The following is a 56,866-nucleotide window of genomic DNA, read 5'->3' on the forward strand; positions in this document are numbered from 1 at the left end:
GCACTAGCGGCATTTTCCAGTAGAAAACCTGTTAGAGTAGTCACTGGAATATGTGGGTCATTACAATATGCTGGAACTGTAATTAAACCCACAGCTATATTTGTTCATGGTATTAGCGCTGTCAAATAAAGGATGCAGAAAAGATAAAGGGACGCAGCTATCTTTATAAAACAATATTGATCTGGGTATAAAGCTTTATGCGTGTGCTTGATGACCAATCATATTCACATACTATTGCCAAGCCTAGTGATAATAAAAATGTGCCCTTGCACTTGTATTAAACAGGTGATCTTCCCCACCAAAAGTAGACACCGGTTTAAGCACACCTCTGCAGGTATTCCTGCTCATAGGTATTAGGGCTTTTGTAACCCAGCGCACTGTGCCGACGGTGGCTATTGTAAAAGCATTCGATGTAATCAAAGACACACGTATAGGCTTCCTGCTTGGTGGTGACGTCCTCAGCGTAGAGCGCTTCCACCTTAAAGCGTGCGAAGAAGGATTCCATGGCGGCGTTGCAACAGTTGCAACATCTGGATGCACCGGGAATAAAGAAATTGTTACGGGAATCTATTCACCTGGTGGCTGATTGTGCTTCCCGCAGTTTAACAAAAGCTTTTGTTGATCTAGGAGAAAAGTGGACGCATTGAAGTTCCCCTTTCCCTTTTTAGAGTTTACATTTTAGTCTGGAGAGTTACATGAAAAATACTATAAAAGCAATTACTGTACTTACACTGATTGCATCAATGGCCAGTTCTTTTGCTGACGGTCCAGGTTGGACATTAGAATCTAATGTAAAAAATTTAGTCGTGGTCGCGACGGGTGGAATCAATGTTCAATTGTCACCAGGGCTTAGCGGCTGCACGTCACAAAGTGGGTATGGAGAAACCTATGCATCGATTTATCCAGATCATCCAGGATTAAACGCAATGCATTCAAATTTGCTAGCTGCAAAAATGAGTGGGAAAAAGGTAAAACTCTATCTGTTCGATAATAAATGCAAAGCTGTAGAAATGATACTTATTGACTGAAGAGCGTGAAAAAGGGGACGCAACCGTGAAAAAGGGGACGCAACTATTTTTTCTAACTCAATACGGTGATTGCTATGCCAAGGAAGGCAAGAGTATTGGTGCCCATATTGATTTCGTATGTTGGTCAATGAAAGATGCGCAGGACAACCTAGAGCGTCGCATTAACGCAAATAGGTGCCAACTTCGAATCATGTAGGTGGGTGTTATGTTATGAGAGTAATACTGGCGAATATATTATTTAACATAATATACATTATGCGCAATTAAGGGTGGCACAAACTGGGAATGGCTCTTACTAAGACCTGGCATGGCAACCTATCCGCTGCCATGCCAGATTACACGTCACTTGTTTAACGATCATTAAGCTTCCACTGCGTGAAATCTACGGGAAAATGCACGTCAAAGTATCCCGGATTTCACGTGGCGCAGCGCAACCTTTACGATAAACGGTTACGCCTGCAAAAAGCTAACTTGAAGATCGTTTCCTACGATGGAAAAAGTCGGTTCAACGCCCTCTATACTGTTTCCGCTAAACTGCTCCGCGGTGAACATGGACAGGTTGGCGTTGGTGAGAATGGTATAGGGTGTATTGAGTGAAAACCCTCCATCATCTTTCTTCCAAAAGGAAAAGTTCGCTTGGGAAGATTTGAGGGTCAGCTCCCCGGACACGGTAAGGCCGGTTGTCTCGGTGCCAAGCTGGGTAACGATGATACCCCCGGTTAATTCGAGTGCGCCAATGGTCAAGCCCTTTAAGTGGTCGCCGATATCCAGCGCGCCGTTACCGAACAGTTCAACCTTCGCTGTCCCGCCGGAAGATTCACCGTAGAACACGATTCGTCCTCCGTAACCACCGTGGGTTCCACCATAAGCGATCAACGTCGCATTGCCTGCGCTTGAAGTGCCCGAGAATACGGTATAGCCGCCGGTCGCTTTCGGTGTGTAGCCACCCAGGTTAAAAAAGGTGCCGTCTCCCGCGGTGGGCACATGGCTGCCTGCGCCCGTGCCGTATACCGAGAATTCCGTGAAGCCGGCGGCAGTCCCTTCAGATACGCCAGGGTGGTTCCAAATAGTGGCATTGCCGGCGGTCGGATAGTAGTCGGTTGGAAGATTGATTGAGAAGACGGTATGCCCCGCGCTCGATTTGCTGGCAATCGTGCTGCCGTAGTTGGCGATGGTGGCGTTTGCCCCGGTTGGAGAGCCGTATTTTGCGCTAAATTCGAGGTGGCCGCCCCCGCCCTGCTCGCCTTCCCGCGCACCATAGTTGAAGTAGGTGCCGTGGCCGGCCGAGGCTCCCTGGTTAGTCATATGGGGCGGATTGTTATTGAAGCTGGTGACGCCGCCGTAGGCACCGGCGGCCTTGGCGGCGTGATTGTAATAGTGTCCATGACCGCCATCCGCAGTGGCGTCGAAAGCGACATCTCCGCCGTTCGCTTTGCTGTAGGTTCCGCCGTAATTGTTATAAATACCGTAGGCGGCGCTTGAATTACCGTAGAACTGGGTGTTGCCACCATCGCCACCGGAGACTGTGCCACCTACATTGATAAAGGTGGCGTTGGCCGCAGTCGCCGTATCGTGGAATACGACATTGCCAAATGTGTCGCCGTCGGTTCCGAGGGTGCCATAGATCTTGAAATGCGCCGTACTGGCAGATGACGAGTCGCAGAAACTGACTTCGCCGCCGACGGTACTGTGTTTTGGAGGGGTGCCCGCGCCGGTCCACACTTTGAATGTGGCCGATCCCGCCGTTGAGTTGTCGCAAAAACAGATGACGCCGCCACCGTAGCCTTGTTCCGTCTCCGGTCCGGCACAGTAAAACATGTCGTCTCCACCGGCTGATGCGGAGTTGATGAACTTGAGTTGAGGATCCTTGTAGCCGCTACTGGTGGCGGCAACGATGAAACTTTGCTGGGCCCTGGATCGGTTGCTGATTCCCTGACCTGTGATTGTTAAAGGTGGTGTGGCGGATGGACCAAAAGTAAAGGTGAAGGCGGATGCATTATCCGTGAACTCGATATTCCCCACCGTGGCTTCGCCCGTGGCTGAAAAGGTGATCGTCGTTTGGGATGAGGTGGCAAAAGTGGCCGTGTTTGTGGGCGCCTCGGAAGGAGTCCAGTTGGTTGCCGCATTCCATTCACCGGTAGCCGGTTGGGTGTTCCAAGTCGATGTGCTCATCTACTCCTCCTGAGTGGGTAAAGTCGTCTCAGTCCTTGCTATTAAGTAACCGAGAACCGCGTATTTATTGTGCTGTTGCAATCGTTGGTGCCGGTGCCGCCTGCACCTGGTTGCGCCCCATCTGCTTCGCCTTGTAAAGGGCGATGTCTGCTTCGCGAAGCAAGTGCTCGGCGCCCTTCTCCCCGGTGGGCACCATGGTAGCCGCACCCGCGCTGACGGTAACCACGGCGTCGGCCGAGGAGTGCGCGTGTGTAATCGCCAGCTTCTCCACGGCACGGCGGATCTTCTCGCCCACTTGAACCACTCCGTTGTGGTCGGTATTGGGCAGGATGAGAATGAATTCCTCCCCGCCATAGCGGGCAATCAGGTCGGCCGGACGTAGCAATTGTGCCCGCACGGTTTCGGCTATGGTCATCAGACAATCATCGCCGGCCTGGTGGCCGTAGTTGTCGTTAAAGGCTTTGAAGTGGTCCACGTCGAGCATGATGACGGAAAGCGGCTCCCTTTCCCTTCGCAAGCGCGTCCAAACTTCTGCCAGATAGGTATCGCCCCGACGTCGGTTAGCAACGCCGGTCAAGCCGTCACGGTCGGCAAGTCCTTGCAACTCCTGGTTGAGCTGTTCCAGACGGGCGGTACGTTCGGCTACCTTATCTGCAAGAGTTCGGGAATACTCCTGCACCTGCTCGTAAAGTCGTGCGTTCTCGATAGCAACAGATGCCTGAGCAGCCAGGAGACGAATGACTTCCATCCGTTCCCCGGTAAAAACGCCGCTGGTCAGGTTGTTCTCCATGTACAGGGCACCTTCAAAGCGCTCCCGCCGGATGGGCACGCAAAACACTGACGTAGGTTGGAATTTGAGTATGTAGGGGTCCTGCACGAACTGCCCTTCATGGGCCGCATCGTGAAGTACCACCGCTTCGCCGCTGTAAAGTACCTGACTGATCAGTGTCACCGGTAGCGGTAGTATTCCACCGTCGGGGGTCGGTACCAGCGAGTGATCTGGCATACCGACCGTCGGTAAGCCCTCTGTCGGAAGTTTGGCTGCCTCAACCGCTACATTGCCCTCACGCCGAACCACCAGACAGCCCCATTGACCGCCGGCGTTCTCCAACAGGATGCTCATCGTGGTTTTGAGTAGCCGGTCCAGGACGATTTCGCCGGAAATCTCCCGGGAGGCTTTCATTACCGAGGCCAGATCAAGATCGCCGGCTTCATCCCGGTTGGAGGATACCTGTGCACCGGCGGTCAGCTCGTGCAGCACCGGGAACTCCTGCTCAAGCATGTTCACTTTGCGCTGGGCACCCCAGCGGTCGTAGACGCGGTGGGCACCTCGTAGGTAGCCTTCTGCAGATCTTCGTCTGCCAATCGCCAGCAGATGCCGCGCCGCTCGCTCGAAGGCCGTGGCCTCGTCCCGCAGAAAACCGCTCTCCCGTGCCGCATCAATGGCGGCGTCATAGCGATCCAGCGCCGCCACGTTGCAGCCATCAAGCCGCAGTAGCTCAGCTTCCATCAAGTACTGGAGGTGGCGAAAATTTTCCTCACAGTTGTCGGCCCAGCCCGTCATGCGCGCCAGATCATGCTCTAATCGTTTGCGTGTTGCGGCCTGCTCTTCTGCCTCAAAATCCGGATAGTGCGTGGCCAAGGTGAGAAATGCAACGATGTAGAAGCGTACCAGTTGCGGTAATGACATGGCCGACTTGATCAGTGCATCCTGCGCGCGCACATGCTCGAGGGCGCGATCGTACTCGCCATAGAGAAAACAGATTTCGGTACTGTAGATATGGTAGTTGGCGATGCCGGTCATGAACTGGCGCTGGCGCATGCCCGCCAGGCACTGCTCTTCGTCGAAATCGTCATCGTTCAGGGTGCACGGAGCATGGGTAAGTCCGAGCAGGTTACGCTGTAACTGCAGAAACAAGGTGCCCGAGTCCAGTGAGTCCTGATAGGCGCATTCGCGCACGATCTCCAGGTTTTCGGCATGCAGCCGGTGGGCCGTTTCCAGGTCCAGCGTCGGATCCCAGATTACGCAATCCTGCGCACTGTAGGCGAGGTAGAGCAGATCGCCCGACTGGTAGCCCGCTTCGATGCCTTTGCGGAACCAGGGTGTCAGGCTCGACCAGTGGTTGCTCCAGTGGTGCACGAACATGGCGTACACGTAGATCACCCGCGCCCGCAGGGTGAGGTCATCGTGTCGCTCGTTGATCGCCAATCCGACCTTCCCATACTGATAGCCTACCGCCGGCTCATCGAGTTCACCGCACAGCAGCATGCCATAGGCCGCATAGGCAAAGGCGGATTCAGGGCAATTGCCGTGGCGCAGAGAGAGGTTGACCGCCTTCAGTACCAGGTAGGGAAACAGCTTGCCGCTACCGGAGAGGAAAGCGGCCGGAAAGATCTCCATCAGTAGGCGCATCGCGGTCAAGGTGGCTGTGTCCTGAACCAACGGTGCCGCTACCAAGTCGGAGATGCGACGCTCGCCAAGATTCTCCTCGACCAATCGTCGCTCTTCGGCAATCTCCGCATCGCCTGGCTGGTCGGTGAGTTCCATGCCCAGCAGCGCCAGCCCCTGAATGGCCGAGAGGATCGACTCTTCCATACGTCCAAGGGTGGCGTACTGCCGGGTGCGGGTGGCCAAGATGTCGCTACGTTCCAGATCAGAGTGGGCGTGCTCCAGCATCACTTCGATCCAGTTTTCCGCCTCCTGAACACGTCCGGTGAGATAGGCACACTGCTGGGTTTCCGCTGCCAGTGCCGGCATCAACAGGGGTGTCTCCCGCCAGGGATCGGCGGGCAACAGCTCAGCCGCCACTTGCAGATATTTCAGCGCTGTCTCGTAGGCCGAAGAGTGTCTGGCGCGTACGCCGGCACGCAGATTCAATTCGGCAAGGTGCAGCCGCTCGTCGGCGGATTCAATCAGCGTGCGGCCCTCGTTGAGATGGCCGACGATATCGATAAGGCGCTCATCCGGTACCGTGTCGCCAGCGTGTTGCAGCATCAGGCGTCCCACCGAGAGATGTACTTCGCGCAGTCGCTGAACGTCAATCAAGGCATAGGCGGCCTGCTGTACGCGATCGTGCTGGAATCGGTAGGTCGGATTGAATTCCAACGGTTCGATACCCTCTCCCACCAGACGGTAGTCACTATGCAGGGGTAGTACGGTATGTTGCTTGAGTGCCGGCAGCAGCGCTGCGGCCGTCTCGTCGACGGGGTGTTCGTAGATCGCGGAAAGCGTATGCAGATCGAAAGTGCCACCAATACAAGCCGCCAACTGCAGGATCCGCTGAATCGTCGGCTGCAGCCGACGCAGGTTATCCACCATGAACTCGACGACATCGCTGCTCACGCTGGACCAGCGGGCTGCATCCAGGTCCCAGCTCCATTCCCCACTGACCGGATCCAGGGCGATGGCACCCTCCTTGTGAAGTTGCCGCATCAGTTCATTGGTGAAGAAGGGATTGCCCTGAGCCTTGTCGTAGAGCATGTCGCTGAGGGGGCGTATCTCGTTCGGTTCGCGGCACAAGGCGTCGGCCACCATGTGCGCGACCGAGTCCCGGTCCAGCGGACCTAGGGGGAGCTGACGGATGTTCTTTCGCTCTTGCAGATCGTCGAGCAGCAAGCGCAAGGGGTGCCCTGCCCCCACTTCGTTACTGCGATAGGCGCCGATCAGCAGCAGGTGGCTCAGTTCCCGGGAGGTGACCAGGCTACGCAACAGTTCCAGGGATGGCGTATCGCTCCACTGCAGATCGTCGAGGAACAGCACCACCGGGTGTCCCTCCCCCGCGAACACGCCGAGAAATGTCGTCAGGACGATGTGTAGGCGGTTACGTGCTTCCGCCGGCGGCAGTTCGACCACTTTCGGTTGGAGACCGATGATCAGCTCCAGTTCCGGTACCAGTTCCACTACCAAGCGCGCGTTCGGCGCCAGCGCATCCAGCAACCGTTGACGCCATTCTGACAAGCGCTCTTCCGGTTCCGCCAGGACTTGCTGTACCAGACCGCGGAAGGTTGCGGCGAAGGCGGTGTAGGCTTCGCCGTATTGGAACTGGTCAAACTTGCCCTGGACCAGAAAGCCTCGTTCGCGCACCAGGGGACGGTCTATTTCGTTGACGAGAGCCGATTTGCCCACACCGGAGTAGCCGTGTACCAGGCAAAATTCGGTGTGCCCGGCCACCACCGACTCGAATAACCCAAGTAGCTTCTGGAGTTCACGTTCGCGACCGTACAGGCCTTGTGGTACCAGGAATTTTTGCACCACATCTTTTTTGCCCAGCTCAAAGGGTTCGATCTCTCGACCTGCGGCAAGCTGATCGGCGCAATACGCCAAGTCGTGCATCAGCCCCTCGGCGCTCTGATATCGTGCTTCGGGACTTTTGGCCAGTAGCTTGAGGACGATGGTCGATAGTGCCTCAGGCACCCTGGGTGAAATCTCGTGTGGTGCCGGCGGCAAGCGGCTGATATGGCTGTGGACCCATTCCAGCAGGGTGTCGGCCTGGAACGGCAGTTTGCCGGTCAGCAGTTCGAACAGGAGTACACCAAGGGAGTAATAGTCGGACCGGTAGTCCAGGTCCCGATTCATGCGTCCCGTCTGCTCCGGCGAAATGTAAGGCAGTGGCCCCTCAAGGCGCCGCGACATCTGCACGGCCTGTCGCTCTTGATCCAGTTCGGAGGCGATACCGAACCCAGCCAGGGCGATGGCCCCGTTGGCAGGGTCAAACAACACGTCTTCCGGCGTCAACGCCTTGTGCACGATATCGTGGGCATGTATACCACCCAGGGTACGGGTCAGGTGCAAGGCGATATCGAGCAACTCGGCCAGGGGCAGGCCGGCTTCGCCCGATTGGGTCAGATGGGTTCTGAGCGAACTCTCGAACAGTTCGCAGACCAGAGCCAGGTTTCCGCTACCGTGAGGCAGCACCGCGTACACCTTACGCACACCCTCGATGTCAGCCAGGCGTTGAGCGATGCTCCCGTCGCGACGGATGATGGCTACCTGGTGCCGATCGGGATATTCGGTGTCCAGGGTTTCTATCGCCACCGCTACCGCCACTGTGGCGCCATCGGATAGGCGACGGGCACGATAAACCACGCGTACGCCGGACCGGTACAGGACCGAGCCGACTTCATAGCCAGGCAGTTGTAAAACTGCGTTCTCCACGTCCCTCACCCAGTGCCCGACGCTTTAAACGCCGAATAGACGGTTGAACGTAGCCAGATAGTCTTCGCGGGCGGTATCGCGCAGCGGTTCGCCGTGACCGCATAAGGCGTGTTTGAACGACAGCTCCTTAAGGCGGGCGAAGTCGTCCCCCGCCGGTGAAGCGGCCTGAACCCAGACCGGCCCGAGGTTGGCCGGCGTGAAGAAACCCATGTTCTGCATCAGCTCTCGTGAAGAATCTGAGAAAAACTCATCTGGGGTGAGCCAGTTCTGCAGGGCGTCGCAGGCGATGAGAATGCCGCCAGCGCGGTCGAGACGCAGGATACCCTCGGGGATCTGGGTGGTGTGGAATTCGAACAGAGAGGCGTCCGAAATCGGTAATGTGTCCGGTGTAAGGGTGCGTGTGGCCTTCAGGCCGGTCTCGTGTTCCATCCCGGGCATTGCCCAGTACTCGGCATCGTAGCGATCCACATAGAAGGGATCATCGCGCCCGTGCAGGGAACCGAGTCGGATAACGTCGGTGATCCGGCCGAGCTGGTCGAGTTCGGCTAACCCCTCATCACCCAGTCTTACGCTATTGATGATGATCAGGCGCTCGCCGTCCTTTACCACGGTCATGTTGCGGCTGAATTTCCAATCCATTCCCTGAAGAACGGTTTCCATGGCGCCGCTGACAAAAAAAACGTCGGGAAAGACCTCATCGATGGTTCCATGGGATAGTGCCGGGGGAAACTGATCCATTGCTGTACTCCTCAATCCTCGTTTTTGTTGTAATTGAATCGGCCTATGTAGCGATACTCTTTAGCATATTCGTTTAGATAGCCATTGAGGTAGTGCCGTTGGGCCTCATTGAGGCATCCGTGCCGGATGTCATCCATGGATTCCTTGCCGTCGCTGCTGTCCAGTCGCTTGAGATGAAACAGTGTCATGTCGCGCCCACCGAAGAACCCCTTCAGATATTCGTGCAGGGGCCGCGCCTGCGACATGTCAAATACGGCACCTAAAAGGGCCGTATACAATGGGTGTCCAGCCAGTGAGTCAGCGTCAAATACAGGATAGTCGCCAGGTGGCGGCATGAACGGTGGATAGTCACTGGCCCGGTGGACCGGATGCGCCATGAGATCTTGTACGTAATCGGGATCGAGACCGGCTGCGCGGGCGCCATCGATCACAATATTAAGATAGCGGCGACTCGGTAGGCAACTGTCATCGATGAACTCGGGCATACCGACGTAGGTGAGTGCGGGAACCCGTTTACCGTCTGCTTCCACCTCGATGGAGATGCGGTCATAGCCGTGGCCATAAGCTTCCACGGCGTCCAGGGGGGCCAGGGCTTCGTCCGGGCAGTCATAGAGCACACCGAGTACCCGGTCGCCGGGCTCTTTGGAACGCTCGATGTTGCCGACTCCCCCCTCGTGGCGGAAGAAATGCTGCACATTGAAGCGCAGGCGCCAACCCTCCAAGACCGCACATCGCGCTGCCAACGGTTCCACGCCCTTGGCTCGTAGCGAGGTTATATTCATGTTGGAGCCAAAGCCAAAATAGCGAAACATCCCTATATCAACCACCGTCTAGTCGAAATTCGTACCAGTCAGCTTCCAGTTCAAGAGGCTTTCGGCGGCTGACGAGACCGAAACCATAACAATAGAGGGATGATACGCGAAATAAATACCTTGAGTCATGTATTGATGGCGCTTCCATCTTCAAAATTCCATAATCTAATACTGTTTGCACACTATTCGAGATGATATGGAGATTTCTACCTAATGATGGAAACCAAAAATCAACAGGGAGATCCGGTGGATTGGTGGTTTATTTATAAAACCCCCGAGCATACCGGAGCCAAAAGTAACAAGGGGTTTGACTTCTTCTATTTCGATCCGGATTCTGGCGTATTGGCGCTTTCGCCAATCGGATTGGATCAGGATAATCAAGCGCTGAACCATACATTAACGGGGATCTTTAATGCGCCGGACAGTGCAGGTTATCTCGTCTATAACGACGAACATGTGGACAAGGAACAGAACAAATCGGAAAAAGGTCACTGTAAAGGGATTTTGGCCTTCGACAAAGCAAGTGATTCAGCCCTCTTTCTGCTTCATTCAACCCCGCGATTTCCGGCAAACAAGGAGTTTACACTTCCTGATGATGAGGCGATCTACGGTCAGACCTTTATCTGTATCTCGCTGCCAGGCTATCAAACGGCCAATCAAATTGCCCAACAGATGTTGAGCCAACAAAATCCGCAAATCCTGATAGAGAGTTCACGTATTCCCTCTTCCCTGCCGGATGACGAACCGCTATCGCTTCTATTCCATGGAACCGGGGTGAATGAATTGAAACAGCCGTCGACACTTCGGTTTAAATCCAAGGGAGGAAAAGCGTTTGCACTCATCGCCAAGAGCCGGAAATGGGGTGAGGATTTTTGGTTGGATTTGGTGTCGCCCGAGTTGAAGTGCGATCTGGTTGTTGAGACGTGGAGACGCGGCACCGTGACGCCCTTGCAAGACGACCGGTCCAAGGAGTTCGATGAAGACACGCTATCGCTGGGCTTTAAGGTTGGATCCTCTTTGACCTATGAATGGCCCTACACCAAGGACCATGCCAAATGGGCGGTCGCCCTGAAAAACAGTACCAGTTCTTTGCCCTGGGTGTGTGTCGCTGATCTCAACCGAATGGTCTCGCAGGAGAAGCGTGGCGGTGCAAGCCTATGCTTTCAAGAGCCCCGTTTGTGGGAAGCCTTAAAAGACGCCGAAGAAAAACTGCATCAATTAAGGAACCTCTGATTAATTCAGCGGTTCCGGCAGTACAGGGATGTGCTGCCATTTTCGGTGGCTGTAAGCCATTGACAATGAAGAAAACAATAAATCGTATTTTTTGTTTTCGAGCGCTGATAAAGCCAGGGATGGCTTTAATCAGGGCTTCCTTAAGTCAAGTTGACCCGTCTTAAACGACAATTACATTGAGGAAGGACGACATCATTGTGATATCGCCCTACCCCATTTACTAAGTATTGTTGCCCCCTCTCGGAAACGATTTGTCATACGGCGGCGTTAAGGTTGGCGCATCCTTTCTGGGCTCGGTTGCCTGGAATACCGGTTCGAAGGAAGGCGCAACATCCATACGATCTCCGAGTCCCCAAAGAGATTTGGGCACACCAAACCAGTGCAGCAGCGTGGCGGCAAAGGAGGTTGAATCGAAAGGCACTTCACCATCTGCCCGAAACACGGACTGTTCCTTGATCCAGGGAGATACCATGATGGTCGGTACTCGGGGGCCCATCAGGTCATAGGCAAATCCATTGTCCAGGTCGTTGGGCCAAGGCTTCTTGGCATAGGGTGGCGCGACGTGGTCGTAGATGCCGTTGTTTTTATCGAAAGTGATGACCAGCAGCGTTTGTTCCCAACCGGGGCCGCTCTTGACCGCCTCGTAGATTTCATTCAGTGCCTTTTCACCGGGCACCAGATCGGCACCCGGGTGATAGGAGGTGGCCCCGGAGGGGGCGATCCACACCGGTTCCAGAAAGCTGAATGCCGGCAGGTTGCCGTTCTGGGCGTCCTGCTTGAATTGGTCTAGGCCGGCCAGAAATTGGGTTGGGTTTTTATCGACTGTGGGAATTTGTCCTTTTAAGTAGAGTTGGTAGGTGAAGATGCAATCTTCCCAAAGCACCGCGTTGTAGATTTTCCAATCCGTAATGCCTTGGCTCCAGAGCGCCTTCCAGATGGATTGACGATGGGGCGAGTAAGGCCAGTACTTGTACACATTTCCCCCTTCCCAAGTGCCGAGTCTGTTGAAGGCGGAGCCGGTCACAGAAAAGGCACGATTGACATCGGTGCCACCGGGAATAGAGCAAAACCATTTGTCAGAAACACCGAAATGGCGCGCCAAGCCGTTCAAAATGGGTAGCTGTTCCGGGCTAAAGGTCTCCATCACCTGCGGGTTGGCGTTGTTGAGGATGAATCCGCCCATGTCCGGCTTGGCGCGGCCCCAATAGCCGGGTGATTCGGCAAACATTTGTTGCAGGTTGTCGGTGGTATCGTGGAAGGGGTCCTGAGTGAGGGCCATTAGATCCCACTCCTCGCTCAGCTTACCCTCCCTGAACTGGCTGACATGAACCTTCTGTTTTCCATCAAAATTGAAATCATCCGTGCTCGCCCCATCAAAAGGCTCTTGGGAGCCGATGTAGTGACAGCCCTGATCACCCTTTTCGTATAGCCAACCGCAGACGTTGTCGAACGAGCGGCTTTCGAGCATGTAGTAAACCACGTGCTTGATCTTCGAACGCATGAAGTCGATGGTGCCTGGCGTTTCAGCCCATTTCGCTTGAACGGGGATTCGGGGTTGATAACCGGTCAACATCGTATCCGGACCGATATCGGACGGCAGTTTGCCCTCCCGGACAGGGCCTACAAGCACATCGGCGTGCTCAGGGTCGAATGCCCACAGTCGGTAGGTACCCTCCTCTGGATTCCAGTCCAGAAGATGGTCACCGATGGCGGTGAGCTCATGGTGTTCATCAATATGTTCCCAGCGACCTTCCTGGACTGCGGGAAGAGAAAGAGGCGTTTGCTGTTGGGGGTCAAAGCTCCACAAGCGGAAATGTTTCCTATCCGGCAGCCGGTCCAGGACATAGTTGCCGATGGGAATCAGTGTGTGCCCTTTCTTGATCAATGGGAAGCCGCCCTGCCCGGTATAGGGATAAGGAATGGGATCGGCCTTACCGGGTGAGTTGGGCTGGGGGTCAAAATTCCAGAGCTCAAACGTGCCGCGGCCCTTCGCGGGAATCATACTTAAGATGAAACTGGTCATGGGAACAAGATCAAGATACTGATCCTCATCCGGATTGGCACTGTAATAATCCCGGTATCCCCAGAACTTCTTCTTATCCCAGTAGCCGCTCTGAAGAACTTGGCCATTTAAGGGGTCTGACAGATTCGGGTTGAACTCCAGGAGATTGAAGCGATAGCCGGGCTTTCCAGCCTGCTCGCAAAGCGGGCTCCACTGTAAGAGGTACCCGCCTACCTGAGCCATGCGGTACGAGCGGTCGAAGGATACATCGGTGCCCAATTGAACCGGGCTAAACAGCGCTTCCGCATCCGGATCAACCTGGTAAAGGCGATAGTAATTGTCGTGTTGATTTCGACAGATAAGAAAATCATAAGAAGAAGTCTTTTGATATTTCCGTGTCATGAAACGCCTCATTTGTTATTGGTATTTGGGACCAGTATAGAATGCCATTGATTTAGGTGGCGAGTCTAATCAACGGGCGGCGGAAGAACTGGCTAAATCTTTAGCGGATTATAAGAATAAAGGGAGGCTTCTAAGGCGATAGGCATATTACATCACCTGCCTTGCGCTTTGAGTCGCCAATTTATCGCTGATGTTGTTGCAGATACCGGGATGATTCACGTAGTCTCTCTTCTTATCCATGGTGCGGTAGTACCTTACTTTTCATTTAGACGCTGATGACTTGTAGACGAGATAAAGCGAGAAACCATGTATAGAAACGAGTTTTCATTGGATAGCAATCTTATCTACCTGAACCATGCCGCCGTGGCACCCTGGCCCAAACGAACCGTGGAAGCCGTCATGGATTTTGCCCAGGAGAACGGTCTGCATGGTGCCAGCCACTATCTCCGCTGGATGGAGATCGAAGAGCAGATACGCGACAACCTGGCTTGGCTGATCAATGCACCCTCTTCAGAGGATATTTCGCTACAAAAAAGCACATCGGAAGCCCTGTCCGCTATTGCGCACGGCCTGGAGTGGCAGCCGGGTCAAAATGTGGTCTTTTTGAGGGAAGAGTTCCCCTCCAATCGGGTTGTCTGGCAAAGCCTGGCGCGCTATGGCGTAGAGCCTCGGATTGTTGAACCGGCCGCCGACCAGATCCCCGAAGAGGCCCTGTTTGCCGCCTGTGACAAAAATACGCGGTTAATCAGTGTCAGCTCCGTACAATACGCGTCCGGACTCAGGATGGATCTACCGGGTATTGGCCGATTTTGCCGGGCGCGGAATATTTTATTTTGTGTCGATGCTATTCAGAGTCTCGGTGCTTTTGCTTTTGACGTCGGCGAGATCGGGGCGGATTTTGTTGTCGCTGACGGTCACAAATGGATGCTTGGCCCGGAAGGCGTCGCCCTGCTCTATACCAATAAAGCGATCCGGGAAAACCTGAAGCTCCACCAGTTTGGTTGGCACATGCTGGAAAACAGCGATTTTGATTCGCTACAGGTGGTTCCGCTCAAAAGCGGACGTCGCTTCGAAGCCGGCAGTCCCAACATGTTAGGTATTCATGCCCTGAACAGCAGTCTTTCATTGATACGTGAAATCGGGCTGGAATCGATTTCGACGGCTATCTTGCGCAATACCGACAGCTTGATGCGCCTGATCTCTGAAGATGACCAGTTGGAGTTGATCAGCTCTGCGGCAGAGGATAGGCGCTCCGGCATCGTCACCTTTAGGGCGCCCGCTGCCGATCAGGAGATGATTTATCGGGAGTTGATGCGGCGCCATGTCATCTGCGCTCCACGGGGCGGTGGCATTCGCTTCTCTCCCCACTTCTATGTTGGCGAGGATAAGTTGATTGAAGCGCTACGCATTGTGAACGAAGTAGTCAATAATACACATTAAATTGTCAACATAAGACTTTATAAATAAAACATAATTAGCAAACATAATACATCTGTTTTCAAGTTATTGGGTCCAGGTAAACATGAGTCAATATCCCATTGAAGAGCGAAATCCCGGCGAGCGTCAGTTAACGGTCAGAGTCCTCGCCATGCCGGCAGACACCAATCCATCCGGGCATATTTTTGGCGGCTGGTTGATGTCCCAGGTAGATATTGCCGGCAGTATTATTGCGATGCAGGTGGCTGATACCCGGGTTGTCACAGTTGCAGTACATGACTTTCAGTTTGAAAAGCCGGTACACGTGGGGGATTTGGTGAGTTGTTACGCCGAGGTGGAACGCAAAGGCAATACGTCAATTCGCGTTAAAGTCGAAGTCTATGCGGAACGTGACCGGAATCCCCACACAGTGGGCCGGGTTGCCGTGGCCTCCATTACCTATGTGGGGCTGGATGAAGACTCCAGACCCAAAGCTCTCAAGTAATGGATTATGTATATAGACTAATTTGCTGATTTTTTAGGCAAAAACAATCTAAAGAAGTTATCTTTTGTGATGACTTCAATCTCTGACCGAGTGATATTACGAAGCGCGGCAATTTTCTCCGCTACCTGTTCCACATAGGCGGGGATATTGGGCTTTCCTCGATGCGGTATGGGGGCAAGATAGGGAGCATCGGTCTCAATCAGGAGCCTATCCTGGGGCATTTTTTTTGCCACTTCACGCAGATCGGCGGCGCTGTTAAAGGTAATAATCCCCGAGAATGAGATGTAGAAACCCAGATCCAGCGCCTGTTTCGCCATCTCCCAGTCCTCGGTAAAGCAGTGCATCACCCCGCCGACGCTCTCCGCCCCCTCCTCCTGCATGATGCGAATGGTGTCGGCCTTGGCTGCCCGGGTATGGATGATCAGCGGCTTATGACATAGCTTGGCGGCAGCGATATGGCGGCGAAACCGCTCCCGCTGCCAATCGAGATCGCCATCGCTGCGAAAATAATCGAGCCCTGTCTCACCGATGGCCACATTCTTTTCATGTTGTGCAAGCGCCGCCAACTGCTCAGGTGTGGGTTCTTGTCGGTCCCGGTCATTGGGATGCACCCCAACAGAGATAGAAATATCCGGCTCTCCTTCCACCAGTGCCAACATAGCCGGATAGCTCTCCAGGTCGATGGAGACACAGAGCATGTGCCCGACACCGGCTTCGCGGGTGGCGGTAAGCAGTTTCTCGAAACTATTCTCGAACGGTGCCAGATCCAGTCGGTCCAGATGGCAGTGGGAGTCTACAAGCATGCCAGTCTCTATATTGTTTACAGCGGTTGTGCGGTGGTAATGACAACCCTCTACATCGTGTGTGTGGGGCGGTCGGACTTCAGCGCACCGGCGAGATAACCTTCAATCTTGTTTCTGGCCATGCCGCCATCCTGGTCGCTGAATTGTACGCCAATACCGGCGGCCCGGTTGCCCTCAGCTCCAACGGGGGTAATCCAGATAATTTTCCCGGCTACCGGTATACGCTCCGTCTCTTCCATCAGGGTCAGCAGCATAAATACTTCATCGCCCAGGTTATATTTTTTATTGGTAGGAATAAAAAGACCGCCGTTTTTCACGTACTGCATATAGGCAGCATACAGGGCATTCTTGTCTTTGATGGTCAAAGAGAGAATGCCTTGGCGGGCAGCTGGTGCATTCGTTACAGACATACCAAATTTACTCGGCTCCAATAGCTGCCCAATCCAGCAGCAGGCTTTCAAGTTGCATCTGTGTATTCAACTGGGCACCCAGTGTCCGGTTTGCCTCAAACAGCCGGTCCATCAGTGTATACAGTTTTCTAGAGTTTACCTTTCGCGCCAGCGCTTGCAAGCGCTCCCTTTGATCAACATTGATTATCTGGGCGGATTCAGAGGCTATCTTAACCCTGATCAGGTCGATTACCCAGCCGCTGAACCACTTGATGACACCTTTTTGCTCCAATCCGGTCCAGCGTTGGGCAATGATTAGTGGATCCAGAGAGCCCTTTAAAATCGACGATAGCTCTTCGATCATTTTAGCGCGTTCTGCCAGTGTGCCATCTTGTGCCAATTTGAGCGCCAGCAAGGGGGCGCCAGAGGCCAATGAAAGCAATAACCGGATATCCTCTCCACCCTTTATCTTTTGCTGCAACCAGCCCGCTGCATCACTTTCATCGGGCGGGGTAAAGTGGTAGCGCTGACAGCGGCTACGAATGGTTGCCGGTAGCGCACCTGAGCGGGCGGTCACCAGTATCATCACGGTACGTTCAACCGGCTCTTCGAGGGTTTTCAGCAGGCTGTTGGCGGCCGCTGTATTCAACGCATCCGCCGGTTCGATAATAATGACCTTGAATCCACCTGAACGACTGGTAAGGCTACCCTTCTGGGTAAACTCCCTAATGGTATCAATCTTGATCGCCTTGCCCGGCTCTTCCGGTCTAATCAGCGTGAAATCCGGGTGAGTTTCCGCCTGTAACAGACGACAGTTCTGACAACTGCCGCAGGGTTTACCATCGGCCTGGGGCTGGCTGCAGAGCAGCGTGGCCGCCAGGCGATGGGCAAACCAGGATTTGCCCAGCCCTTCCCCACCCGTCAGCAACAGGGCATGGGGTAAGCGTCCGGAACGGTGAGCCTCGCTGAGGCGCTGCCAATTGGCCGTTTGCCAGGGCAACACGGTCTCATCGGCCAGGTACTCTGTCAGCGCTTCATGCATTGGAATTTTCCTGGATGAACTGGCCGATCACTTGCTCTATCTGTTGTTGTACCTGTGTCAACGGCACGGCTGCATCGACGATGTGGACGCGTTGGGTTTCGGCCTGAGCGATATCCAAATAGGTGGCGCGTACCCGTTCAAAAAAAGCGCGTTGCTCCACCTCAAAACGGTCAGGTTCCGAACGCTGTCCGGCCCGATCCAGGCCGGTTTCAATCGGTAGATCCAGCAGCAGCGTCAGATCGGGTTTCAGGCCTTGCTGTACCCAGGTTTCCAGTGCCCCGATCCGTGACATATCAATGCCCCGACCACCTCCCTGGTAGGCGTAGGAGGCATCGGTAAAACGGTCGCACAGCACCCATTTTCCAGCATTCAAGGCCGGCAAAATGATGCGTGCCAGATGTTCCGCCCTGGCCGCAAACATCAACAGCAGCTCTGTGTCTCGAGCCATACCGGTGTGTTTATGGCCTAACAGGAGGTCTCTGATATCTTCGCCGAGAGCCGTTCCACCCGGTTCCCGCGTGAACACCACCTCAATACCGGATTGTTCGAGTAGATCACGGATAAAGGCCAGGTTGGAGCTTTTGCCAGCCCCCTCGCCACCTTCAACGGTAATAAATTTTCCTTTCTTGACGGTCATAGTCGATTATCGCTTAAGCTGGAATTTTCTTACGGCCTGGTTATGTTCAGCCAGCGTATCAGAAAAGTGGTGGTAACCGTTTCCCTTGGCTACAAAGTAAAGACTCTTTCCTTTGGCGGGGTGCAAAACGGCATGCAGCGCATCTGCCCCGGGCATGCTAATGGGGGTCGGCGTCAACCCCCGGTGGACGTAGGTATTGTAAGGGGTATCCTGGCGCAGATCACTACGCCGGATGTTGCCTTTGAACGACTCGCCCATGCCGTAGATCACTGTTGGATCGGTCTGCAGCAACATCCCCTTTTTCAGACGGCGAATAAAAACGCCGGCGATCTGTGGGCGCTCTTCCGCTTTGCCGGTCTCTTTTTCGACAATGGAAGCAAGGATCAAGGCATCGTAGGCGGTTTTAAAGGGCAGGTCCGGATCCCGTTCTGGCCACTCCCGTGCCAATAGCTGTTCCATGGAGCGATAGGCACGCTTAAGGAAGTCCAGATCGGTAGTGCCTCTTGGAAAATGGTAGGTATCCGGTAAAAAACGCCCCTCAGGATGCATCTCCGGAACCCCTAATTTGTTCATAATTTCGGCATCAGAGAGACCTACAAGGGTTTTCTTCAGGGCATCATGGGCCGATACGGCCGCCAATACCTGTTTAAAATCCCAACCTTCCACAATTGTAAGGGAGTGGTTCATCACTTGGCCGGAAACCAGCAGTGATAAGAGCGACCGGGGTGTTAATCCAGGTTTCAGATGGTATTCACCAGCCTTGATATTAGCCGCTTCACCATCCAGTCTGGCCATAAGTTGAAAATAGAAAGCACTATCCAGGAACCCTTTCGACGCCAGGTCTTTGGCGACAGCAGAGAGTGAACTGCCGGGTGCCAGTTCGTACGTAACGCCTTCTTCGGGAAGTGTTAACGGACGGGTACCGAAGCTGTTGAGTGACATCATCATCCAGGCGACGGCAAAGCTGCCACATAGAACGAGTATGCCTATTATTCTAAAAAACATCAGACGCAGATTACCGGATTACAACGGACTTCATATGATAGGGTGCCGTTTTACTCATTTCGGAAACCGCGATCCAAAATGGTATCCATCAGTTTATCCGGAATAGCATCGAGAGAGAATTCCTGTCCGGAGAGCTCACGGATTGGCCAGATCCCGATCAGTGAGTTTGAAACAAACAAGCTATCGGCCGTCCACAGATCATGCAGCGATATATCGCTAACAACTATTGGAATGTCCAGTTCCTCCGCCACTTCAATGATCAACCCCTGCATGACACCCGCTACTCCGCACCGACTGAGATCCGGTGTGTGGAGTTTATCATTCTGTATGACAAACAGATTTGAACTGGTGCCTTCGATGACACGATCGGCCGCGTCCATCATCAAGCCTTCCTGTATGGATGGGTCATGCCATTCTGATCTGGCCAGTACCTGCTCAAGACGATTGAGGTGCTTCAGGCCGGCTAGCGCGGGGTTCCAGCCGAGGCGGGTTGAACAGAGTCGTGCAATGATACCGCGTTGATAAACCTGATCGGGAAACGCCGGGCTTCGATTCCAGTTAACGATACGGGTCGGTGTGGTATTTGATTGAGGGCGATAACCTCGCTTTCCAGGACCGCGGGTTACGATGATCTTTATTACGCCCTGTTTTTCTTCGCCGATCTCCTTGAATACCTCGTCATACAACTGATCGGCATCGGGCGGTGTTATCGCCAGTCGGGAACACCCACTCAGTAATCGGTCCAGATGCCGTCTCCAGAGGCAGGGTTGTCCGTCTTTGATGGCGATGGTTTCAAATAATCCGTCGCCAAACTGTAAACCTCGGTCCGTGGCAGCAATCTGGGTATCGGCTTTACCGTTAATTAACAAATGAGTGCCTCGTTATTTCGGGTGATTAACAGGAATACCGAGAAGAAAGATAGTTGGAACCGCCCTGAATTGAAAGCCCTGCAATAAAAAAACGCCTAGAAGTAGGCGTTTTTTATTGCACAAATGGATAGGACTGGACTCTGTGTAAAATCAGTCTGCCATGCGCCGGAAAACCAATGTTCCGTTAGTCCCACCAAAGCCAAAGGAGTTGGAGAGGGCAACATCGATCTTCATCTCTCTGGCGGTGTTGGGCACATAGTCCAGATCGCAATCCGGGTCCTGATTTTCCAGGTTGATGGTAGGCGGCGCGACTTGGTCACGAATGGCCAATGCGGTGAATACCGCCTCTGCACTGCCAGCCGCGCCCAGCATGTGTCCAGTCATGGATTTGGTAGAGCTGACCGCCAGTTTGTAGGCGTGATCGCCGAAAGCACGCTTCACGCCCAGCGTTTCGGCCAGATCGCCGGCAGGTGTGGAGGTACCATGGGCGTTAATGTAATTCACCTCTTCCAAGTTGACGCCGCCATCTTTCAGTGCCAACAACATGCATTCGCTGGCACCTTCTCCGCCTTGCGACGGCGCGGTCATGTGGTAGGCATCAGAGTTCATCCCTACACCCACGATCTCGGCATAGATTTTTGCACCGCGGGCCTTGGCAGCTTCGAACTCTTCAAGTACCAGTACACCGGCACCGTCACTGAGTACGAACCCATCCCGGTCCCGATCCCAAGGCCGGCTGGCGGCTTGGGGATCATCATTACGGGTTGAGAGTGCACGTGCGGCGGCAAACCCTCCCAGTCCGACCGGTGAAGTGGCCATCTCGGCACCGCCGGCAACCATAGCATCGACGTATCCGTGGCGAATCAGACGCGTCGCCTCACCAATGTTGTGTGTGCCGGTGCTGCAGGCAGAAACAATGGAGTAGTTGGGGCCACGGAGTCCATATTTAATGGAGAGATTGCCGGCCACCATGTTGACGATGTTGGCCGGCACGAAAAACGGTGAAATCTTTCGTGGTCCGCCATCGAGGTAGGAATGGTAACTGTTCTCGATACCGGTTATTCCGCCAATACCGGAGCCAATAGCGACACCGATGCGTGGGGCGGTCTCTTCATTGATTTCCAGTCCAGAATCCTCGATAGCCTGTGAGCCGGCGGCAATGCCGTAATGGATGAACTTATCCATTTTTCTCACATCCTTTTTGGGCACGTACTGAGTTACGTCGAATCCGTAGATCGGGCCGCCGAAATGGACGCTGAAAGGTTCAATATCGAAATGAGTGATCGGCTGAATGCCGCTCTTTCCGGCGAGAATATTCTCCCAGGATTCCTTAACTGTGTGTCCAACTGGAGCCACCATTCCAAGTCCAGTTATAACAACCCTTCTTCCAGACATCTGAGACCTACCCCCTATTGGGATCTAAGAAAGCAAAAAGCCGCAACCAGTCGCTATAGACGGCTGTGCGGCCTTGTATTAAATGGGTGAAAGCGAATCAGCTGTGTGCGTTGATGTACTCAACGGCCAGTTTAACAGTGGTGATTTTTTCAGCGTCTTCATCTGGAATTTCAGTACCGAACTCTTCTTCCAGTTGCATGACCAGCTCGACAGTGTCAAGAGAGTCTGCACCCAGATCGTCCACAAAAGAGGCTTCCAGGGTCACCTCATCTTCAGATACACCTAGCTGTTCAACAACTATCTTCCTAACACGTTCTTCGACAGAGCTCATGTTCTTAAATTCCTCCGGTAAAAAAAGATGGCCGGCTTGTCACACGACCGACGGGTATTGTATTCATCAAACCTCAAAAGTTCAAAGCAAATTGGCCTTAAATTTTTTGTTTTTTGATATCGAAAAAAAAACCTTTAATAACAAGCTGATACATTCATGGTTTAAAGTTTGAAAGCAGGAAAGCCCATTAGGGATTACCCCATATACATGCCGCCATTCACGTGCAAAGTCTCGCCGGTGATGTAATCTGCGGCAGATGAAGCAAGAAAAACGACGGCATTGGCGATCTCTTTGGGTGCGCCTAAGCGAGCCAATGGTATCTCGGAAAGCAGTTTTTTATGCTGCTCTTCGGGCAGTTCTCTTGTCATATCCGTATCGATAAATCCTGGTGCAACAGCGTTGACCGTGATGCCTCTCGAGCCCACTTCACGTGCCAAGGATTTGGTAAAACCGATCATCCCCGCTTTGGCGGCGGCATAGTTGGTTTGTCCGGCATTACCGGTAGAACCGACTACCGAGCCGATGCTGATGATACGACCTTTACGTGCTTTCATCATTGAGCGAAGGCAAGCTTTAGACAATCTGTATATAGAGGTGAGATTCGTCTCAAGGATGCTGTCCCATTCATCATCCTTCATACGCATCAGCAGATTGTCGCGCGTGATACCGGCGTTGTTGATGAGGATACTGGGTGCACCAAAGCGCTCTGCAACACTTTTTAGAACGCTATCGATAGAAGCGGGATCGGTGACATTCAATACCATCCCCTCCCCTTTGATGCCGGCTTCGGCAAAACGCGCGGTGATAGCGGCCGCGCCAGATTCAGAAGTTGCAGTTCCAATAACCGTGGCGCCTTTCTCTCCGAGTCCCGCGGCAATGGCTTCGCCGATACCTCGACTTGCCCCGGTTACCAGTGCAATTTCATTTTCAAGCATCTTTATCTCCGTTTGGTTACCGATCTCTATCGGTTAAAATCTAGCTAGTACTGAGCCCCAGGTAAATCCACCACCAAAGGCTTCCATCAGTAGCGTCTCACCCTTTTTTACCCTTCCGTCGCGTACCGCCACATCCAATGCCAGCGGAACGGATGCGGCCGAGGTATTGCCGTGTTCATGAACGGTGACGACGACCTGATCCATTGACATGCGCAATTTACGTGCCGTGGCCTGGATGATACGAATATTGGCCTGATGTGGAATCAACCAGTCGACATCGGACTTTTTCATCTTATTTTTATGCAGTGTTTCATCAACGATACGTCCTAGTGTGTTGACTGCCACCTTAAACACTTCATTGCCCTTCATCTCGACAAAGGCCGCATTTTGGCGGACCACATCATAACCTTTGGAGACCCCTTCTGGGACATGTAGTAGGTTGGCGTAATCGCCATCGGCATGCAGATGGGTGGACAGAATGCCCGGCTCGTCACTTTTTTCTATGACCACCGCGCCGGCACCGTCACCAAACAGAATACAGGTGCCGCGATCTTCCCAGTTCAAGATGCGCGAAAAGGTTTCAGCACCGATTACCAGTGCGCAGGTAGCACTACCGGCACGGATGAAGTTATCGGCTACCGCCAGCGCATAGATAAAACCGGTACAGACAGCCTGTACATCAAAAGCGGCACAACCATGAATATCCAGACGACTCTGCAGCAGGCAGGCGGTGCTGGGGAAGATTTGATCCGGTGTTGTGGTGGCGACCACAATCAGATCGATATCGGAAACACTTTTTCCGGATGCCTCGATAGCATTTCTTGCGGCTTTTTCAGCCAGATCACAAGTCGTCTCACCATCGACGGCTATATGACGCTTATGGATGCCGGTACGCTCCCTGATCCACTGATCGGAAGTATCGACCATCTGTGCCAGGTCCTCGTTAGTAAGAACCTTCTCTGGCAGATAACTGCCTGTTCCGATAATGCGGGAATAGGTCACTCGCTTGCCCTTTTATCCAGTTGACTTTCGACACCGTGAGCGATGCGCTCAGGGACGTTGTTGTGGACAGCTTTTTTTGCCATTTGAATAGCATTTTCAAAAGCCAATATATCTGCACTGCCGTGACTCTTTATAACAATCCCTCGTAAACCTAAAAGACTGGCTCCATTATAACGGCGTGGATCGATCTTTTTTCGGAAACCATTAATAACCGGGATGGCCAGTAATCCGGCTAGTTTGGTGAAGATATTACGTTTAAAACCGCTTTTCAGGTAATGGGCTATCATTTTAGCCACACCCTCAGCACTTTTTAGCGCAATGTTACCGACGAACCCGTCGGTCACGACCACATCGACCTCACCGGTGTAAACACCGTCGCCTTCAATATATCCGATATAATTTAGCGAACTATCGCTCAACAGCTCATGTGCCCGCTTTACCTGGTCATTGCCTTTGATCTCTTCCTGACCGATGTTCAGCAGTCCAATACGCGGATTGGGGATATCCTCGTCGACGGAGGTGACCAACTCACTGCCCATGACGGCAAATTGGAACAGATGATCTGAACTGCTCTCGACATTGGCTCCAAGATCCAGCACCCAGGTATGCCCGGTCATGGACGGCAGTGCCGTGATGATGGCCGGGCGGTCGACATTGGGTAGCATTTTCAGGACAAAACGCGCAATCGCCATCAGCGCACCGGTATTACCGGCGCTTACACAAGCGTTTGCCTGACCCTCTTTGACCAAATTGATCGCGACACGCATGGAAGAGTCTTTCTTTCCGCGCAAGGCTTTTGAGGGGAGCTCGTCCATGGCCACCTCTTCCGAGGCAGGCATAATACGCAGACGGCTATCTAGCTGTTGGCCATTTAGATGCTCCTTAATCGCATCTTCTCTTCCAACCAGGATCAGATCCACATCTTGATCCCTTCTAAGGAAGTCGATGGCTGCAGGCACTACCACGGATGGGCCGAAATCGCCCCCCATCGCATCCAAGGCTATCGTTATACGATCACTCACCTGCATTTCCTCGGGATTTTAAACTGCTTTTACGGGCGCAAAAAAGCACAACCGTCCCAAAAGGACGGTTGTGTGGAACCACGATCATACTACCCACGGAATGAGGGTTTATTCGCCCTTACCGCTGACGACTTTACGGCCGCGGTAAAATCCATCAGGAGAGACGTGATGGCGCAGATGAGTCTCACCAGAGGTCGGGTCGATGGAAAGGGTTTCACCGCGTAGCGCATCATGTGAACGACGCATACCACGTTTTGAAGGAGTTTTTCTGTTCTGCTGGACCGCCATGGTTCAAGCTCCTGATTTACAATAAGCAATAAAGTTTAACTATTTATCAGACTTGAATCCTGCCAGTACGGCAAAGGGATTCGGTTTGTCTGATGCATCATTTTTCTGTTCCTGATCCGCCGTCTCTCCAGAGACCGTAAAACTGCTATCCATTTCGCAAGCATCAGGTTCATGTCTTGGCACCTGGGGAATAGCGAGTATCAACTCTTCCTCCACCAGATCCAACAGTCGCAATGTATCCCCTTCGACCCATACCGGATCGCAGGATTCCGGTAAGAGATCGGCCTCTTCAGGCACCTGGATAACCGCCAGGTCAAGCTTCGCATTTACCGGATAGGTCATTGCCCCCAGACAACGTTGGCACTCCAGCACCAATTTCGCCTGTACCTGTCCTTTAATTCGTGCCCGCTTCCTATTGTCCTGATAAAACTCCAGACTGAACTCGGCGCTACCGGCGGCATCCATGAGCGCCTCGCGTAAACGGCCGAGTTTACCCAGCTCCACCGTACCGGAATAACCGGCTCCCTGGCTGGCAAGACGCCGGGGATCAATGAATTCAGGAAGTCGCGACGACATAAGCGCGCAATGATATTACGGGATCCAGTAAACGTCAAAAAAATAACGCGCATTCACTAGGTTAGGCTCGATATACGGCGATGGCGGATCAGCCTCCCTTGCGAGGAATGCAGGTCCTATGCCAGTGCTTGATCAGCTACCGACAACTGCCAGCAACACACCTGCTGCCACGGCAGACCCGATTACCCCGGCAACGTTCGGTCCCATGGCGTGCATCAGGAGAAAGTTATGGTGATTACTCTCCAGTCCCACCTTATTGACGACGCGCGCTGCCATCGGTACGGCGGACACTCCTGCCGCGCCAATTAATGGGTTGACCTTGCCCCCGCTCAGTTTACACATCACTTTCCCCATCAATACGCCGGCTGCGGTGCCGATGCAGAAGGCGATGGCGCCTAATGCGAGGATGCCCAGGGTATCGAGGGAGAGGAATTTCTCTGCCGATAATTTTGACCCCACGGCCAAACCGAGAAAAATGGTGACGATGTTGATGATCTCATTCTGTGCGGCACGGCTCAGGCGGTCCACCACGCCCACTTCCTTCAGAATATTCCCGAACATCAGCATACCGATCAGCGGGGCGGCAGACGGCAGGAACAGAATACACAGAATCAGCACGGTGAAGGGAAAGAGGATCTTCTCCAAGCGGCTGACGGGCCGTAATTGGGACATCACGATATTCCGTTCCTTATCGGTGGTCAGGAATCGCATGATGGGTGGCTGGATAATCGGCACCAGCGCCATATAAGAGTAGGCGGCTACGGCGATGGCACCGAGGAGATCGGGGGCCAGTCGCGAAGCCAGGAAGATGGCGGTCGGTCCATCCGCCCCGCCAATGATGGCAATCGCCGAGGCATCCGCCATGCTGAAATTGAAGCCGGGTAGCAGATTCAGCGCCAGGGCGCCAATGAGGGTGGCAAAAATGCCGAACTGGGCCGCGGCACCGAGGAACAGTGTACTGGGCATGGCAATCAGGGCGCCAAAATCCGTCAAGGCTCCCACACCCATGAAAATCAGTAGCGGGAACACACCCGTTTCGATACCTATGTGGTAGATATAGAATAAGAGTCCACCGTCCTGCGCGATGCCCGCTTCGGGAATGTTGCTCAAAATCGCGCCAAAACCGATCGGTAGCAGCAGCAACGGTTCAAATTTTCGGGCCACCGCAAGATAGATCAACAGGCAGCCGACCAGCATCATCAGCAGTTGACCCCAGGTCATGTTGGCAATCCCCATGGATTGCCAGAGTGCTTCTGCGCCGCTCATGTCAGTTGAGGATCACAAGTGGATCGCCCACTTGGACCGCCTCGCCTTCCTTCGCCACGATGGTTTCTACGGTTCCACCGCGTGTCGCCCTGATTTCCGTTTCCATCTTCATCGCTTCCATAACCAGGATGACATCACCCGCATTGATGGTTTGACCCACCGTGACTTTGAGCTTGAAGATATTCCCGGCCAGCGGTGCCGGTATCGCTTCGCCGGCACTGTCTGAGGCGACCGCAGGCGCAGCCTGCGAAACCACCTGCTGTACTTCCCCTCCGGCTGATACCGTTACGCCGTAGGATTTGCCGTTAACAGTGACGGTATAGGATTCCGGGCCTTTTGCGGCGGCTGAAACCGGGGCCAGCGCCGCCGGTTGAGCGACGGGAGCAATCCCCGGCGCCGGTTCAAAGGCTTCCGGATTGTCACGATTTTCGAGAAACTTCAGGCCGATCTGAGGGAACAGGGCATAGATCAGCACGTCTTCCTCCAGATTCTCGGCGACCTTGATCCCCTTCTCCTCGGCGATGGCTTCGAATTCGGCGGTCAGTTTTTCCATCTCCGGTTCCAGCAAATCGGCCGGCCGGCATTGGATCGGTTCCGCTCCCTCAAGCACCTTTGCCTGCAATGCACTGTCTACCGGGGCGGGCGTGGCACCGTACTCCCCTTTCAGGACACCGGCGGTCTCCTTGGTAATATTTTTGTAGCGTTCGCCGTTGAGTACATTGAGCACGGACTGGGTGCCGACGATCTGGGATGTCGGGGTAACCAGCGGAATATAGCCTAGGTCCTTCCTGACCCGGGGTATCTCTTCCAGCACCGCATCCAGACGATCCGCGGCCCCCTGCTCCTTCAACTGGTTCTCCATATTGGTAAGCATGCCGCCAGGCACTTGGGCAACCAGGATGCGTGAATCCACCCCCTTTAGGGCACCTTCAAATTTGCTGTACTTTTTGCGGATCTCGCGGAAGTAGGCGGCAATCTCTTCCAGCAGGTGGATATCCAGTCCGGTATCCCGCTCCGTGCCGTCGAGTATGGAGACCACCGACTCGGTGGGTGAATGGCCGTAAGTCATGCTCATGGAAGAGATGGAGGCATCCACCATATCCACGCCTGCCTCGGCCGCCTTTACGATCGTGGCGGTACTCAAGCCTGTGGTGGCGTGGCAATGCAGGGCGATAGGTATGGAGACCGTTTCTCGCATCCGGCTGATTAAGTCAAAAGCCACATAGGGTTTCAGTAGGCCGGCCATATCCTTTATGCAGATAGAGTTGGCCCCCATATCTTCCAGTCCCTTGGCCATGTTCAACCAGTAAGCGGTATCGTGCACCGGGCTGACGGTGTAGGAAACCGTGCCCTGGGCGTGTTTGCCCGTCTTCAGGGTGGTCTTGATGGCGGTTTCAAGATTGCGCAAGTCGTTCATGGCATCAAAGATACGGAAGATATCCATGCCGTTGGCCGCCGCCCGCTCAACGAACCGTTCCACCACATCATCGGCGTAGTGACGGTAGCCGAGAATATTCTGCGCCCGGAATAACATCTGTTGCGGGGTGTTGGGCATCGCCTGTTTCAACAGGCGAAGGCGTTCCCAGGGGTCTTCACCCAAATAGCGAATACAGGAGTCGAACGTGGCACCCCCCCAGGTTTCCAGCGACCAGAAGCCTACCTGGTCCAGTTTGGAGGCGATGGGCAGCATATCCTCGATCCGCAGACGGGTGGCGAAGAGGGATTGGTGAGCGTCGCGCAAGACGACTTCGGTAATGCCGAGTTTGGAGTGTGTGCTCATAGGGATTCGCTTAACTAAACGGTGATGCGTAAAGGAACAGCCTTGCAGTATGACAACAAAGGCTGTCGTTTTAGTGTTTGCTTCGATACCGGCTGATGGCTGCCGAGATCACCGCTATGATCTCTTCGCCCTGTTTACTGGCCGGCGTCGATTCTGGCTGCAGTATCACCACGTCTGTTGAAATGGCTCCCACCAGTTTCGATACGCCGTGCATGACTAGCACCAATACGGTTAAAAAGAGAAAAACGCTTCCCATGCCCAGCAGCATGAGATTCACCCCTTCAGCCAGTTGATCGGATACGTGCATGTTGTCAACCCCTTCGTCCGCTACTCTGTCCGTGTAGTTACAGCATGACGGTATTAATATAAGTAACGACTTAATTCGGTCAGCATTTCTAGGGGATGCAGGGCCATCTTGTCAAGTCTATGTGGTATGTGTTGTTTTATAAGTTATTGATAATTAATGTGTATGCCCTAGATGGATGTTATGTATTGATAAATTCAATGCTTTTTTTCAATGTATCTATAGGTTTTAAAAATGTCAAGACATTGCAATATTACGGTAACATTGCGAAGTTTTTTACACTCATTTAAGCCGGATTACCTCCCCTGATAAACGGTTATTTGATAGCATTCGTCCATCACGCCATTTGCATATTTCAAGCAGTCAGCAGGACATCATGAACGGCACTATCACCGAAGGCACCGCAGGAAAAACAGCACGACCCCGAATCGTTCTCGGTTCGACCTCCCCTTTTCGACGTACCCTGTTGGAAAAACTGGGTATCCAATTCGAAGTCGATTCTCCTGAAATAGATGAGCAGCCTCAGGTCGGTGAGGAGCCGGAGCAGTTGGTTGTCCGGCTGGCCCGCGCCAAAGCCGAAGCGGTGGCCGCCCGACACCCGGATAGCCTGGTAATCGGCTCCGATCAGGTGGCTTGCATAGACGGCCAGATACTGGGCAAACCCGGGAGTCGAGAGAATGCCGTCGCCCAGCTCGTAGCGGCGTCAGGTAAACGGGTCACTTTTTTTACCGGCCTCTGTCTCTATAACAGCACAACCGGTAATGCCCAGGCGATCTGCGAGCCGTTTTATGTCCATTTTCGCCAGCTGGATCAGCAACAGATTGAACGCTATCTGGACGCGGAAGCGCCCTATAATTGTGCCGGCAGCTTTAAGTCCGAAGGACTCGGTATTTCACTTTTCAGTCGCCTGGAGGGAGATGACCCGAATTCGCTGATTGGCCTGCCTCTGATCAGACTGATTGCATTTCTGGATGCGGAAGGGATCGGAATCCCCTAGGATGTGGGAGTCTCACACCTAAATAAGCGCTGGTAGCAGTAATGAACAGCCCCATACAAAAAAGTATCAGTCGACAACGTCATGCCCTGGGTAAACTGATCCGCCCCATTTTGGGCCGTATTGCCGGGTTATGCAGTGAGGTTTGGCCAGATCGGCAGGGGCTGAATGAAGTGTTGGCATCGCAGGTTTCCGAACTCCCCTATTGCGCCTATATCTATGCGTTGGGGACAGACGCGATCCAGATCTCTGATAACATCAACGGCAGTGGCCGTTTTCCCGAACATTTTGGCCGCGACCGTTCCAGCCGCCCCTACCTCAATAGCGTCTACCCCGCCGTTGATTACCACCTGTCCGAAGCCTACATCAGCCTGTTGTCGGGCCGACCGAGCATTACCGCTATCCAGTTGGTCAGAAGGGGGCGCCAGGTTATCGGGTTGTTGGGAGCCGACTTTGATCTGCGTGATCTGCGTGATCTGCCGTTGACCCAGCAGCTTTATGATGAACCGGATCAATGGCGACAGATGAAGGGCGATCCCTCGATTCGGGGCCTGCTGTTTCAACAAACCCGAGTGAAAAGCGTCCTGGACGCGCATATCGATGAAGTGATGTCGATCATGGAGGAGTTAATGGCCCAGCGGGGTGTTTTTCACGGCAAACTGCACTTTTCCAGCAGCCGGGCCACGCTGTGGCTGGTGGATGACCCCTATCGCTATCGGATTTTAGAAGTGGAAGAGTTGATCGATCCGGATATTTGCCTTGCCTATCCAGTTCGCCCCTACCCGCCCAGCGCTATGTTGCCGCAAGACAAAATCAGGCCGATATTGGACGGATTCAAAAAGCTGCGACTGGCGGATGAAACCGTTTATCTACGCTCCGGTTCAATTAATATCTTTAACGGGCTGGTTGGCCTCAACTTTTCCTGCGACGGGTCGCATTACATTCCCTGGAGCGATTTCCTGAATCCAGGAAATGCCTTCTGGTCTGGTGATATCGGTTCAACCAACCGCCCGGCCACAGCGACCTGAGCCATTGATTCAAGGTTTGTTCTGGATTTCACGTAGCCGCTCCAGCACCTTCATGGCACGGTCAATGCGGGCCGCCACATCCTGTCTACCCATATCCAGTTTCTCCGCAGATTCCCATACCGATACCGCCTGTTCGATCTGTTCATCACGATAGAGTTTGTCGCCAAAATCAATGAGTCGCGCCACTCGTTCGTCACGCAACTGGATGACTTGGTTCCGTAGCATTTTGGCTTCGGCATCATCCGGTACCAGCTCCAGCAATTGATCCAACGAGGCGATGGCATCCGGGATCGCTCCGTTATCCAGTTGCGTGTGGGCGAGCTTGAACAGTTGGTCTCTTTGCTGTGCGGTGACACGCTTGATACGGACGGCCTGTCGGGTAAGTTCCGTACGCTTTTGCGCCGCGTGAGACTGTTGGATTTTTTTTTGCAAATGCTCGCTCTCCTTGCTCGGCTTGATCTGTTCCGCCAGGGTGACACAGTTTTCCGCAAGTGATTGATCGAGATGCAGATGTACCGAACCGCAGGCGATCAGCGCGGCCACTTTGGACTCCAACAGCGTTTGCCAGAAAAGCAGCCGGGATTTGGTGATGTAATTCTGTGGATCGATCCTCACCAGCTCTTCCAGATGGGGGATCTTAGCCTGCAGCGCACGCGTCTCCTGAATCAGTATCCAGTCTTCCTGATTGCGCTTTTTCAGCTCCCAGTCGCGTTTGATTTCGGCCCGCAAATCGGCCACTTCAAGCGCTTCAGGATGCTGCTTCACGCCTTCATTCAGTAGGATCAGCGCCTCTTGCCATTTCTCCTGCTTATGCAGCACTTTGGCTTGCTTAATTAGTGAGGATAAGTCCAGTTTCTCCTTCTGTGCGGTTTTTATTGGCAGAGCGGTACAACCGGAGAACACAAGTGCCAGTAACAGAATCAATAGGGACCTCACGCGACAACCTCCACCGGGAGAATCTTCTCCAAGCTCTCCTGGAACCGGGATTCAGCGATAAATGACTCGCTATCCACCCGATAGGTATCCACCGACTGGCGGCGCCCTTTAACCTTAAGGCTGTTTTGCGGAATGCTTTTGACCAGCGGTTTTACGCCAGGTTGCTCCAGTGTCGCCTCGGTAACCAATATCTCTCCGGGACTGCAGATATCGCAGATCCGCGCGGACAGATTAACTGCATCGCCCACCACCGTGTACTGCATTCGCTCAATCCCCCCAAGGTTACCGGCCAGCATCTCGCCACTATTGATGCCTATCTTAAACTGCACCAGTGGCAAGCCCTGTTTCGCGCGCTGGTGATTGATTCGCCCAGCGATCTCCTGAATCAACACCCCGCAGGTGATGGCATGCAGTCCATGGGAAAAATCCGATTCAGGTACCCCGAACAGGATCATGATGCAATCACCAATAAACTTATCCACCGTGCCATGACAACTGTCGGCCGCGATGGAAAAGTAGCTGAAGTATTGATTCAGCATCTCACCGACTTCTTGCGGTGAACGGTATTCCGACAGTTCAGTGAATCCCACCACATCGCAGAATAGGACGCTGCCCTCCTTGGTGGTTCCGCCCAACTGGCGGCCTTCAGGCTGATTCAGCACCTGGTGGGCGATGGTCGGGGATAGAAAGCGTGAAAATGCCTGCTCCACCTCCCTTTTTTTCTCCATGCCCCGGGCCATGTGCTGGAAGGCATCCAACACGCGACCTATTTCATCTTTACGACCGATGGTAATGGGATGGCGGGTGTCACCGTTGTCAATGGCTTCACCCACTTTAACCAATTGGTAAATCGGCCGGCAGAGTCGATGGGACAAGGGGAAAGCAAGCAATGCACCGAGCGCGATCAGTCCCAGTGTGGTGGTGAGGAGTGCGCTGGTCAGGGCGTTTAGCTGTTTCTCCAGCGGGCCTTGATCGATACTCACCACCGCATAACCGGCGGTAACATCCTTAAACGTGATCTGGCTGATAAAAGAGACCGCATTGACATAGGGTGTACGCCAAGGCAGGAGGCGATGGCTCCCTTCCCGTCCGACTTCGGCGAGGATATCGCCAATCGGCGATATGCCGGCACTTGCCTTAAGAATTCCTTTTAGATCAAATACCTGCATCCCGATAATCAGGGAATTTTTCTCTTGCTGGCGAACCAGGACCTGCAAGCTCAAGTCGTCGCCGGCGAGTAACGGCTCGCTGGCGGCAAAGGCCAGCTGATCCACCACTACGCCTCCCAGTATTTCGTTCTGTTGGCGATAGGTGGCGGATTGCTGATCGATCAAAAACCAGCCGAGCAGTCCCATCACCAACGAAACAAAACAGGCGATTATAACCGACCACTTGAGCGCGATCGGCAGCGATGAGTTTTCAAACCGTTGAGTCAGTTTTTTCATGTGGCGGCGCGGGGCGCAACGAGGTGTTACTTGTCAGACGGGGATATTAACACGCCTGCCAGGGTTTGCGGGTAACTCCTGCACAACCGACGGGCAAATGGATGAGGGCCGATTACTTGATATCCAGAAGACCGATGAGATTAAGCAGACAGACCGTCAGCTTGGCCGTAATTCCCCAAAGCAATTCACCCTCATAACGTAAAAAATGGATGACCTGAATCCGCGTATTGTCGTTTTTTAACATACGCCAGCTGACTTGGTGATTTGCCGGATCGGCCAGCCAAGTCACGGGAATACTGAATACCCGGCTCACTTCACGGCTGTCCGGTACTAAGTTGACCGGCCATTTAATCTCCGCCACTACCGGCGTGACCAGATAGTTGCTGATGGTGTGATAGGGATTTAAATGGCCCAACACCGATACATGCTCCGGATCCAGTCCTATCTCCTCCTGCGCCTCACGCAGGGCGGCCGCTTCGGCGTTATGGTCCACCTCATCCCGCTTCCCTCCCGGAAAGGCAACCTGTCCGCTATGCCGATCTCCATCGTGTTCGGATCGGCGAATATAGAGTATCCGCCAGCCGTCGGTATCTCTGAAAAGTGGCATCAGAACGGAGGCCGGCTCCGGCGGCCCGTTGAAATATCCGGCCGGATATTCAACCGGCTCGGGAAGCTGATGCCCGCTATCGGCCAGGATTCGGGAGATTTTCCGACAATCCAGCTCGAATTGACTCATTCCGCTCGCCCCATGGCAGTGGCTAACTCGCCTAACAATTTCACCCCCCTTTCCATTTTGGCGGTCGGGCATTCGGCATAATTGAGGCGTATATGATGGGAATATTTCCCGGTGCTGGAAAACAGCTCGCCAGGTGCTACACCAACGCCTTTTTCCATTGCTGCAGTCGTCAGGGCCATTGAGTTGACTGACTTCGGCAATTCAACCCAGAGCAGATATCCCCCTTGCGGATGGGAAACGCGCGTCCCTTCCGGGAAATAGCGAGTAATCCACTCCAGAAGGTAATCCCTCCCCCTTTTATAGACCGAACGGACCTTTTTCAGGTGTCGGTCATATCCGCCGCGGGAGATGAAATCCGCCACCGCCAATTGTGGCAGTGTAGCGGAACTCATGCTCGATATATATTTCATATGCATGACCCGGCTGGCATAACGCCCCGGTGCTACCCAACCGACCCGCAATCCGGGGGCGAGAGATTTGGAAAAGGAGGAGCAGAGGATCACCCGCCCCGCTTTGTCGAAGGATTTTAAGGTACGCGGCCTGGGTACCTCATAGCTTAAGTCACCGTAGATATCGTCTTCGATCAGCGGTGTGTCATAACGCGCCAACAATTCCACCAGTTGCTTTTTCCGATTATCTGGCATGGTGTATCCCAGTGGATTATTGAAGGTGGGAGTAATCAGGCAAACCTTTACCGGCCACTGCTCCAGCGCCAACTCCATCGCCTCCAGGCTGATACCCTGCTCCGGATGGGTCGGGAGCTCCAGTATTTTCAGGCCGCAAGCCTCAATCGCCTGTAACGAGCCATAAAAACTGGGGGAATCCACGACTACCGTGTCGCCGGGTTGGGTCAATGCCCGCAGACTACTGGCCAACGCCTCTTGACACCCTGAGGTTATGATCACTTCGTCGGCCGATAGATTGCAGCCGGAATCTACCGCCAGACGGGTGATCTGTTTGCGCAATTCATCACAACCGAAGATATAGTCATAGGAGAGACCGCGCAGCTCTCCCCGTCTTGTCAGTGCGGCGAGCGACCGTTGCAGCGGCTTGAGAGTGCCGACAGACAGATTGGGTACCGCACGGCCCAGATAGAGGGCGTCAGCCGTTTCAGCCTGATACAGCACATGAAATACTTTGGCCCAGGTGCTGGTCTCCTTGGGGCGGGCAGAGTAGGCCTGGGTCGCCGGCAAGTCGAGCAGTCGCTGCTGTTGCTGGGTGACAAAATGCCCCGACTTGGGCCGTACTTCCGTAATCCCGCGCTGTTCAAGTAGCAGATAGGCTTCTTGAACGGTCGAGATACTGACCCCCATCTGCCCGCTCAGGTGACGGACCGACGGTAGCCTATCGCCCATTTTATAGATGCCACGAGCAATCTGCTCGCTCAGGATTTGCGCTACTTGTTCATATTTTTTCATTTTGACCAATACAGATAGGGTTTGTGAAATACCTTACAGATTTGCTATATGTGAATCTGTACTGCATAAGATAATATAATATTGAATCTGTAACGGTTACAGACTAACGCATAAACTGTTTCTCATCAAATAGCCCTGGGAGACAGTGCCATGGAAATCACGCTACGCAAAATTATTGTTCGGAATCGCCGGTCACGTCCGCGTCGTCACCTCGGCGAATTGATCACGATCTGGTATCAACGGCAGCGCCAACGCCGTGCGCTGTTGCAGTTGGACGAACGCATGCTGAGCGATATTGGTATCAGCCGGAGTGAGGCTGAATCCGAAGCGAATAAACCTTTCTGGAAAGGGTGAATCGTTTACATTTGTTCACTTGATTCGCGGCAGACTGATCGTCACTATGGGTCATCCGGAACGGTACCCGTTCCCATCACAGAGGGTCTCAGACGAGGAGTGTCATGAATAAACAGCTATTGATTATCGCACTATCCACGCTGCTGCTAGTCGGTTGCGGTCCGGATAATCAGGGTGGTGAGAGCGATTCCGGCAACACGGAAAAAAGCCGTATGGAAAAAGCGGCGGAGCATGCCAAAGCCTCAGCCAAAGAGTTGGGGAATGCCATCTCCGAATCAACTGAATCGGCGCGTGAAAAGTGGACGGAGATGAATAAGGATCGCTATGACGCCCCTTCAGGTGAAGAGACTTCTCTCCCTACCCAGGATGCGGATATGGATGCGATCAAGAAAAAATATACAGAGGTAAAGGAAGTGACTGTCGAAAAAACCGGAGAGGTGGTCGACAAGGTCAAGGAGATGACCCAATAAACACTGCTCCAGTGCGAGGGCCGTCAGTCCAGTGCCGACCTTCGCATTCCCACTGGCCTGCCCCCTTCAAATGGGGCAAATACCGCCCATCATAATCCTCGATTTAGGCTAAAATCCGCCGATCAAGACCTGGCTGCGAAATTGAAATTAATATAATTTACTTTATATAACAAAAATATATTAAACATATATAAACCAAATTATAAACTGGTATAGCGATTGCTCTAGTAAGCTCCACGACCCATGCCCTAACCTCAAGCGAGCGTGCCTATGAGCAAAATCGAGAAGAAGAAAGTTGGCATATTTCCCAAACTGTTGTTCGTCATGATTATCGTAGCAACCCTCCCCCTGGCACTGATCTGGTATGCCTCCTCCCAATCGACTGAACATCTGGTCACCGAACAGGTAAATCAGCGCCTGTCCCAGACCGCCTCTGCGCTCAGCAGCTTCATTGGGGGATGGGTGGACATGAATGTACGCATGCTTAAACAAAACTCGGCCGCACCGGATATGGCCAGCATGCAAAACAACCAGCAAGTGCCGATCCTCAAACAGATCACCCGGGAATATGACTGGATCTACCTGGCTCATACCCTGGCAATCAATGGAGACAACATCAGTCGGAGTGACGACAAGCCGGCAAAAAACTATGTGGAGCGCAGCTATCTCCGTCAGGTTCTGGGCGGTAAGCCGCTGGGACAACAGGTGCTGATAGGCAAAACATCCGGTAAACCGGCACTGGTGCTGGCGACGCCGATCCAAAACGATCAGGGCAAGACCCAGGGTATCCTGGCCATCGCCATGACGCTGAAAGAGCTGTCGGACAAGATAGTCAACGCCAAGATCGGTACCACCGGCTACGCTTTTCTACTCGATCCCGACGGGCGCGTGATTGCTCATCCCTCTGACGAATTCACCAATGAGCGGAAGGATTTGAGTGCTCATCCAGCCTATCGGGCTCTGATGTTCGACCATAGGCAGCGGGTTGAATACACCGACGCCAACGGCAATCGCGTCATCAGTTATGCCGCAAAGACGCCACATGACTGGATACTGGTGGTACAGCAGGATTACGCCGAGGCGTATGCGTCCCTATCGGAAACCCATACCAGCGCCAAAATATTACTGGCTATCACATTACTGTTGGCTTTCCTTATTGCACTCTATGTATCGGGTAGACTGATCACACCCATCAAACGGTTAACCGGGGTCGCCGAACAGGTCAGCCGGGGCGAGTTTCAGATGCAACTGGTGGACACCGGTCGGCAAGATGAATTGGGCGATCTTGCCCGGGCGATTGAACGACTGGGACATAGCGTTCGATTATCGATGGAGCACTTCCGCACCCAGTAACTGATACCTGAGGCCGAATATGCCCCCTAGCCAAGATATAGACCTGACTGGATTGGTCGAGCTGATTGCCGAGCATCGTCGAAAACGGGACACCGGCACCCTCTTTCTGGTCACGGATAGAAACGAGACCATAAAGCTGGTATTGCAGGAGGGTGTAATAGGCGCCCTCTCATATCAATCGATCCGCGGACAACAGGCGTTAAACCCTATCCGCCAGATCAATAGCTGTAAGGCGCGGTTTTATCAAGGGGTAAAGCTGCTGCCGGTTAATCCGTCTTTACCAAGCACCGATGAGATCATCGAGCTCCTCGGCGATAGCCACAACCAAGCATCCGGTCAACCGCTTGAGCGAGGGGGAAAGACACCGCCTCGCACCGCCACGAAAAATACACTTCAGATGGCATCCTCCCTTGATGCACTGCGCGATATCCTGGTGGAAGAGGCAACGGAATTGTTGGGGCCCTTTGCGCGCGTGCTGTGTGACCGGTATCTGGAGACGGCGACCGATCCCCCGCTTCAGGCACAGCTACAGTTAGCGCTCAATGCGCTGGCCCAGGATATAAACGACCCGGAAAAAAGCCGGCAATTGGCGCATCGCGTCATGCAGCGAATCGGCTAGCGGTTGTGGTGATCAGGCGGGAGGTCGTAATGGAGTTGTTACTTGGAGATGGTAATCTGCATGCCTTCCATGCGTAGGGCAACCATGATGGCACGGGCCTGGGCCTGATCAAGCCTAACCCGTTTCAAACTCTTGAAAATGCTGAGCTGATCCAAGTAGAGCTGTTCAATCTGCGGCTCGTATCCCAACCCCGCCATGACCGACTCGATGATTTCGGCCACTTTCATATAGCTGGAATCCACAAAATAGATAGCGCCTCGCTCAGGAGAATAGTGCACCCGATCCATGCAGAGGTTAAAGAAAATATTCGCCTCTCCTTCCGAAGCCGGCGAACTCACCTTGCGGTGGCTCTTGCACAGGGTCTTGGCACAATTGGAGTCGACCGGGCCTATCATATCGATACCTTGCTAGCAGTCTCTCATGGCAGAATCTTTCTAAGATAGTACGCCGGGGAAGCGAAAAGTGGCAACCCGAATCCACCGATTACCGAACAAAAAGAGCGGCCCCGCCCACGACAGGTCCGCTCTCTAGATGAAGGTGAAATACCGCTTGTGTGGTCCAGGTAATCAACGCATAGAGGGATTGGTGCTCAAGGCGGTTTGGTTGGTGACGAAGGCCGCCGCCCCGGCGCCGATGCGCTTGGCGAATCGCTCCAGAAAATCTTCGGACTGGGTATAATCCACCAGATTTTCGACGCCGATCAGTTCGCGCGCCACATAGCTGCTACTACCCAAACCGTCGGCCAACCCCAGTTTGATACTCTCTTCACCGGACCAAAACAGCCCGCTGAAGGTATCCGTGTTCTCTTTCAGTCTGTCACCGCGGCCATCCTTCACCGCTTGAATAAACTGCTGATGCACCTGATCCAACATATTTTGTACATGCTGCTTCTCTTCCGGTTTTAAAGGCGAGAAAGGATCAAGAATGCCCTTATGCTCACCGGCAGTGAGCAGACGGCGTTCAACACCCAACTTTTCCATGCCGCGTTCAAATCCGAAAGTGCTCATCAATACGCCGATGGAACCGACAATACTGGCTTTGTCTACGTAGATTTCATCCGCCGCCACAGCGATGTAGTAACCACCCGAGGCCGCCATATCGGTGACCACGGCATAGACGGGTATTTTAGGATGCTTGGTCTTGAGTCGACGAATCTCGTCATTGATATAGCCAGCCTGTACCGCACTGCCGCCAGGACTGTTGATGCGCAGGATAACCCCCTTGGTTTTCTTATCTTCATAAGCCGCCCGCAGTGCCGTCACGACGTTATCTGCGCTGGCATCCGAATCATCCGCGATCACACCCTTAATCTCTATCAGGGCGGTATGATCTTTTGCCGCATTCATGGCGGCGTCCGGCAGCGTATCCGGCAACCAGAGAATCAACAGCGTCAACAGATAGGCGAAGGTCAACAGTTTAAAAAATATACCCCAACGTCGGGCACGACGCTGCTCGGTGATAGAGGCTGTGGCCAGTTTCTCCAACAGATCCCGCTCCCAGCCATCCTTTCGTTTCACGCGTTCTTGTTCCAGATTATCCATCTCTCTCTCTTTAAGTTTGTCGGGCCTTCTCGAAAATCACACGGGCAGAGTTTAGACGAAAATGAATGCCGTTCTGTGCGTCCCCACCCATAGCATTACTGTTTTAGCCAATCAGACAACTCCGATATGTCATCCAGGCACCCCAACGGGTTGAACTGATTGAGGCGATCCACAGTATGCACACCGTAACTCACTGCCAATCCGTGTGTGCCGGCATTGATGGCCATCTGTAGATCGTATTCGGTATCGCCGATCATCAGGGTGTCGGCCGGGGTGACCCCCAACTCATCCATAATTTGCAGCAACATCTCCGGATGCGGTTTGGAGAAGGTTTCATCGGCACAGCGTGTGGCATGGAATCGCGGGGCCAGACCGGTCTCTTGCAACACTTTATTCAGACCCGGGCGCCCCTTTCCGGTAGCCACTGCCAACAGGTAATCCTGGCTTGCCAGATAATCCAGCACCTCCCTGACATGGGGAAAAAGCCGTGACGGCGTGCTGTCTTCATGTAGAAAATAGTGGCGGTAAAAATCGATAAAGCGCTCTTTAAAGGGGGCGTCCGAGCCGGGAAACAGTTTTTCAAGCGCCTCCTTTAGCCCCAATCCGATGATATCCCTGATCTGTTCGTCAGCTGGGGTTTCAATAGCCATATCCTGGGTGGCGGCACGCACACAAGAGACAATTCTTGCCTCCGAATCCATCAAGGTACCGTCCCAGTCGAACACCAGAAGTTTAAAATCAGGTTTCATAAATCTTCAAATACCACTTTAAATCAATTTAACTGGGCGCGCATCCGGTTCAACAACTGCTCCAAAGACGGCTCCAGCGCAGCCTTGAAGACTTCATCCTGTTTCGCTTCTGGCCAACGAAATCTCAGCGTTTCCGCATGCAGGAACAGCCGTTTCAGGCCCAATTCCTTTATCTCCTTGTTGGCCGCCGAGTCACCGTATTTGTCATCACCCAGTATCGGTGTCCCCAGATGTGCGGCATGAACCCGGATCTGATGGGTACGGCCGGTCAACAAGCGGGCCTCCACCAACATCCATTCTCCCAACCTTTCCCGCACGCTGAACCGGGTCACGGACTCTTTTCCTCGTGGATCGACTGTCACGATACGTTCCCCGCCCTGAAGGGTGTTTTTCAGCAGGGGGACATTTACCTCCAGACGATCTCGATGCCAGTTTCCTTTAACCAGGGCGATGTAGCGTTTATCTATCCCATTTCCGCGCATCAATTCATGCAGCCTGCGCAAGGCGCTACGGCGCTTGGCAATCAGCAGGCACCCTGAGGTATCCCGGTCCAGTCGGTGTACCAGTTCCAGTTGACGTTCTTCCGGACGTAACTGGCGTAAAGCCTCAATCACGCCAAAATTCAGACCGCTTCCCCCGTGCACAGCGATTCCCGAAGGCTTGTTCAGCACCAACAGTCGTTTGTCTTCATAGAGGATGGCCGCTTCGAGTCGGTCCAGTAATCGGCTATCGACCCGACTCGGCTCCGCTTTGTCTGCCATCCTTACGGGCGGGACCCTCACCTGATCCCCCACCTGCAGACGATAACTCGCTTTGATACGACCCTTGTTGACGCGTACCTCACCACGACGCAGGATCCGGTAAACCAGACTCTTGGGCACGCCCTTTAAATAGTTAATGAGAAAGTTATCAATGCGCTGCCCTTCATAGCCTGGCTCTACATTCAGGATATGAACGGCGTGACTAATCGGTTGGGAGTGTGACATCGACCATATGATACCAGTTTCGTAAACGACACCAATAGTGGTGTGGGCCTGATCTACCCTGCTCCTTGCCGCCCCTTGTCCGTACACACTCCATTTGCTGCACCTGCTTAAGATAGTTATAATCCCCCGTTAGCGGCGAGTTTAGCTAATAGGGCTATCTGTTTCCGCTATAGCTATAAGCAAACTGATCACCGAACGTCCACCACTTCTTGGTGGCGTTCTGTTATTGCCGGGCGATCAGATCTCTCACACTGTGAGATAGATCGATCCGCAGAGTTCTCTGCCTGTCCGATGCATAACAAAGAACGCATCACACTGCGGTTGCAGTTGATGTACATAATTAACGGCGTGCTTCAAAGATGCTGCCGTGTTGAACAGGCCAATTACCTCCTTCAAACACGCTGCAGCGCTTGCTTTCGATAGGAATCCGGATACTGGGAATTGCCCGGTGAAACCCGGCGATATCAGACTCTGTCCGATTCCTGAACGAAGAGAGCGCGCCCTGGGAATATCACAATATGAAACGTATGTTGATCAACGCAACTCAGCCAGAGGAGTTGCGTGTAGCCATCGTGGATGGCCAAAAATTATACAACCTGGATATAGAAACCGCCGGAAGAGAGCAGAAAAAAGCCAACATTTACAAAGGGAAAGTCACTCGGGTAGAACCGAGCCTTGAAGCGGCTTTTGTAGATTACGGATCGGATCGCCACGGTTTCCTCCCCCTTAAAGAGATCTCACGCAATTATTTTACCGGCTCAGCCAAAGAGTCCGGTGGACGCGTGCAGATCAAGGACGCCATCAAGGAAGGCCAAGAAGTTGTCGTCCAGATTGAGAAAGAAGAGCGCGGCAACAAAGGGGCCGCACTGACCACCTTCATCTCCCTGGCCGGGCGCTATCTTGTACTGATGCCGAATAATCCGCGTGCCGGTGGCATTTCCCGACGTATTGAAGGGCAGGAACGGAACGAATTGCGTGACGCCATGTCCGGTCTGGAAATACCCGATGGTGCCGGACTGATTGTACGGACCGCCGGGATCGGCAAAAGCCAGGAAGATCTCCAGTGGGATCTCAACTACCTGTTACAGTTATGGGAAGCGATCGAATCCTCCGCCAAGGAGAAATCGGCACCCTTTCTGATCTACCAGGAGAGCAATGTCATCATCCGCTCGATCCGTGACCATCTGCGTGCGGATATCGGCGAGATCGTCATCGATCATCCCGAGGTCTATGCGGAAGCCTGTGAGTTTATCGAGCAGGTGATGCCCCATAACGTGCGAAAACTGCGCCACTATGTCGATGAAGTGCCACTGTTCAGCCGTTACCAGATCGAAAGTCAGATTGAGTCCGCCTTCCAGCGCGAAGTGCGCCTGCCGTCAGGTGGGGCGATCGTCATCGACCACACTGAGGCACTGACCTCGATCGATATCAACTCCGCCCGCTCCACCAAGGGAGCCGATATCGAAGAGACGGCACTCAACACCAATCTGGAAGCCGCCGATGAGATTGCGCGTCAGCTTAGAATGCGCGACATGGGCGGCCTGTTTGTAATCGATTTCATCGACATGACCCCGACGCGCAATCAGCGAGAGGTGGAAAACCGCCTGAAAGAGGCGATGAAGCAAGACCGTGCCCGTGTTCAACTGGGACGTATCTCGCGCTTTGGATTGCTTGAGCTCTCCCGACAACGCCTGCGCCCCTCTCTTGGGGAGTCGATGTTACATGTCTGTCCGCGTTGCGATGGTCACGGCTTTATCCGCGGCGTGGAGTCCCTGGCGCTCTCGGTGCTTCGAATCATCGAAGAGCACGCGATGAAAGAGAACACGGTAAGGATCAATGCCCAACTGCCGGTCGATGTGGCGACCTTTTTGCTGAATGAAAAGCGTGAGGCGATCCACGATATTGAACAGCGTCAGGAAGTAAACGTTGTCCTAATTCCCAATATCCATCTGGAAACACCGCACTACGAAATCGAGCGAATTCGAGAGCAGGATGTACCGGAAGGGGCTGAAGAGACCTCCAGCTACAAGATGATGCTGGAACCGGAAGACAAAACCCCCGGCTTCGCAAAACCCAAAGAGGTGAAGGCTGAAGAGCCGACTGTTAAGCGCGTTGTCCCCTCTTCCCCGGCCCCAACGCCACAGTCCAGAGCGATTAAGGAAGAGCAACCAAGGGAAAAAGGGTTCTTCAGCAAGCTTTGGAAGGCGATTATCGGTGGAGATAGCGAAACTGAGACTCCTGTGCAAACCGCTACCGCCAGAAAAAAGACGAGTGAAAAGCGCGAAGAATCAAAAAATCGGGATAAGCGCAGCCGTGATGGTCAGGATGACACACGCCGCACCAGAAGCAGCAAACCCAAGCAGTCTGCCAAAAAACGGACTGATGAGGGACGCCAACAACCGCAGGCTATTCAGCGCAAAGGGGCGAACCAGGACGATAAGCGCCCAACCACCTCTGGTGATGAAAAGCGTGAAACGGACCAGAAAGCGGTTACTGCCGAAGACAGTCGACCGAATGAGCAGACTTCCAGCGGCGAAGAGCCCAAACGCAGTTCCCGTCGCGGGCGGCGTGGTGGACGCAGACGTCGTAAATCCAGCAACGGTGAGAATGAGGGGGGCAGTGTTGCGGTGTCGGAAAACAATACTGAGACCATGGTAGCCGATCAAGAGAGCCGTGACTCGTCTGAGCAAACCCGTCCCGCCAGGAACCCACGTTCGCGTAAACCAAAGACTTCACAGCAGAAGCCGGATGAGAACGCTCAGGAAACAGTGGGGGCAGTCGAGTCGTTGAGCGACAAGCCGACGCCGCGGCAAGACCGGAATCAACAGGGCGAAAGCGTTGTGAAAGAGGCTCCAACTTCGGCTTCTTCTCCGTCTACCGGTAGTGTTGACGCTGCAAGTGTTGACAAAACTGCCTCGAAACCTGAAGTACGTGCTGATAGACCAGCTACGGAAAAAAAGGCGGAGACGACGCAAACTTCCGCTCCTAAAACTGTCGCGGCAAATGAGGTAGAGAAACCGCAAGAAGCTAAATCCGCAGCGACCACGCCGTCGGAGGCACCGGAAAAAGCGGTGGAAAAACCGGCTGCCAAGGTGGAGCCCTCGGCTGAACGGCCCGAATCAAAACCGGTACCCAAGCCTGAATCAAAAGAAACGCCACTGCGCCAGGTGGAGACCAAGCCGGATGCGATCAAACCGGCTGTCGCTACACCGCCTCCGGTAAGACCGGCTGTCGCGTCCGAACCCAAGCCGGTCGTCAGTGCAGCGCCAGCCGCAGCTAAATCGCCCCTCGCCATGGAGCAGCCATTGCGTCAGGTGGAGACCAAGCCGGACGCAGTCAAACCGGGACAGGCGCCTCAGGAAAAACCGGAGGCAAAGGCTCCACCCTCCCCGCCCGCGGTGACACCACAATCGGCGATGCCCAAACCGTCTCCGATAGCGGAACAGCGTCCGTTGCGCCAAGTGGAGACCAAGCCGAGCGCAACCGCCGAATCGGTAAAACCGTTGGCTGAAAAGCCTGAAGTAAGCCCGAAACCGGCGGCTGAAACGTCCTCCACATCAGCGGAGAGCAAAACCGATGTTGCATCCGTGGTGAAAAACAGATCTTCTGAAAGCAAGGTGGAAAACAAACCTACGACAGAGGGTGATGAGTAGTCGAAAGATATCTCGCCGTATGGATAGGTAAGACAGATGAGGCGGCCAATGGCCGCCTCATCTGTTTTGCCATCTTGGCTATCAGAGTCGATGCTTCTCCCTGATCGTATCCAACAGGGCACGGGAAGCGGTCGATACCAGATCAAAGACCCGGTCGAACCCTCCCGCTCCGCCATAGTACGGGTCAGGAACTTCTCGAAGTCCAAGTTCGGGAGCGAAATCAAGCAATAGATGCAGTTTCTCCCGCTGGTGAGCGGGTGCAATGGCCAGCAGGTTGTTGAAATTATCTCTATCCATGGCAATAACATAATCAAACCGCTCAAAATCCTCCCGCGCCGCTTTTCGGGCGCGCTGTCGACTCAGATCGATCCCCCTACCCAGCGCCGTCTCCTGTGATCTCGGATCGGGCGGATGGCCAACGTGGTAAGCATGCGTGCCGGCTGAGTCGACCTCAATTTGCATCGCCAGTCCGGCATCCTCCACCAACTGTTCAAATACGCCGTGAGCGGTGGGCGAACGACAAATGTTGCCCATGCAGACGAATAGAATAGAAACCTTCTTCATAGATGGATAACCTGAAATACTTCTACACCTGCAAAATTACACTATTCAACCATTTTCACCGCCCCGGAAACAGGCCCTAGGCGTCTGCTGTCTGAAGTCCCTCTGACGACCGCCAGGCAAATTCCATTTGCTGGGCTGTTTTTTGCGCCAGATCGATACCGTATAGTCTGGCGATCAGATGCAAACTCATATCGATACCGGCTGAAATACCACCGGACGTCACAACACGTCCCGCATCTACCCAGCGAATATTTTCATGCACTGTCAGGCTGGGGTAAGCTTTTTTCAACGCTGGGATATCTTCCCAGTGCGTGGTGGCCGGATTATTTTTAATTACCCCTGCCTCCGCCAACAGGAATGCACCGGTGCAGACCGAAGCCGTGATTGTTGTATTGACGGCAATATCCGCGATCCATTTGATCACCGAAGGTTTATCGAGTTCACCCGTGTGCACACCACCGGGAACAATCAAGAGATCTACCGTGGGACAATCACCGAATCCGTAATCGGGAATAACGCGATAATTTCCCCTGGCCGTGACAGTTTGGCCCAATTCACTCACCAGAAAGACCGATGGCGCGCCATTTTTGGGGGCGAGACGGGCTGCCGTCGTAAAAACTTCAAAGGGCCCGGAGAAATCCAGAACTTCCGCTTGGTCGTAGATATAGATAGCGACATTCATTGTTTATCGAAAAGATTTAATATTTTCCATAATAAAGCTGTTGAACGGCTGGTGCGCAGCACGGCTGTGGTGAATAGATTATCTCCCACGCCTTCCATTCCTCTATCGGTTTTATGGCAAGACACCTAGATTCAATTTGCACTTTATTTGTCTGTTTGTACTTAACCGGTCAGTGAAACATAGCCTATAATTGTCCCAAGCGACAGCGCCTACAGGGACCGGAAATTTAAATCATGAAATGGTTTTCTAAAGCAGAGTTGAGGCCTTTGAGTATTGAAGAGATACGCAAGGCCGAACTGGAAAAGATCAAGCGCTATGATCGGTTTATCCTGTTAAGGGTCGCCCGGTGTGGTTGCAAAACCGCTATCAATCAAATGGATCAGGTGTACCCCGTCAGTCAACCGCCATCCCTTCCCTTGCCCGGCTGCAATGCCCCGGAATGTCACTGCGTCTATGAGGGTATCGTCGATCGTCGTGCAGGAAAAGCGCGACGCTATCGGGTTGAGCGCAGAAAATGCCACCGCGACAATCTGGATCGACGTATGAACCATGGTCGTAGAAAGGGCGATTTGCTGGTCTCCTACGGCCATTTCTAAACCGCAAGGCTTTCCGCTCGACTCAGGATCATCCCCAACGGTTTTATGCCGGGCATATCCCGGTTTATCTGCATGGTTGAATTAGCTGATACCGGGCCTATATGCTCTGTATGCGTTATCCACTGACCTACCCGACAGCCATTGGCCTGGAGACTATTTTGCAAGATCAGGATTTTATTCTTCGTATGCGATCGCTGATCGGCAGCCACTTCAATCACTTGGGAAAAGAGTGGGTGTTACATGAGGTGTTGGCGGATGAAGGAGCCCTGGTGCTGTCCGATCCTTCCAACAGTTCCGTTATTCAGGCCAACCTGTTTGGGGAACCGTCCAGAAAGGGACCGGAGACCGTTATGATTCCTCTATTTGGCAAAGCTTCGAATACCCTTTCCGAAGAGCTGTTGGAACTCTTGGCCAACAAGATCGGCCCGAATACGACTCACTAATCTGCTGTAGAGGGCTCGCGCTGGTTCAACAGATCCAGGTCTTGCTGCGTATCCACCCCTTGACCGGGTATCTGAGCCGCGTCACTGACATGAATCCGTTCGCCGTGCCACAACACCCGCAGCTGTTCCAGTGACTCGACAAGTTCCAGCGGAGCGGGTTGCCACTGGATATAACGCGGCAGGAAACCGGCACGGTAGGCGTAAAGGCCGATATGCCGGCGGTATCCCTGAACTTGCCCGGGCATGGCCTCCAGGTCGGCAAATGCATCCCGATCCCAGGGTATTGGCGCGCGGCTGAAGTACAACGCGTAACCGCGTGCATCGGTCACCAGTTTCACCACATTGGGATCAAACAACTGTGCCCGTTCGCAGAGTTCCGCCGCCAGCGTGGTTATCACCGCATCCGGGTGCCTGTCCATATCCACCGCAACTTGATGCAGCAGTGCGGACGGCATATCCGGCTCGTCCCCCTGAAGGTTAACGATAATTTCATCCTCTGCCCAGCCATACTGTTTAGACACTTCGGCGATCCGGTCCGTACCGCTGCGGTGTCCCGGATCAGTCAGGCAAACTTCCCCACCAAACCCCCGCACACAATCGGCGATACGCTGATCATCCGTGGCAACGATAATCTGCTCGGCTCCACTCTCAACCGCACGTCGGTGTACGTGCTGGATCATCGGTTGTCCATGTATCTTGAGTAGAGGCTTACCCGGTAAACGGGTTGATCCATAACGAGCAGGGATAACCACTTTAAAGTTCATTGCTGACTCCGGCTGGTAAATAGGAACGGATTACTCGACTTCCTCATCGGCCGGCAGGCTTCTCGCCTCCTCTTCAAGCATAACCGGGATACCGTCACGGATCGGGAATGCCAGACGATCTGCCTTACAGATCAGTTCACCCGCCTTCTTGTTATAGGTCAGTTTGCTTTTACATAGGGGGCACACCAAGATATCAAGCAACTTTTTATCCATCTTCAAACTCTCTTATCCGCTGATCCAGCTGTTGAATAAATCCCGTCCCCGGCACGGCACTGACTTCCAGATACCAGTGGCGCTGTTGGGAGAATGGGGCACATTTTACCGCATCTTTCTCGGTAATGATCACCGGCAAGGCGTCATCCGGATTGATATCCGTTGCGCTGAAACGATGGTGATCGGGAAAAGGGTGCTCATGTAGATGCAAGCCTGCATCACGCAGGGTTTGGAAAAAGCGCCCCGGGTTACCGATACCGGCCATGGCATGCACCGTCTGTTGTCTGAAATGGTCCAGCCCTACCCTGAGGGTGGGATCGGCCAAATTGATTAACTGCCCTGGTTCCAGCTTCATCTGCAGCGGGGTCAGGGATGATGGCCCGTTCGAAATCACCAAATCCACTTCGGCCAGGCGCGAAGTACGCTCGCGTAAAGGGCCAGCCGGCAGGCAATAGCCATTGCCGAGTTCCCGGCTACCATCGATAACCACCATTTCCAGGTCCCGCTGCAGTGCATAGTGTTGCAGTCCGTCGTCGGAGATCAGCAGGTCGCAAGCGGAGGCGGCCAGCAATGCCCGGGCGGTGGCGGGTCTATCGGGGCCTACCCACAATGTGCAACCGGTTCTTTTAGCCAACATGACCGGCTCATCGCCCACCAGGCTGGGGTCGCTGTCAGCGACGACCGGCTGGGGCCACTTGGTGGCTTGGCCGCCGTAGCCTCTGGAAATAATGCCGGGTTGATAACCCTGGTTGAGAAGATGTTGCGCCAGCCAGATCACCAGTGGCGTTTTTCCGGTACCGCCAACGCTGATGTTTCCCACTACGATGACAGGGACGGGTAATTTATCTGTACCGATGAATCCCCGGCGATAGGCAAGCCGACGTAGCTGGCTGATCAGGCAGAAGAGCCATGACAGCGGCAACAGAGCGCCTGAAACCAGATTCTTGCTGTACCAATAGTGATCCAGACGTTTCACGAATCGGTCAGTTACCCTCTACCGGCTGTTTGCCGGGAAAGGTCATGTTCACAAAACCGAGTTGACTGGTGACATCCATCGCCTTAAACACCGCCTGAAAAGCGGCGCGGGCATCGGCTTTGATAATGACCGGGAGATCACGGCGTACGCCGGCCGCTTTTTCGATTGCCCGTTTCAGGGTGTCGGCATCGGTGTTCACCACTTCACGCTGATCCACATAAAAGCGTCCGCTGGCATCGATAGTGATCTCCAGGACCTTCTCTTCCGCGACCTGTTCATCCTGGGTGGCGGCCGTGGGTAGATCCACCTTGATGCGGGACTCTTTGTCGAAGGTGGTGGAGACCATGAAGAAAATCAGCAGCAGGAACACCACGTCGATCAGCGGCGTCAGATTCAGCTCCGGTGACTCCTTGCGATGGGGGCGTAGGTTCACCGTAATTTACTCCTGCTCCCGCTCGCCCTGCATCACCTCGACCATCTTCAGCGCCTGCTCTTCCATCTTGATCACCAGCCGATCGACCTTACCGCCAAAGTAACGGTGGAACATCAGGCTGGGAATGGCGACAGAGAGGCCGGCGGCGGTGGTGATGAGCGCCTCGGAAATACCGCCGGCGAGCACGGTCGGGTTGCCGACCCCGGCGGTCATGATGGCGGCAAATACCTTGATCATACCGATTACCGTACCCAGCAAGCCCAACAGGGGGGCAATGGAGGCGATGGTGCCCAGCGTGTTCAGATAGCGCTCCAATTCGTGAACCACCTGACGTCCAACCTCCTCTATCGCCTCTTTCATGACGATCTTGGAGTGCTGGCGATTGGCCAGGCCGGCCGCCAAAATACGCCCCAGCGGCGAGCCTTCCTTGACGGTTACCACGTGGGCGTTGGTGAGTTGACCTTTACTGTGTAGTTGCCAGATCTGAGCCACCAGGTTATTCGGTATCACTCGTTTGGAGCGCAGTGCCCAGAGACGCTCAATAATGATCGCCATGGCCACGACGGAACACGCAATGATGGGCAGCATGAGAATACCGCCGGCTTTTACCAGTTCAAACACCTTGTCTATTCCCTCTGGGTTTTTGTTTGCGGATCAGGACTGCCTGCTCCACCAAATGAGCCGTATCATACTGTATTCCGTGCAGTGATCGAAAGCTGAATGGCGCTTCCCTTCGCGGATGAAGTTCAAAATGGTGATGTCATCCAGTATCTGGCATGCGTGTTTCGGTAGCCGAAAGGCCCCTCGATACGGCCGTCGGTGGTGAAACGGAGCGACAAGGCACCGCTTTCAGCCGTATTGAGTAGCTTAACCTGTTGTTGTTGCCAACGTGCCACTACCTCCGCCCGGGGAAAACCATAGCGGTTTCGGTAACCGGATGAGATCAACCCGTATAACGGTTGCGTGGCGGCAATAAATGGTGTTCTGGATGAACTGGCGCTTCCGTGATGGGGTATCGTCACGACGACTGCGTGAAGTTGACCGGGGTATTTTTCGACCAATGACGCCTCGGCCGGGGCCTCGATATCACCGGTCAACAGCACCCGTCCGGCTGCCGTATCGACGGCGAGTACACAGGACGCATCGTTGCCCCGCCAGCTTGAGGCAGTAGCCGGATGCAGAATCGAAAAACCGACCCCATCCCAGGTCCAACGCATCCCGGCAGCACAAAGCGTCGGTTGGCCGTTATTAAGCCGCTGCGGCTCACCGCTCAGCAGCTCCGCTGACGGAAAGGCTTTTAACACAGCGGCCAATCCGCCACGATGATCCATGTCGCCATTGGTGACGATGATGCGGTCGATTTTCTCAACCCCCCTCGCCTTCAGGAATGGCAGCACCACCAACTCACCGGTATCAAATCCGGATGGAAAACGGGGACCGGTATCATAGAGCAGCCGGTGATCGGCCGTTTCCAGCACAATTGACAAGCCCTGTCCGACATCCAGCATCGTCATCCAGACTTCCCCCTTAGCTGGTGACAACGGTCGATAGAGAAATAACGGGTAGACCAGCAGGATGCCCAACCACCGACCCGGTATGCCTGCCGGTAACAGCAGTAGCAGAACACTGGTCAACAGCCCCATCAAAAGCCAAGTGGGTGGAGAGCCTGACAAGGCAATGGGGTCGCTGAACCCTGAGATCATCAACAGGATTGTCTTCGTCTGTCCCAGTAACCCATTTGTGGCCATTAGTAGCGCCTGACCCAAGGTCGGCCAGATCATCAGTAAGCCAACTGAGGTCAACGCCAGCGGCACCAGCAACAGCGAAAAGAGCGGTACGGCAACGATGTTCACCAGTGGCGAGAGCAGCGGCAGATCGAATCCAAGCAATAACAGCAGGGGCGCCAGGCCCAGTGCAACCGCCCATTGCACCTTAAATACACCGAAGATCCGTGCCGAGGTCAGATGGATTCTTCCCAGGATTCCGAGAAGAATCACCGTCACGGCCCCGAATGAGAGCCAGAAACCGGGGGATGTCACGGCGGCCGGATCCCCTATCGTCACCGCCAGCAACGCAAAACAGAGGCTACGGGTCGGCTGCAGCGGACGCCGAAATAGAACACCGCCCAGCAATGCAGAAAGCATCACCAGTGCCCTGATGCAGGGGATGGCAAAACCGGCCAGTCCGGCATAGCAAAAAGCGCCGACCAATGCCGCCAAGGCGCCAGCCTGAGGGGCCGGCACCCGGCTGCAAAGTGTGGCGGATCGCCGCCATAACCCGTTACATAGGAAAAAGCCGATGCCGGAAACGATGCCGATATGCAATCCGGAAATGGCCATCAGGTGGCTGGTGCCGGTAGCGCGGAAAACCCGCCACTCAGCCGGAGTGATCCCGCTGCGGTCGCCAATCACCAGCGCCCGAATCAAACCGTTACCCGCTGCCGATGGCAGTGCCTGTTCAATTTCCCTGGCTATCCGCTGTCGCAATCGCTCGAACGGGTAACCGATGACAGCCACACCGATACGCCGATTTGTATCGTTTGCACGGATATAGCCGGTGGCCCGGATGCCTTTCCGGAACAAGCTGCGTTCGTAGTCCCGGGTGCCGGGGTTGGCCATCCCATGGGGGCGCTTCAGGCGGACAGTAAACTGCCAGGTTTCGCCTGCCGACAGCTCGGTTGCACCCTGATACCAACTAAGCTGGACGCGTCCCGGCGAAGCATACATCTGTTGGCCATCGGTAATATTTTCAACTTTAAATAAAAAGCGTGTCCGCTCAGATGTCACATCCGGCAGTGATTCAACCACTCCGACCAGGTGCAGATCCCGCCCTTCCAAGGCAGGGTCCAGCTCGCTATATAGCGTGACGTGCGCCATCAGCGCTGCCCACAGTAAGCCGGCGATTGTGAGAGCTGGCAGATGAATATAACGGCGTGAACGATAGCGCCAGGCGATCCATACTGTCGGCAGTAACAGAGGCAAAACAAAGGGCGCAGGCAGGCTTGGTTGACATTGCAGCAACACAGCACCGAATACAAAGGCGAACGTGGAATAAATCATCTCCCTTCCCTGGGTTATATGATTGAATGCCTGATAATGTTGGGCCGGTTAACAGGCCCTAGTAGGTTAAATCGTGTTTAGCGATGATGCCAGTGGTTTGTTCTGTCGTATACCCGGCGTTGTTTCAGCTCAGTTGGGGTCTGCAACCTTGAAAACTGTATAAATACTGGTCAAAAAACCGGTGGCATGATTCAATACTCTGCCCTTTGTAGGGGATTGCATTGTCCAGTAGAGGTTGTATGCCAAAACACCTGATCAAACGTTTTACCCCGAATCACGAAACGATCCGAAATCACAAGCATCTGAAGGTATTTGGTCAGCTTCTGCACGATCCGAATCTTTGGCACATGAATCGCCGTTCCGTGGCCGGTGCTTTTGCCGTGGGACTTTTTTGGGCCTTTATCCCCATGCCCTTTCAAATGGTAGCGGCGGCGGCTACGGCCATACCGACCCGGGTCAATATGCCGATCTCAGTGGCCCTGGTGTGGATTACCAACCCGCTTACCATGCCGCCGCTGTTTTATTTTACCTATCTGGTGGGTACCTGGATCCTGGGCACCCCGGTGAAGAATGGGGATTTTGAACCGACGATGGAGTGGCTCAGTCACAGCATGGGCAGCATCTGGGAACCACTCTATTTGGGTAGCCTGGTCTGCGCACTGATCGCCGCCCTGATTGGATACCTCTCCATTCGGGGACTATGGCGTATGCACATCATCTCCAACTGGAAGAACCGACGACTACCGAAATAAGCTCAATCAGCGACCGGCTGATCGCCCAGGACGCCATCGGACAAGTGCAGTACCCGGTCCATGCTCTCTGCCAATGCCATGTCGTGGGTAACGACAATAAAGCTGGTCTGCAGATCCCGGTTCAGTTCCAGCATCAACTCGTACACCTGCCTGGCGGTTTTCTGATCCAGATTGCCGGTCGGTTCATCAGCCAATACACAGCGTGGATGATTGACGAGTGCCCGGGCAACCGCGGCACGCTGGCGCTCACCCCCGGAGAGTTCCCCCGGCTTGTGCCCCATCCGATGCTCCAATCCCACCCGCGAAAGCATTTCTGCCGCCCGCTCTTTGGACGCGGAGACCGATACGTCGCCGATCATAAGCGGCATGGCGACATTTTCCAGGGCGGTAAACTCCGGCAACAGATGATGGAACTGGTAGACAAATCCAAGCGATTGATTGCGTAAAATGCCTCGCGCTTTCTCGCCCATCCGTGCCAAGTTCTGTCCATCCACCAGCACTTCCCCGCTGGTGGCCCTGTCCAGTCCCCCTAGACAGTGAAGCAGCGTGCTTTTGCCGGATCCAGAACTGCCGACGATGGCAATTCGCTCTCCGCAGCCGACGGCCAATGAGACGCCCCTCAGTACCTGGACGGAGAGCGTGCCATCCACAAAGGTGCGAGTCAGGTCCCGGCACTCCAGTACGGCGTTTTGATCACTCATAGCGGAGTGCCTCAGCCGGTTGCGTACGGGATGCCCGCCAAGCCGGATAGAGCGTGGCCAACAGCGTGACGAGGAAGGCGCAGGCACTGATCATGCCCACATCGTCCCAATGCAGATCGGAGGGTAAGGTGCTGATGTAGTAGATATTGGGATCCAGAAAATTCACTTTAAAGAGCCGTTCCACCGATTTCACGATGGATTCGAGATTCAACGACAACAAAATGCCGCCGCCGATTCCCAACAGTGTGCCGATAAATCCGATGGTGGCACCCTGGATGATAAAGATGCCCATGATACTGCGAGGCGAAATACCCAGTGTGCGCAGGATGGCAATATCGCTCTGTTTGTCTGTTACAACCATCACCAATGTCGAAACGATATTGAAAGCGGCCACCGCCACAATCAGGAAGAGTATCAGGGACATCATGCGCTTTTCGGTCCGCAAGGCACTGAAGAAGTTTCGGTGTTGATAGGTCCAGTCACTGACCCGATATATACCGGGTAACTGCCGCGCCAGCTGACGGGACACTTGCGGGGCGAGATAAAGGTCATCCAGTTTCAACCGCACACCGGTGACACCTTCACCCAATTTCAGCAATTTGGCAGCATCCTGCATATGGATCAGAGCCAGACCCCGGTCGTACTCTCCCATACCCACTTCAAAAATGCCCGCCACGGTAAATCGTTTTAGCCTTGGCATGGCACCGGCCGGTGTGACGCGTATCTGTGGAGTAACGACCGTCACCTTGTCACCGACCGTCACACCCAGTAGCTGGGCCAACTCTTTGCCAAGAATGATGTCAAATGTGCCGGCTTTCAACTGGTCAAGACGACCCGCCAGCATATGTTCACCCACTTCAGAGACCTTGGGCTCAAAGTCCGGCAAGATGCCACGCAGGATGGCGCCATTCACTTTCTGCCCATTAGTCAACATGGTCTGGGCCTCGATAAACGGCGCCTGACCGACCACATGCGGATTATCCTTGGAGAGCGTCATCGCCTCCTGCCACTCCTGCAGGTTATTCTGGTAGGAAGAGATAGTGGCATGAGAGGTCATTCCGAGAATCCGTTCACGGACTTCTTTGTGAAAGCCATTCATAACTGAGAGCACAGCGATCAGCGCGACAACGCCCAGCATGATCCCCAACATGGAAATCAGGGAGATAAACGAGATGAAGTGGTTACGTCGCTTGGCACGCGTATACCGTAATCCGATAAATAGTTCGAGAGGCTTATACATAGGCGCGCATTAAATCATACTCTGAATGCCGCTCCCAGCTATCCATGGCTTCCGCGGCATAAATCCATCCCTGGACAAAAGAAACACCTTTGTGTTTCGGGATCTAGATCAAAATGCTATATTTTACCTTAGAGAAGAAGAGGACAGGAGTTCCACTATCATGAAACCCATTTCAACACTGTTGCTGGTTGCTGCGCTCTCGTCGATCGCCCCGCTGGCATCGGCTGACGTGCTCTTGATCGACGCCATCTCGGAAGCTCCGGCCAATAGCGGTGACGGTTTACTGCGCCCGCGTCCCGGACAGACCATGGATGCGGTTCGCGCCCAGTTTGGTTCTCCCTCGGAGGAACTTCCGTGGGTGGGCGAGCCGCCCATCACCCGTTGGGTCTATCCAGGCTTTACCGTCTATTTTGAGAACGAATTCGTCATCAACACCGTCGTACATCGCTGACATTTCGGGCGCCGGTTCCTGACCGGTGCCCAACGGAATCACACCTTTGACATCCGAGTACCTTCTGCCTGCCGAGTGGGCAGCCCAATCCGCCATTATGTTGACTTGGCCCCACCGGGAAACCGATTGGGCTGAATACCTTGCCGAGGTGGACCGGGTTTACCTCGATATCTGCCAGCAGGTCACCCGCTTTCAGCCACTGTTGATTGTCTGCAAAAACAGTCATCACCAGCGGGTAATCCGACAAAAACTGACCGAAGCGGGTGTCGCCAGCCATCGTCTGCTGTTCGCTATCGCTCCCTCCAATGACAGTTGGGCCAGAGACCATGCGCCTTTGAGCTGTATCGGCGATAAAGGTGCCCGGTTGCTGGATTTTCAATTCAATGGCTGGGGAGGAAAATATCCGGCAGAGCTGGATAATCGGATCAATCAGTGTCTTTTCCAATCCGGAGTATTTACCGCAACTGACTACCAGACGGTCCCGCTGGTATTGGAAGGTGGTGCCGTAGAAACCGACGGAGAAGGGACGCTACTGGCGACCCGCAGTTCGGTATTGACGCAAAGCAGGAATCCTGACCTGTCGCCGCAACAGGTGGAGTCGAT

Annotated in this window: 57 protein-coding genes (1 of these 57 cut by a window edge); 17 read left to right on the forward strand and 40 right to left on the reverse strand. The window is 53.9% G+C overall.

Annotated features, from left to right (window positions below):
- Positions 1–316: 316 nt before the first annotated feature.
- On the reverse strand, positions 317–505 hold the full coding sequence (locus ACQY5R_RS03365) for an IS3 family transposase (protein WP_428604498.1): 189 nt from the start codon (positions 503–505) through the stop codon (positions 317–319).
- On the opposite strand from ACQY5R_RS03365, the gene ACQY5R_RS03370 reads away from it, so the two are divergent.
- Both ACQY5R_RS03370 and ACQY5R_RS03375 read left to right on the forward strand, forming a co-directional pair.
- A complete protein-coding gene (locus tag ACQY5R_RS03370) occupies positions 504–647 on the forward strand; it encodes a hypothetical protein (RefSeq protein WP_428604501.1) in 144 nt (47 codons plus the stop codon). The genes ACQY5R_RS03365 and ACQY5R_RS03370 overlap by 2 nt on opposite strands.
- A gap of 48 nt (positions 648–695) precedes the next feature.
- Positions 696–1,028 carry a hypothetical protein gene (locus ACQY5R_RS03375; protein ID WP_428604504.1) on the forward strand — a complete coding sequence of 111 codons (333 nt, stop codon included), beginning with the start codon at positions 696–698 and terminating at the stop codon, positions 1,026–1,028.
- 450 nt (positions 1,029–1,478) lie between these two features.
- Here the strand turns inward: ACQY5R_RS03375 and ACQY5R_RS03380 are convergent, their stop codons facing one another.
- The 4 genes from ACQY5R_RS03380 to ACQY5R_RS03395 form a co-directional block, all read right to left on the reverse strand.
- Complete coding sequence (locus ACQY5R_RS03380; protein WP_428604507.1) at positions 1,479–3,200, reverse strand: hypothetical protein; 1,722 nt, start codon at positions 3,198–3,200, stop codon at positions 1,479–1,481.
- 64 nt (positions 3,201–3,264) lie between these two features.
- Entirely contained in the window at positions 3,265–8,355 is a 5,091-nt protein-coding gene (locus tag ACQY5R_RS03385) for a diguanylate cyclase (RefSeq protein ID WP_428604509.1), read from the reverse strand.
- 24 nt (positions 8,356–8,379) lie between these two features.
- Positions 8,380–9,093, reverse strand: a complete 714-nt coding sequence (locus ACQY5R_RS03390; protein WP_428604511.1) for a hypothetical protein — start codon at positions 9,091–9,093, stop codon at positions 8,380–8,382.
- 11 nt (positions 9,094–9,104) lie between these two features.
- On the reverse strand, positions 9,105–9,905 hold the full coding sequence (locus tag ACQY5R_RS03395) for a gamma-glutamylcyclotransferase family protein (RefSeq protein WP_428604513.1): 801 nt from the start codon (positions 9,903–9,905) through the stop codon (positions 9,105–9,107).
- Positions 9,906–10,118: 213 nt separating this feature from the next.
- Between ACQY5R_RS03395 and ACQY5R_RS03400 the strand changes: the two genes are divergently transcribed.
- Entirely contained in the window at positions 10,119–11,138 is a 1,020-nt protein-coding gene (locus ACQY5R_RS03400; RefSeq protein WP_428604516.1) for a deoxyribonuclease II family protein, read from the forward strand.
- A gap of 220 nt (positions 11,139–11,358) precedes the next feature.
- On the opposite strand, the gene ACQY5R_RS03405 is transcribed toward ACQY5R_RS03400, so the two are convergent.
- The gene (locus tag ACQY5R_RS03405; protein WP_428604518.1) at positions 11,359–13,542 is read right to left on the reverse strand and encodes an alkaline phosphatase family protein; all 2,184 of its coding nucleotides are present in this window, start codon (positions 13,540–13,542) and stop codon (positions 11,359–11,361) included.
- A gap of 327 nt (positions 13,543–13,869) precedes the next feature.
- Between ACQY5R_RS03405 and ACQY5R_RS03410 the strand changes: the two genes are divergently transcribed.
- Together ACQY5R_RS03410 and ACQY5R_RS03415 are read left to right on the forward strand one after the other, a co-directional pair.
- Positions 13,870–14,982 (forward strand): aminotransferase class V-fold PLP-dependent enzyme, encoded by a 1,113-nt coding sequence (locus ACQY5R_RS03410; RefSeq protein ID WP_428604520.1) that lies wholly within the window; start codon positions 13,870–13,872, stop codon positions 14,980–14,982.
- An 82-nt stretch (positions 14,983–15,064) separates the two neighbouring features.
- On the forward strand, positions 15,065–15,463 hold the full coding sequence (locus tag ACQY5R_RS03415; protein ID WP_428604522.1) for an acyl-CoA thioesterase: 399 nt from the start codon (positions 15,065–15,067) through the stop codon (positions 15,461–15,463).
- 17 nt (positions 15,464–15,480) lie between these two features.
- Here ACQY5R_RS03415 and ACQY5R_RS03420 read toward each other — a convergent pair whose 3' ends face one another.
- From ACQY5R_RS03420 to ACQY5R_RS03495, 16 genes are all read right to left on the reverse strand, one after another.
- On the reverse strand, positions 15,481–16,266 hold the full coding sequence (locus ACQY5R_RS03420; protein WP_428604524.1) for a TatD family hydrolase: 786 nt from the start codon (positions 16,264–16,266) through the stop codon (positions 15,481–15,483).
- Positions 16,267–16,316: 50 nt separating this feature from the next.
- Positions 16,317–16,676: a PilZ domain-containing protein gene (locus ACQY5R_RS03425; RefSeq protein ID WP_428604526.1), complete on the reverse strand. Its 360-nt coding sequence runs from the start codon at positions 16,674–16,676 to the stop codon at positions 16,317–16,319.
- A 7-nt stretch (positions 16,677–16,683) separates the two neighbouring features.
- A complete protein-coding gene (locus ACQY5R_RS03430; RefSeq protein ID WP_428604529.1) occupies positions 16,684–17,697 on the reverse strand; it encodes a DNA polymerase III subunit delta' in 1,014 nt (337 codons plus the stop codon).
- Positions 17,690–18,334, reverse strand: a complete 645-nt coding sequence (tmk, locus tag ACQY5R_RS03435; RefSeq protein WP_428604531.1) for a dTMP kinase — start codon at positions 18,332–18,334, stop codon at positions 17,690–17,692. Before tmk ends, ACQY5R_RS03430 begins: the two co-directional genes overlap by 8 nt.
- Before the next feature lie 6 nt (positions 18,335–18,340).
- A complete protein-coding gene (gene mltG / locus ACQY5R_RS03440) occupies positions 18,341–19,339 on the reverse strand; it encodes an endolytic transglycosylase MltG (RefSeq protein WP_428604534.1) in 999 nt (332 codons plus the stop codon).
- Between the two features lie 50 nt (positions 19,340–19,389).
- Entirely contained in the window at positions 19,390–20,208 is an 819-nt protein-coding gene (pabC, locus tag ACQY5R_RS03445) for an aminodeoxychorismate lyase (protein WP_428604536.1), read from the reverse strand.
- Positions 20,209–20,358: 150 nt separating this feature from the next.
- The gene (gene fabF / locus ACQY5R_RS03450) at positions 20,359–21,603 is read right to left on the reverse strand and encodes a beta-ketoacyl-ACP synthase II (RefSeq protein ID WP_428604539.1); all 1,245 of its coding nucleotides are present in this window, start codon (positions 21,601–21,603) and stop codon (positions 20,359–20,361) included.
- A 97-nt stretch (positions 21,604–21,700) separates the two neighbouring features.
- Positions 21,701–21,934 (reverse strand): acyl carrier protein, encoded by a 234-nt coding sequence (gene acpP / locus ACQY5R_RS03455; RefSeq protein WP_029134634.1) that lies wholly within the window; start codon positions 21,932–21,934, stop codon positions 21,701–21,703.
- 194 nt (positions 21,935–22,128) lie between these two features.
- Positions 22,129–22,869 carry a 3-oxoacyl-ACP reductase FabG gene (gene fabG / locus ACQY5R_RS03460; protein ID WP_428604543.1) on the reverse strand — a complete coding sequence of 247 codons (741 nt, stop codon included), beginning with the start codon at positions 22,867–22,869 and terminating at the stop codon, positions 22,129–22,131.
- Positions 22,870–22,902: 33 nt separating this feature from the next.
- Positions 22,903–23,871: a beta-ketoacyl-ACP synthase III gene (locus ACQY5R_RS03465; RefSeq protein ID WP_428604546.1), complete on the reverse strand. Its 969-nt coding sequence runs from the start codon at positions 23,869–23,871 to the stop codon at positions 22,903–22,905.
- Positions 23,868–24,893, reverse strand: coding sequence for a phosphate acyltransferase PlsX (plsX, locus tag ACQY5R_RS03470; protein WP_428604549.1), 1,026 nt, complete (start codon positions 24,891–24,893; stop codon positions 23,868–23,870). The genes ACQY5R_RS03465 and plsX overlap by 4 nt, the downstream gene beginning before the upstream one ends.
- A 108-nt stretch (positions 24,894–25,001) precedes the next feature.
- Positions 25,002–25,181, reverse strand: coding sequence for a 50S ribosomal protein L32 (gene rpmF, locus ACQY5R_RS03475; protein WP_260293861.1), 180 nt, complete (start codon positions 25,179–25,181; stop codon positions 25,002–25,004).
- 39 nt (positions 25,182–25,220) lie between these two features.
- Positions 25,221–25,757, reverse strand: a complete 537-nt coding sequence (locus tag ACQY5R_RS03480) for a YceD family protein (protein ID WP_428604552.1) — start codon at positions 25,755–25,757, stop codon at positions 25,221–25,223.
- A gap of 132 nt (positions 25,758–25,889) precedes the next feature.
- Positions 25,890–27,023 carry a sodium ion-translocating decarboxylase subunit beta gene (locus ACQY5R_RS03485; protein WP_428604554.1) on the reverse strand — a complete coding sequence of 378 codons (1,134 nt, stop codon included), beginning with the start codon at positions 27,021–27,023 and terminating at the stop codon, positions 25,890–25,892.
- Position 27,024: 1 nt separating this feature from the next.
- Positions 27,025–28,803 carry a sodium-extruding oxaloacetate decarboxylase subunit alpha gene (gene oadA / locus ACQY5R_RS03490; protein ID WP_428604556.1) on the reverse strand — a complete coding sequence of 593 codons (1,779 nt, stop codon included), beginning with the start codon at positions 28,801–28,803 and terminating at the stop codon, positions 27,025–27,027.
- Between the two features lie 70 nt (positions 28,804–28,873).
- The gene (locus ACQY5R_RS03495; RefSeq protein WP_428604559.1) at positions 28,874–29,110 is read right to left on the reverse strand and encodes an OadG family protein; all 237 of its coding nucleotides are present in this window, start codon (positions 29,108–29,110) and stop codon (positions 28,874–28,876) included.
- A gap of 373 nt (positions 29,111–29,483) precedes the next feature.
- Between ACQY5R_RS03495 and ACQY5R_RS03500 the strand changes: the two genes are divergently transcribed.
- Together ACQY5R_RS03500 and ACQY5R_RS03505 are read left to right on the forward strand one after the other, a co-directional pair.
- On the forward strand, positions 29,484–30,104 hold the full coding sequence (locus ACQY5R_RS03500; RefSeq protein WP_428604562.1) for a Maf family protein: 621 nt from the start codon (positions 29,484–29,486) through the stop codon (positions 30,102–30,104).
- 41 nt (positions 30,105–30,145) lie between these two features.
- The gene (locus ACQY5R_RS03505) at positions 30,146–31,129 is read left to right on the forward strand and encodes a PDC sensor domain-containing protein (RefSeq protein ID WP_428604565.1); all 984 of its coding nucleotides are present in this window, start codon (positions 30,146–30,148) and stop codon (positions 31,127–31,129) included.
- A gap of 9 nt (positions 31,130–31,138) precedes the next feature.
- Here the strand turns inward: ACQY5R_RS03505 and ACQY5R_RS03510 are convergent, their stop codons facing one another.
- The 4 genes from ACQY5R_RS03510 to ACQY5R_RS03525 all read right to left on the reverse strand — a co-directional run bounded on the left by ACQY5R_RS03510 (position 31,139) and on the right by ACQY5R_RS03525 (position 35,664).
- The gene (locus tag ACQY5R_RS03510) at positions 31,139–32,065 is read right to left on the reverse strand and encodes a hypothetical protein (RefSeq protein WP_428604567.1); all 927 of its coding nucleotides are present in this window, start codon (positions 32,063–32,065) and stop codon (positions 31,139–31,141) included.
- Positions 32,062–33,510 (reverse strand): adenylate/guanylate cyclase domain-containing protein, encoded by a 1,449-nt coding sequence (locus ACQY5R_RS03515; RefSeq protein ID WP_428604569.1) that lies wholly within the window; start codon positions 33,508–33,510, stop codon positions 32,062–32,064. Before ACQY5R_RS03515 ends, ACQY5R_RS03510 begins: the two co-directional genes overlap by 4 nt.
- A gap of 112 nt (positions 33,511–33,622) precedes the next feature.
- Positions 33,623–34,246 (reverse strand): NUDIX hydrolase, encoded by a 624-nt coding sequence (locus ACQY5R_RS03520; RefSeq protein ID WP_428604572.1) that lies wholly within the window; start codon positions 34,244–34,246, stop codon positions 33,623–33,625.
- Complete coding sequence (locus ACQY5R_RS03525) at positions 34,243–35,664, reverse strand: PLP-dependent aminotransferase family protein (RefSeq protein ID WP_428604575.1); 1,422 nt, start codon at positions 35,662–35,664, stop codon at positions 34,243–34,245. The genes ACQY5R_RS03520 and ACQY5R_RS03525 overlap by 4 nt, the downstream gene beginning before the upstream one ends.
- 150 nt (positions 35,665–35,814) lie before the next feature.
- On the opposite strand from ACQY5R_RS03525, the gene ACQY5R_RS03530 reads away from it, so the two are divergent.
- From ACQY5R_RS03530 to ACQY5R_RS03545, 4 genes are all read left to right on the forward strand, one after another.
- Positions 35,815–36,018 carry a DUF1127 domain-containing protein gene (locus ACQY5R_RS03530; RefSeq protein WP_428604577.1) on the forward strand — a complete coding sequence of 68 codons (204 nt, stop codon included), beginning with the start codon at positions 35,815–35,817 and terminating at the stop codon, positions 36,016–36,018.
- A 104-nt stretch (positions 36,019–36,122) separates the two neighbouring features.
- Positions 36,123–36,488, forward strand: coding sequence for a hypothetical protein (locus tag ACQY5R_RS03535; RefSeq protein ID WP_428604580.1), 366 nt, complete (start codon positions 36,123–36,125; stop codon positions 36,486–36,488).
- Positions 36,489–36,758: 270 nt separating this feature from the next.
- Positions 36,759–37,841 carry a HAMP domain-containing protein gene (locus ACQY5R_RS03540; RefSeq protein ID WP_428604582.1) on the forward strand — a complete coding sequence of 361 codons (1,083 nt, stop codon included), beginning with the start codon at positions 36,759–36,761 and terminating at the stop codon, positions 37,839–37,841.
- Between the two features lie 19 nt (positions 37,842–37,860).
- Positions 37,861–38,460, forward strand: a complete 600-nt coding sequence (locus ACQY5R_RS03545; RefSeq protein WP_428604585.1) for a hypothetical protein — start codon at positions 37,861–37,863, stop codon at positions 38,458–38,460.
- Between the two features lie 38 nt (positions 38,461–38,498).
- On the opposite strand, the gene ACQY5R_RS03550 is transcribed toward ACQY5R_RS03545, so the two are convergent.
- The 4 genes from ACQY5R_RS03550 to rluC all read right to left on the reverse strand — a co-directional run bounded on the left by ACQY5R_RS03550 (position 38,499) and on the right by rluC (position 41,736).
- Positions 38,499–38,855, reverse strand: a complete 357-nt coding sequence (locus tag ACQY5R_RS03550) for a hypothetical protein (RefSeq protein ID WP_428604588.1) — start codon at positions 38,853–38,855, stop codon at positions 38,499–38,501.
- Positions 38,856–39,026: 171 nt separating this feature from the next.
- Complete coding sequence (sppA, locus tag ACQY5R_RS03555) at positions 39,027–40,001, reverse strand: signal peptide peptidase SppA (RefSeq protein ID WP_428604590.1); 975 nt, start codon at positions 39,999–40,001, stop codon at positions 39,027–39,029.
- Positions 40,002–40,096: 95 nt separating this feature from the next.
- Positions 40,097–40,750 (reverse strand): HAD-IA family hydrolase, encoded by a 654-nt coding sequence (locus tag ACQY5R_RS03560; protein ID WP_428604593.1) that lies wholly within the window; start codon positions 40,748–40,750, stop codon positions 40,097–40,099.
- Positions 40,751–40,773: 23 nt separating this feature from the next.
- Complete coding sequence (rluC, locus tag ACQY5R_RS03565) at positions 40,774–41,736, reverse strand: 23S rRNA pseudouridine(955/2504/2580) synthase RluC (RefSeq protein WP_428604595.1); 963 nt, start codon at positions 41,734–41,736, stop codon at positions 40,774–40,776.
- A gap of 518 nt (positions 41,737–42,254) precedes the next feature.
- Between rluC and rne the strand changes: the two genes are divergently transcribed.
- Complete coding sequence (gene rne / locus ACQY5R_RS03570; RefSeq protein WP_428604598.1) at positions 42,255–45,389, forward strand: ribonuclease E; 3,135 nt, start codon at positions 42,255–42,257, stop codon at positions 45,387–45,389.
- Between the two features lie 81 nt (positions 45,390–45,470).
- Here rne and ACQY5R_RS03575 read toward each other — a convergent pair whose 3' ends face one another.
- Positions 45,471–45,953 carry a low molecular weight protein-tyrosine-phosphatase gene (locus ACQY5R_RS03575; RefSeq protein WP_428604600.1) on the reverse strand — a complete coding sequence of 161 codons (483 nt, stop codon included), beginning with the start codon at positions 45,951–45,953 and terminating at the stop codon, positions 45,471–45,473.
- A 76-nt stretch (positions 45,954–46,029) separates the two neighbouring features.
- Positions 46,030–46,635 carry a DJ-1/PfpI family protein gene (locus ACQY5R_RS03580; RefSeq protein ID WP_428604602.1) on the reverse strand — a complete coding sequence of 202 codons (606 nt, stop codon included), beginning with the start codon at positions 46,633–46,635 and terminating at the stop codon, positions 46,030–46,032.
- 233 nt (positions 46,636–46,868) lie between these two features.
- Here ACQY5R_RS03580 and ACQY5R_RS03585 point away from each other — a divergent pair, with 233 nt between their 5' ends.
- The gene (locus ACQY5R_RS03585) at positions 46,869–47,231 is read left to right on the forward strand and encodes a hypothetical protein (RefSeq protein ID WP_428604604.1); all 363 of its coding nucleotides are present in this window, start codon (positions 46,869–46,871) and stop codon (positions 47,229–47,231) included.
- A 158-nt stretch (positions 47,232–47,389) separates the two neighbouring features.
- Positions 47,390–47,674 (forward strand): hypothetical protein, encoded by a 285-nt coding sequence (locus tag ACQY5R_RS03590; protein ID WP_428604607.1) that lies wholly within the window; start codon positions 47,390–47,392, stop codon positions 47,672–47,674.
- On the opposite strand, the gene kdsB is transcribed toward ACQY5R_RS03590, so the two are convergent.
- The 6 genes from kdsB to ACQY5R_RS03620 form a co-directional block, all read right to left on the reverse strand.
- Positions 47,671–48,438, reverse strand: coding sequence for a 3-deoxy-manno-octulosonate cytidylyltransferase (gene kdsB, locus ACQY5R_RS03595; protein ID WP_428604609.1), 768 nt, complete (start codon positions 48,436–48,438; stop codon positions 47,671–47,673). The genes ACQY5R_RS03590 and kdsB overlap by 4 nt on opposite strands.
- Before the next feature lie 30 nt (positions 48,439–48,468).
- Entirely contained in the window at positions 48,469–48,651 is a 183-nt protein-coding gene (locus ACQY5R_RS03600; protein ID WP_029133817.1) for a Trm112 family protein, read from the reverse strand.
- Positions 48,644–49,627: a tetraacyldisaccharide 4'-kinase gene (gene lpxK / locus ACQY5R_RS03605; RefSeq protein WP_428604613.1), complete on the reverse strand. Its 984-nt coding sequence runs from the start codon at positions 49,625–49,627 to the stop codon at positions 48,644–48,646. The genes ACQY5R_RS03600 and lpxK overlap by 8 nt, the downstream gene beginning before the upstream one ends.
- Positions 49,628–49,634: 7 nt before the next feature.
- Entirely contained in the window at positions 49,635–50,060 is a 426-nt protein-coding gene (locus ACQY5R_RS03610; protein ID WP_428604615.1) for an ExbD/TolR family protein, read from the reverse strand.
- 6 nt (positions 50,061–50,066) lie between these two features.
- A complete protein-coding gene (locus tag ACQY5R_RS03615) occupies positions 50,067–50,681 on the reverse strand; it encodes a MotA/TolQ/ExbB proton channel family protein (RefSeq protein WP_428604617.1) in 615 nt (204 codons plus the stop codon).
- A gap of 125 nt (positions 50,682–50,806) precedes the next feature.
- A complete protein-coding gene (locus ACQY5R_RS03620) occupies positions 50,807–53,119 on the reverse strand; it encodes a DNA internalization-related competence protein ComEC/Rec2 (RefSeq protein ID WP_428604620.1) in 2,313 nt (770 codons plus the stop codon).
- Positions 53,120–53,358: 239 nt separating this feature from the next.
- Here ACQY5R_RS03620 and ACQY5R_RS03625 point away from each other — a divergent pair, with 239 nt between their 5' ends.
- On the forward strand, positions 53,359–53,871 hold the full coding sequence (locus ACQY5R_RS03625) for a DUF2062 domain-containing protein (protein ID WP_428604623.1): 513 nt from the start codon (positions 53,359–53,361) through the stop codon (positions 53,869–53,871).
- A gap of 2 nt (positions 53,872–53,873) precedes the next feature.
- Here ACQY5R_RS03625 and lolD read toward each other — a convergent pair whose 3' ends face one another.
- The gene (lolD, locus tag ACQY5R_RS03630; protein ID WP_428604626.1) at positions 53,874–54,572 is read right to left on the reverse strand and encodes a lipoprotein-releasing ABC transporter ATP-binding protein LolD; all 699 of its coding nucleotides are present in this window, start codon (positions 54,570–54,572) and stop codon (positions 53,874–53,876) included.
- Complete coding sequence (locus tag ACQY5R_RS03635; protein ID WP_428604629.1) at positions 54,565–55,812, reverse strand: lipoprotein-releasing ABC transporter permease subunit; 1,248 nt, start codon at positions 55,810–55,812, stop codon at positions 54,565–54,567. The genes lolD and ACQY5R_RS03635 overlap by 8 nt, the downstream gene beginning before the upstream one ends.
- 160 nt (positions 55,813–55,972) lie before the next feature.
- Between ACQY5R_RS03635 and ACQY5R_RS03640 the strand changes: the two genes are divergently transcribed.
- On the forward strand, positions 55,973–56,263 hold the full coding sequence (locus ACQY5R_RS03640; protein WP_428604631.1) for a hypothetical protein: 291 nt from the start codon (positions 55,973–55,975) through the stop codon (positions 56,261–56,263).
- 25 nt (positions 56,264–56,288) lie between these two features.
- Positions 56,289–56,866, forward strand: the 5' portion of a protein-coding gene (locus ACQY5R_RS03645; RefSeq protein WP_428604634.1) for an agmatine deiminase family protein. The gene runs 505 nt beyond the window's last position; 578 of the gene's 1,083 nt are visible here — the first part of the coding sequence; the start codon lies at positions 56,289–56,291; its stop codon lies off the right edge, out of view.

The organism is Sedimenticola sp. (assembly GCF_050289425.1).
GTDB lineage: Bacteria > Pseudomonadota > Gammaproteobacteria > Chromatiales > Chromatiaceae > Sedimenticola.

What these genes read in the sequence shown, in the direction of transcription:
- ACQY5R_RS03370 (WP_428604501.1), top strand. Translation starts at nt 504, where the DNA reads ATGGCGGCGTTGCAACAGTTGCAACATCTGGATGCACCGGGAATAAAG.
- ACQY5R_RS03365 (WP_428604498.1), bottom strand. Translation starts at nt 505, where the DNA reads ATGGAATCCTTCTTCGCACGCTTTAAGGTGGAAGCGCTCTACGCTGAG.
- ACQY5R_RS03375 (WP_428604504.1), top strand. Translation starts at nt 696, where the DNA reads ATGAAAAATACTATAAAAGCAATTACTGTACTTACACTGATTGCATCA.
- ACQY5R_RS03380 (WP_428604507.1), bottom strand. Translation starts at nt 3,200, where the DNA reads ATGAGCACATCGACTTGGAACACCCAACCGGCTACCGGTGAATGGAAT.
- ACQY5R_RS03390 (WP_428604511.1), bottom strand. Translation starts at nt 9,093, where the DNA reads ATGGATCAGTTTCCCCCGGCACTATCCCATGGAACCATCGATGAGGTC.
- ACQY5R_RS03395 (WP_428604513.1), bottom strand. Translation starts at nt 9,905, where the DNA reads ATGTTTCGCTATTTTGGCTTTGGCTCCAACATGAATATAACCTCGCTA.
- ACQY5R_RS03400 (WP_428604516.1), top strand. Translation starts at nt 10,119, where the DNA reads ATGATGGAAACCAAAAATCAACAGGGAGATCCGGTGGATTGGTGGTTT.
- ACQY5R_RS03405 (WP_428604518.1), bottom strand. Translation starts at nt 13,542, where the DNA reads ATGACACGGAAATATCAAAAGACTTCTTCTTATGATTTTCTTATCTGT.
- ACQY5R_RS03415 (WP_428604522.1), top strand. Translation starts at nt 15,065, where the DNA reads ATGAGTCAATATCCCATTGAAGAGCGAAATCCCGGCGAGCGTCAGTTA.
- ACQY5R_RS03420 (WP_428604524.1), bottom strand. Translation starts at nt 16,266, where the DNA reads ATGCTTGTAGACTCCCACTGCCATCTGGACCGACTGGATCTGGCACCG.
- ACQY5R_RS03425 (WP_428604526.1), bottom strand. Translation starts at nt 16,676, where the DNA reads ATGTCTGTAACGAATGCACCAGCTGCCCGCCAAGGCATTCTCTCTTTG.
- ACQY5R_RS03430 (WP_428604529.1), bottom strand. Translation starts at nt 17,697, where the DNA reads ATGCATGAAGCGCTGACAGAGTACCTGGCCGATGAGACCGTGTTGCCC.
- tmk (WP_428604531.1), bottom strand. Translation starts at nt 18,334, where the DNA reads ATGACCGTCAAGAAAGGAAAATTTATTACCGTTGAAGGTGGCGAGGGG.
- mltG (WP_428604534.1), bottom strand. Translation starts at nt 19,339, where the DNA reads ATGTTTTTTAGAATAATAGGCATACTCGTTCTATGTGGCAGCTTTGCC.
- fabF (WP_428604539.1), bottom strand. Translation starts at nt 21,603, where the DNA reads ATGTCTGGAAGAAGGGTTGTTATAACTGGACTTGGAATGGTGGCTCCA.
- acpP (WP_029134634.1), bottom strand. Translation starts at nt 21,934, where the DNA reads ATGAGCTCTGTCGAAGAACGTGTTAGGAAGATAGTTGTTGAACAGCTA.
- fabG (WP_428604543.1), bottom strand. Translation starts at nt 22,869, where the DNA reads ATGCTTGAAAATGAAATTGCACTGGTAACCGGGGCAAGTCGAGGTATC.
- rpmF (WP_260293861.1), bottom strand. Translation starts at nt 25,181, where the DNA reads ATGGCGGTCCAGCAGAACAGAAAAACTCCTTCAAAACGTGGTATGCGT.
- ACQY5R_RS03480 (WP_428604552.1), bottom strand. Translation starts at nt 25,757, where the DNA reads ATGTCGTCGCGACTTCCTGAATTCATTGATCCCCGGCGTCTTGCCAGC.
- ACQY5R_RS03485 (WP_428604554.1), bottom strand. Translation starts at nt 27,023, where the DNA reads ATGAGCGGCGCAGAAGCACTCTGGCAATCCATGGGGATTGCCAACATG.
- oadA (WP_428604556.1), bottom strand. Translation starts at nt 28,803, where the DNA reads ATGAGCACACACTCCAAACTCGGCATTACCGAAGTCGTCTTGCGCGAC.
- ACQY5R_RS03495 (WP_428604559.1), bottom strand. Translation starts at nt 29,110, where the DNA reads ATGCACGTATCCGATCAACTGGCTGAAGGGGTGAATCTCATGCTGCTG.
- ACQY5R_RS03500 (WP_428604562.1), top strand. Translation starts at nt 29,484, where the DNA reads ATGAACGGCACTATCACCGAAGGCACCGCAGGAAAAACAGCACGACCC.
- ACQY5R_RS03505 (WP_428604565.1), top strand. Translation starts at nt 30,146, where the DNA reads ATGAACAGCCCCATACAAAAAAGTATCAGTCGACAACGTCATGCCCTG.
- ACQY5R_RS03515 (WP_428604569.1), bottom strand. Translation starts at nt 33,510, where the DNA reads ATGAAAAAACTGACTCAACGGTTTGAAAACTCATCGCTGCCGATCGCG.
- ACQY5R_RS03520 (WP_428604572.1), bottom strand. Translation starts at nt 34,246, where the DNA reads ATGAGTCAATTCGAGCTGGATTGTCGGAAAATCTCCCGAATCCTGGCC.
- ACQY5R_RS03525 (WP_428604575.1), bottom strand. Translation starts at nt 35,664, where the DNA reads ATGAAAAAATATGAACAAGTAGCGCAAATCCTGAGCGAGCAGATTGCT.
- ACQY5R_RS03530 (WP_428604577.1), top strand. Translation starts at nt 35,815, where the DNA reads ATGGAAATCACGCTACGCAAAATTATTGTTCGGAATCGCCGGTCACGT.
- ACQY5R_RS03535 (WP_428604580.1), top strand. Translation starts at nt 36,123, where the DNA reads ATGAATAAACAGCTATTGATTATCGCACTATCCACGCTGCTGCTAGTC.
- ACQY5R_RS03540 (WP_428604582.1), top strand. Translation starts at nt 36,759, where the DNA reads ATGAGCAAAATCGAGAAGAAGAAAGTTGGCATATTTCCCAAACTGTTG.
- ACQY5R_RS03545 (WP_428604585.1), top strand. Translation starts at nt 37,861, where the DNA reads ATGCCCCCTAGCCAAGATATAGACCTGACTGGATTGGTCGAGCTGATT.
- ACQY5R_RS03550 (WP_428604588.1), bottom strand. Translation starts at nt 38,855, where the DNA reads ATGATAGGCCCGGTCGACTCCAATTGTGCCAAGACCCTGTGCAAGAGC.
- sppA (WP_428604590.1), bottom strand. Translation starts at nt 40,001, where the DNA reads ATGGATAATCTGGAACAAGAACGCGTGAAACGAAAGGATGGCTGGGAG.
- ACQY5R_RS03560 (WP_428604593.1), bottom strand. Translation starts at nt 40,750, where the DNA reads ATGAAACCTGATTTTAAACTTCTGGTGTTCGACTGGGACGGTACCTTG.
- rluC (WP_428604595.1), bottom strand. Translation starts at nt 41,736, where the DNA reads ATGTCACACTCCCAACCGATTAGTCACGCCGTTCATATCCTGAATGTA.
- rne (WP_428604598.1), top strand. Translation starts at nt 42,255, where the DNA reads ATGAAACGTATGTTGATCAACGCAACTCAGCCAGAGGAGTTGCGTGTA.
- ACQY5R_RS03575 (WP_428604600.1), bottom strand. Translation starts at nt 45,953, where the DNA reads ATGAAGAAGGTTTCTATTCTATTCGTCTGCATGGGCAACATTTGTCGT.
- ACQY5R_RS03580 (WP_428604602.1), bottom strand. Translation starts at nt 46,635, where the DNA reads ATGAATGTCGCTATCTATATCTACGACCAAGCGGAAGTTCTGGATTTC.
- ACQY5R_RS03585 (WP_428604604.1), top strand. Translation starts at nt 46,869, where the DNA reads ATGAAATGGTTTTCTAAAGCAGAGTTGAGGCCTTTGAGTATTGAAGAG.
- kdsB (WP_428604609.1), bottom strand. Translation starts at nt 48,438, where the DNA reads ATGAACTTTAAAGTGGTTATCCCTGCTCGTTATGGATCAACCCGTTTA.
- ACQY5R_RS03600 (WP_029133817.1), bottom strand. Translation starts at nt 48,651, where the DNA reads ATGGATAAAAAGTTGCTTGATATCTTGGTGTGCCCCCTATGTAAAAGC.
- ACQY5R_RS03620 (WP_428604620.1), bottom strand. Translation starts at nt 53,119, where the DNA reads ATGATTTATTCCACGTTCGCCTTTGTATTCGGTGCTGTGTTGCTGCAA.
- ACQY5R_RS03625 (WP_428604623.1), top strand. Translation starts at nt 53,359, where the DNA reads ATGCCAAAACACCTGATCAAACGTTTTACCCCGAATCACGAAACGATC.
- lolD (WP_428604626.1), bottom strand. Translation starts at nt 54,572, where the DNA reads ATGAGTGATCAAAACGCCGTACTGGAGTGCCGGGACCTGACTCGCACC.
- ACQY5R_RS03635 (WP_428604629.1), bottom strand. Translation starts at nt 55,812, where the DNA reads ATGTATAAGCCTCTCGAACTATTTATCGGATTACGGTATACGCGTGCC.
- ACQY5R_RS03640 (WP_428604631.1), top strand. Translation starts at nt 55,973, where the DNA reads ATGAAACCCATTTCAACACTGTTGCTGGTTGCTGCGCTCTCGTCGATC.